48 protein-coding genes and 8 pseudogenes (1 of these 56 running past the window's edge) are annotated in these 57,032 nt (G+C 70.4%); 26 read left to right on the forward strand and 30 right to left on the reverse strand.

What is annotated here, in order from left to right; translation table 11 throughout:
- Window positions 1-135 precede the first annotated feature (135 nt).
- The 3 genes and pseudogenes from KBY19_RS18685 to KBY19_RS18695 all read left to right on the forward strand — a co-directional run.
- A pseudogene (locus KBY19_RS18685) lies at window positions 136-8,724 on the forward strand (MupA/Atu3671 family FMN-dependent luciferase-like monooxygenase); the annotation flags it as partial.
- A 208-nt stretch (window positions 8,725-8,932) separates the two neighbouring features.
- Complete coding sequence (locus tag KBY19_RS18690; RefSeq protein WP_180289858.1) at window positions 8,933-9,619, forward strand: TMEM175 family protein; 687 nt, start codon at window positions 8,933-8,935, stop codon at window positions 9,617-9,619.
- A 95-nt stretch (window positions 9,620-9,714) separates the two neighbouring features.
- Window positions 9,715-9,894, forward strand: a complete 180-nt coding sequence (locus KBY19_RS18695) for a hypothetical protein (RefSeq protein WP_143674952.1) — start codon at window positions 9,715-9,717, stop codon at window positions 9,892-9,894.
- A gap of 68 nt (window positions 9,895-9,962) precedes the next feature.
- Here the strand turns inward: KBY19_RS18695 and KBY19_RS18700 are convergent, their stop codons facing one another.
- From KBY19_RS18700 to KBY19_RS18710, 3 genes are all read right to left on the reverse strand, one after another.
- The gene (locus KBY19_RS18700; RefSeq protein ID WP_247691149.1) at window positions 9,963-10,910 is read right to left on the reverse strand and encodes an aldo/keto reductase family oxidoreductase; all 948 of its coding nucleotides are present in this window, start codon (window positions 10,908-10,910) and stop codon (window positions 9,963-9,965) included.
- 225 nt (window positions 10,911-11,135) lie between these two features.
- A complete protein-coding gene (locus KBY19_RS18705; protein WP_210966222.1) occupies window positions 11,136-12,290 on the reverse strand; it encodes a cation diffusion facilitator family transporter in 1,155 nt (384 codons plus the stop codon).
- 121 nt (window positions 12,291-12,411) lie between these two features.
- Complete coding sequence (locus KBY19_RS18710; RefSeq protein WP_210966223.1) at window positions 12,412-13,038, reverse strand: TetR/AcrR family transcriptional regulator; 627 nt, start codon at window positions 13,036-13,038, stop codon at window positions 12,412-12,414.
- A 42-nt stretch (window positions 13,039-13,080) separates the two neighbouring features.
- Between KBY19_RS18710 and KBY19_RS18715 the strand changes: the two genes are divergently transcribed.
- Window positions 13,081-14,076 (forward strand): hypothetical protein, encoded by a 996-nt coding sequence (locus KBY19_RS18715; RefSeq protein ID WP_210966224.1) that lies wholly within the window; start codon window positions 13,081-13,083, stop codon window positions 14,074-14,076.
- Window positions 14,077-14,104: 28 nt separating this feature from the next.
- On the opposite strand, the gene KBY19_RS18720 is transcribed toward KBY19_RS18715, so the two are convergent.
- Window positions 14,105-14,587 (reverse strand): MarR family transcriptional regulator, encoded by a 483-nt coding sequence (locus tag KBY19_RS18720; protein ID WP_307843553.1) that lies wholly within the window; start codon window positions 14,585-14,587, stop codon window positions 14,105-14,107.
- A 111-nt stretch (window positions 14,588-14,698) separates the two neighbouring features.
- Here KBY19_RS18720 and KBY19_RS18725 point away from each other — a divergent pair, with 111 nt between their 5' ends.
- From KBY19_RS18725 to KBY19_RS18735, 3 genes and pseudogenes are all read left to right on the forward strand, one after another.
- The gene (locus KBY19_RS18725) at window positions 14,699-15,445 is read left to right on the forward strand and encodes a dienelactone hydrolase family protein (RefSeq protein WP_099886023.1); all 747 of its coding nucleotides are present in this window, start codon (window positions 14,699-14,701) and stop codon (window positions 15,443-15,445) included.
- A gap of 240 nt (window positions 15,446-15,685) precedes the next feature.
- Window positions 15,686-15,895, forward strand: a pseudogene (locus KBY19_RS37250) (DUF664 domain-containing protein); the annotation flags it as partial.
- 99 nt (window positions 15,896-15,994) lie between these two features.
- Window positions 15,995-16,332 (forward strand): annotated as a pseudogene (locus tag KBY19_RS18735) (TetR/AcrR family transcriptional regulator); the annotation flags it as partial.
- A gap of 286 nt (window positions 16,333-16,618) precedes the next feature.
- On the opposite strand, the pseudogene KBY19_RS18740 reads toward KBY19_RS18735, so the two are convergent.
- Window positions 16,619-16,777: pseudogene (locus tag KBY19_RS18740) on the reverse strand (transcriptional regulator); the annotation flags it as partial.
- Window positions 16,778-16,783: 6 nt separating this feature from the next.
- Entirely contained in the window at window positions 16,784-17,299 is a 516-nt protein-coding gene (locus KBY19_RS18745) for a helix-turn-helix domain-containing protein (protein WP_099886022.1), read from the reverse strand.
- Window positions 17,300-17,427: 128 nt separating this feature from the next.
- Between KBY19_RS18745 and KBY19_RS18750 the strand changes: the two genes are divergently transcribed.
- Window positions 17,428-18,720, forward strand: a complete 1,293-nt coding sequence (locus KBY19_RS18750) for an MFS transporter (RefSeq protein ID WP_099886021.1) — start codon at window positions 17,428-17,430, stop codon at window positions 18,718-18,720.
- A 77-nt stretch (window positions 18,721-18,797) separates the two neighbouring features.
- On the opposite strand, the gene KBY19_RS18755 is transcribed toward KBY19_RS18750, so the two are convergent.
- The gene (locus KBY19_RS18755; protein ID WP_099887022.1) at window positions 18,798-19,100 is read right to left on the reverse strand and encodes a helix-turn-helix transcriptional regulator; all 303 of its coding nucleotides are present in this window, start codon (window positions 19,098-19,100) and stop codon (window positions 18,798-18,800) included.
- Between the two features lie 66 nt (window positions 19,101-19,166).
- On the opposite strand from KBY19_RS18755, the gene map reads away from it, so the two are divergent.
- Window positions 19,167-19,949: a type I methionyl aminopeptidase gene (map, locus tag KBY19_RS18760; RefSeq protein ID WP_210966225.1), complete on the forward strand. Its 783-nt coding sequence runs from the start codon at window positions 19,167-19,169 to the stop codon at window positions 19,947-19,949.
- Between the two features lie 187 nt (window positions 19,950-20,136).
- On the opposite strand, the gene KBY19_RS18765 is transcribed toward map, so the two are convergent.
- Both KBY19_RS18765 and KBY19_RS18770 read right to left on the reverse strand, forming a co-directional pair.
- A complete protein-coding gene (locus KBY19_RS18765; protein ID WP_210955624.1) occupies window positions 20,137-20,592 on the reverse strand; it encodes an SRPBCC family protein in 456 nt (151 codons plus the stop codon).
- Between the two features lie 56 nt (window positions 20,593-20,648).
- Window positions 20,649-20,810, reverse strand: a pseudogene (locus KBY19_RS18770) (helix-turn-helix domain-containing protein); the annotation flags it as partial.
- A 328-nt stretch (window positions 20,811-21,138) separates the two neighbouring features.
- On the opposite strand from KBY19_RS18770, the gene KBY19_RS18775 reads away from it, so the two are divergent.
- From KBY19_RS18775 to KBY19_RS18785, 3 genes are read left to right on the forward strand one after another with little or no spacing between them, the layout of a single operon-like run.
- Window positions 21,139-22,590, forward strand: a complete 1,452-nt coding sequence (locus KBY19_RS18775) for a uracil-xanthine permease family protein (RefSeq protein ID WP_307843554.1) — start codon at window positions 21,139-21,141, stop codon at window positions 22,588-22,590.
- Window positions 22,591-22,628: 38 nt separating this feature from the next.
- On the forward strand, window positions 22,629-24,062 hold the full coding sequence (locus KBY19_RS18780) for an amidohydrolase family protein (protein ID WP_210966226.1): 1,434 nt from the start codon (window positions 22,629-22,631) through the stop codon (window positions 24,060-24,062).
- Complete coding sequence (locus KBY19_RS18785) at window positions 24,059-24,769, forward strand: sulfite exporter TauE/SafE family protein (RefSeq protein ID WP_185019141.1); 711 nt, start codon at window positions 24,059-24,061, stop codon at window positions 24,767-24,769. Before KBY19_RS18780 ends, KBY19_RS18785 begins: the two co-directional genes overlap by 4 nt.
- Before the next feature lie 4 nt (window positions 24,770-24,773).
- Here KBY19_RS18785 and KBY19_RS18790 read toward each other — a convergent pair whose 3' ends face one another.
- The 3 genes from KBY19_RS18790 to KBY19_RS18800 form a co-directional block, all read right to left on the reverse strand.
- Window positions 24,774-25,829: a LacI family DNA-binding transcriptional regulator gene (locus KBY19_RS18790; protein ID WP_099886016.1), complete on the reverse strand. Its 1,056-nt coding sequence runs from the start codon at window positions 25,827-25,829 to the stop codon at window positions 24,774-24,776.
- A gap of 158 nt (window positions 25,830-25,987) precedes the next feature.
- Complete coding sequence (locus KBY19_RS18795) at window positions 25,988-26,998, reverse strand: ketopantoate reductase family protein (RefSeq protein ID WP_099886015.1); 1,011 nt, start codon at window positions 26,996-26,998, stop codon at window positions 25,988-25,990.
- Between the two features lie 32 nt (window positions 26,999-27,030).
- Window positions 27,031-28,248 (reverse strand): acetyl-CoA carboxylase biotin carboxylase subunit family protein, encoded by a 1,218-nt coding sequence (locus KBY19_RS18800; RefSeq protein ID WP_099886014.1) that lies wholly within the window; start codon window positions 28,246-28,248, stop codon window positions 27,031-27,033.
- A gap of 254 nt (window positions 28,249-28,502) precedes the next feature.
- Between KBY19_RS18800 and KBY19_RS37255 the strand changes: the two genes are divergently transcribed.
- The 12 genes from KBY19_RS37255 to KBY19_RS18860 all read left to right on the forward strand — a co-directional run bounded on the left by KBY19_RS37255 (window position 28,503) and on the right by KBY19_RS18860 (window position 40,298).
- Window positions 28,503-29,159 (forward strand): sensor histidine kinase, encoded by a 657-nt coding sequence (locus KBY19_RS37255; protein WP_185019139.1) that lies wholly within the window; start codon window positions 28,503-28,505, stop codon window positions 29,157-29,159.
- Window positions 29,156-29,821 carry a response regulator gene (locus KBY19_RS18810; protein WP_099886012.1) on the forward strand — a complete coding sequence of 222 codons (666 nt, stop codon included), beginning with the start codon at window positions 29,156-29,158 and terminating at the stop codon, window positions 29,819-29,821. Before KBY19_RS37255 ends, KBY19_RS18810 begins: the two co-directional genes overlap by 4 nt.
- Before the next feature lie 548 nt (window positions 29,822-30,369).
- Window positions 30,370-31,539: a pyridoxal phosphate-dependent aminotransferase gene (locus tag KBY19_RS18815; RefSeq protein WP_180289855.1), complete on the forward strand. Its 1,170-nt coding sequence runs from the start codon at window positions 30,370-30,372 to the stop codon at window positions 31,537-31,539.
- Window positions 31,529-32,497, forward strand: coding sequence for a 3-methyl-2-oxobutanoate hydroxymethyltransferase (locus KBY19_RS18820; RefSeq protein ID WP_099886010.1), 969 nt, complete (start codon window positions 31,529-31,531; stop codon window positions 32,495-32,497). Before KBY19_RS18815 ends, KBY19_RS18820 begins: the two co-directional genes overlap by 11 nt.
- Window positions 32,494-33,780, forward strand: a complete 1,287-nt coding sequence (gene ectB / locus KBY19_RS18825; RefSeq protein WP_210966227.1) for a diaminobutyrate--2-oxoglutarate transaminase — start codon at window positions 32,494-32,496, stop codon at window positions 33,778-33,780. Before KBY19_RS18820 ends, ectB begins: the two co-directional genes overlap by 4 nt.
- Window positions 33,777-34,748, forward strand: coding sequence for a diiron oxygenase (locus KBY19_RS18830; protein ID WP_307842371.1), 972 nt, complete (start codon window positions 33,777-33,779; stop codon window positions 34,746-34,748). Before ectB ends, KBY19_RS18830 begins: the two co-directional genes overlap by 4 nt.
- A 1-nt stretch (window position 34,749) precedes the next feature.
- Window positions 34,750-35,988: an MFS transporter gene (locus KBY19_RS18835; RefSeq protein WP_210966228.1), complete on the forward strand. Its 1,239-nt coding sequence runs from the start codon at window positions 34,750-34,752 to the stop codon at window positions 35,986-35,988.
- Window positions 35,981-36,709 (forward strand): sulfite exporter TauE/SafE family protein, encoded by a 729-nt coding sequence (locus KBY19_RS18840; RefSeq protein ID WP_210955619.1) that lies wholly within the window; start codon window positions 35,981-35,983, stop codon window positions 36,707-36,709. Before KBY19_RS18835 ends, KBY19_RS18840 begins: the two co-directional genes overlap by 8 nt.
- Window positions 36,710-36,765: 56 nt before the next feature.
- Complete coding sequence (locus KBY19_RS18845) at window positions 36,766-37,638, forward strand: NAD(P)-dependent oxidoreductase (protein WP_180289854.1); 873 nt, start codon at window positions 36,766-36,768, stop codon at window positions 37,636-37,638.
- Window positions 37,635-39,020, forward strand: coding sequence for an ATP-grasp domain-containing protein (locus tag KBY19_RS18850; RefSeq protein ID WP_210966229.1), 1,386 nt, complete (start codon window positions 37,635-37,637; stop codon window positions 39,018-39,020). The genes KBY19_RS18845 and KBY19_RS18850 overlap by 4 nt, the downstream gene beginning before the upstream one ends.
- Before the next feature lie 7 nt (window positions 39,021-39,027).
- Window positions 39,028-39,612 (forward strand): pyridoxamine 5'-phosphate oxidase family protein, encoded by a 585-nt coding sequence (locus KBY19_RS18855; protein WP_099886005.1) that lies wholly within the window; start codon window positions 39,028-39,030, stop codon window positions 39,610-39,612.
- Window positions 39,613-39,845: 233 nt separating this feature from the next.
- Window positions 39,846-40,298 carry a protein kilB gene (locus KBY19_RS18860; RefSeq protein ID WP_210966230.1) on the forward strand — a complete coding sequence of 151 codons (453 nt, stop codon included), beginning with the start codon at window positions 39,846-39,848 and terminating at the stop codon, window positions 40,296-40,298.
- Window positions 40,299-40,479: 181 nt separating this feature from the next.
- On the opposite strand, the gene KBY19_RS18865 is transcribed toward KBY19_RS18860, so the two are convergent.
- The 12 genes and pseudogenes from KBY19_RS18865 to KBY19_RS18920 all read right to left on the reverse strand — a co-directional run bounded on the left by KBY19_RS18865 (window position 40,480) and on the right by KBY19_RS18920 (window position 50,488).
- Window positions 40,480-41,043: an NADPH-dependent FMN reductase gene (locus KBY19_RS18865; RefSeq protein WP_210966231.1), complete on the reverse strand. Its 564-nt coding sequence runs from the start codon at window positions 41,041-41,043 to the stop codon at window positions 40,480-40,482.
- A gap of 328 nt (window positions 41,044-41,371) precedes the next feature.
- Window positions 41,372-42,007: a DUF6461 domain-containing protein gene (locus tag KBY19_RS18870; RefSeq protein ID WP_247691150.1), complete on the reverse strand. Its 636-nt coding sequence runs from the start codon at window positions 42,005-42,007 to the stop codon at window positions 41,372-41,374.
- A 154-nt stretch (window positions 42,008-42,161) separates the two neighbouring features.
- Window positions 42,162-42,557: a hypothetical protein gene (locus KBY19_RS18875; protein ID WP_210966232.1), complete on the reverse strand. Its 396-nt coding sequence runs from the start codon at window positions 42,555-42,557 to the stop codon at window positions 42,162-42,164.
- Between the two features lie 8 nt (window positions 42,558-42,565).
- Complete coding sequence (locus KBY19_RS37260; RefSeq protein ID WP_210966233.1) at window positions 42,566-43,099, reverse strand: protease inhibitor I42 family protein; 534 nt, start codon at window positions 43,097-43,099, stop codon at window positions 42,566-42,568.
- Window positions 43,096-44,676 carry a peptidoglycan-binding protein gene (locus tag KBY19_RS18885; RefSeq protein WP_210966234.1) on the reverse strand — a complete coding sequence of 527 codons (1,581 nt, stop codon included), beginning with the start codon at window positions 44,674-44,676 and terminating at the stop codon, window positions 43,096-43,098. Before KBY19_RS18885 ends, KBY19_RS37260 begins: the two co-directional genes overlap by 4 nt.
- On the reverse strand, window positions 44,673-45,047 hold the full coding sequence (locus tag KBY19_RS18890; RefSeq protein WP_099885999.1) for a hypothetical protein: 375 nt from the start codon (window positions 45,045-45,047) through the stop codon (window positions 44,673-44,675). Before KBY19_RS18890 ends, KBY19_RS18885 begins: the two co-directional genes overlap by 4 nt.
- Window positions 45,048-45,245: 198 nt before the next feature.
- Window positions 45,246-46,892: a hypothetical protein gene (locus tag KBY19_RS18895; protein WP_210966235.1), complete on the reverse strand. Its 1,647-nt coding sequence runs from the start codon at window positions 46,890-46,892 to the stop codon at window positions 45,246-45,248.
- Between the two features lie 83 nt (window positions 46,893-46,975).
- Complete coding sequence (locus KBY19_RS18900) at window positions 46,976-47,287, reverse strand: hypothetical protein (protein WP_210966236.1); 312 nt, start codon at window positions 47,285-47,287, stop codon at window positions 46,976-46,978.
- A 405-nt stretch (window positions 47,288-47,692) separates the two neighbouring features.
- Window positions 47,693-48,796: a chitinase gene (locus tag KBY19_RS18905; RefSeq protein ID WP_210966237.1), complete on the reverse strand. Its 1,104-nt coding sequence runs from the start codon at window positions 48,794-48,796 to the stop codon at window positions 47,693-47,695.
- A 212-nt stretch (window positions 48,797-49,008) separates the two neighbouring features.
- Complete coding sequence (locus KBY19_RS18910) at window positions 49,009-49,194, reverse strand: hypothetical protein (protein ID WP_099885995.1); 186 nt, start codon at window positions 49,192-49,194, stop codon at window positions 49,009-49,011.
- 241 nt (window positions 49,195-49,435) lie between these two features.
- Window positions 49,436-49,777: pseudogene (locus KBY19_RS18915) on the reverse strand (phosphotransferase); the annotation flags it as partial.
- A gap of 114 nt (window positions 49,778-49,891) precedes the next feature.
- A complete protein-coding gene (locus KBY19_RS18920) occupies window positions 49,892-50,488 on the reverse strand; it encodes a TetR family transcriptional regulator (RefSeq protein ID WP_307843555.1) in 597 nt (198 codons plus the stop codon).
- A gap of 87 nt (window positions 50,489-50,575) precedes the next feature.
- Between KBY19_RS18920 and KBY19_RS18925 the strand changes: the two genes are divergently transcribed.
- Window positions 50,576-51,508: a zinc-binding dehydrogenase gene (locus KBY19_RS18925; protein WP_210955614.1), complete on the forward strand. Its 933-nt coding sequence runs from the start codon at window positions 50,576-50,578 to the stop codon at window positions 51,506-51,508.
- A 488-nt stretch (window positions 51,509-51,996) separates the two neighbouring features.
- Window positions 51,997-52,545, forward strand: coding sequence for an RICIN domain-containing protein (locus tag KBY19_RS18930; RefSeq protein WP_210966239.1), 549 nt, complete (start codon window positions 51,997-51,999; stop codon window positions 52,543-52,545).
- 148 nt (window positions 52,546-52,693) lie between these two features.
- Here the strand turns inward: KBY19_RS18930 and KBY19_RS36610 are convergent.
- The 6 genes and pseudogenes from KBY19_RS36610 to KBY19_RS18955 all read right to left on the reverse strand — a co-directional run.
- Window positions 52,694-52,828 (reverse strand): annotated as a pseudogene (locus tag KBY19_RS36610) (TetR/AcrR family transcriptional regulator); the annotation flags it as partial.
- Window positions 52,827-53,120 (reverse strand): annotated as a pseudogene (locus KBY19_RS18935) (histidine phosphatase family protein); the annotation flags it as partial. The pseudogenes KBY19_RS18935 and KBY19_RS36610, both read right to left, overlap by 2 nt.
- Complete coding sequence (locus KBY19_RS18940) at window positions 53,075-53,293, reverse strand: hypothetical protein (protein WP_210966240.1); 219 nt, start codon at window positions 53,291-53,293, stop codon at window positions 53,075-53,077. The pseudogene KBY19_RS18935 and the gene KBY19_RS18940, both read right to left, overlap by 46 nt.
- Window positions 53,294-53,305: 12 nt before the next feature.
- Window positions 53,306-53,809, reverse strand: coding sequence for a nucleoside deaminase (locus KBY19_RS18945; protein WP_099885989.1), 504 nt, complete (start codon window positions 53,807-53,809; stop codon window positions 53,306-53,308).
- Between the two features lie 135 nt (window positions 53,810-53,944).
- Entirely contained in the window at window positions 53,945-56,281 is a 2,337-nt protein-coding gene (gene pucD / locus KBY19_RS18950) for a xanthine dehydrogenase subunit D (protein ID WP_099885988.1), read from the reverse strand.
- Window positions 56,281-57,032 carry the 3' portion of an FAD-binding oxidoreductase gene (locus tag KBY19_RS18955; protein WP_210966241.1) on the reverse strand. The gene runs 127 nt beyond the window's last position, so the window shows 752 of its 879 coding nt (coding positions 128-879); its start codon lies beyond the right edge, outside the window — the gene reads right to left on this strand; its stop codon occupies window positions 56,281-56,283. The genes pucD and KBY19_RS18955 overlap by 1 nt, the downstream gene beginning before the upstream one ends.

The following is a 57,032-nucleotide window of genomic DNA, read 5'->3' on the forward strand; positions in this document are numbered from 1 at the left end:
GCAACCTCGGCGGTGCGGGGAGCGTGAACCATCTGCGCAAGGACAGCCTCGACGGGGATCTGGTCCGCGTCGGCGAGGACACCGAGGAACGGGACCGCGCCACCTTCGTCGCCGTCGGAGCCCCCGCCCCCGGACGGCGACCCGGCCACCGGCCTGCTGACGGCCATGGGGCGGGAACCGGACTTCCTCGCCACCCGAGTCGCCTACCGGCTCGACCTCACCGGCCCCGCCATCGGTGTGCAGACCGCCTGCTCCACCTCCCTGGTCGCCGTCCATCTCGCGGCGCAGGCCCTGATCAGCGGTGACGCCGACCTGGCGCTCGCCGGAGCGGCCGCCGTGCACACCCCCCAGGAATCCGGCTACCGCAGTCACCCGGGCTCCATCCTGTCGCCGACCGGGCGCTGCCGTACCTTCGACGCGGACGCCGACGGCACGGTGGGCGGCAACGGGGTCGCCGCCGTACTGCTCAAGCGGCTCGACCGGGCGTTGGCCGACGGTGACACCGTGCACGCGGTCGTCCTCGGTTCGGCCGTCAACAACGACGGGGCGGGCAAGGCCGGGTTCAGTGCCCCCGGGGTGGCGGGTCAGATCGAGGTCGTGCGGCAGGCACTGCGCAAAGCGGCGGTCGAGCCGGACACCGTGTCGTACGTGGAGGCGCACGGCACCGGCACCCAGCTCGGGGATCCGGTGGAGTTCGAGGCACTGTCGCGGGCGTTCGGGGAGGGCACGGACCACACCGGGTTCTGCACCCTGGGCTCGGTGAAGCCGTCCAACGGCCATCTCGACAGCTGTGCGGGCATGGCCGGGCTGATCAAGACCGTACTGATGCTGAAGCACCGCACTCTCGTACCGACGCTCCATCTGCGCCGCCCCAATCCGGGGCTCCGGCTGGACGGCGGCCCGTTCGTGCTCGGCACGGAACGGAAGCCGTGGGCCGGGCGGCCCGGTGTGCCGCGCAGGGCGGGGGTCAGCGCGCTCGGCGTCGGCGGGACCAACGCGCACGTCGTACTGGAGGAGGCGCCGCCGCGCAGTACCCCGCGAGCCCCCGCGCTCCCCGTGGTCGTGCCCGTCTCCGCGCGGGATCCGCAGGCCCTGGCCGAACTCCTCGACAAACTGCGCGAGCACCTCCGGGCACACCCCGGGCCCGCCCCCTCCGATCTGGCCGCCACGTTGGCCCTCGGCAGGCCCCACCACAGGCACCGCACGGCGGCGGTGGGGCGCACGGGGGAAGAGTTGGCCCGGGCCCTGGAGCGTGCGGCCGGCACCCTTCCACCTCTGCCGGGACCGCCGGCTTTCGCATACCCGGGGCAGGGCAGTGCCCGCCCCGGCATGGCACGCGAGATCTACGCCGCGCACCCCGAGGCCCGCCGCGTCCTGGACCTGTGCGAGCAGGTGTACGCCGAGGAGTTCGGCGGCACCCTGCTGCCCGTGCTCCTCGACGACAGTGCCGCGGACAGCGATGTGCCCTGGCCGACGGAGACCGCCCAGCCCGCCCTCTTCGCCCACCAGATGGCTCTCACCGAGCTGTGGCGCGCCTTCGGGATCCGCCCCGCGCTGCTGCTCGGACACAGCGCAGGAGAGTACGCGGCGCTCTGTGCGGCCGGTGCGCTGTCCGTCGAGGACGGGCTGCGGATCACCGCGTGGCGCGGCAGTCTGATGCAGCGCGGATGCCCGCCCGGGACGATGCTGGCAGTACACGCCGATCCGGCGACCGTGCGGCGCCTGGCACAGGCGGCAGGAGTCGAACTGGCAGCGGTCAACGGGCCGCGCGCCCACGTGGTCTCCGGCGCGGCGGAATCCCTTCGGCAGATGGAACACCTGCTCGATCAGGAGGGCGTCCGGTGGCGGCCGCTGCCCGTGGACCGGGCCTTCCACTCCGCCGCGCTCGACCCCGTCCTGCCCGAACTCCGCTCGTACATCGATAAGTTGGAGCTGCAGCCGCTGCGGGTCCCGCTGGCCGGCGCGCTCGACGGCGTACTGCGGCCGATCGGCTGGCGGGCCGACGCCGAGTACCTGGTACGCCAAGCACGCGAACCGGTCCGCTTCGACCTCGCGGTGGCGACCGCGTCCCGGCAGGGGGCTGCGGACTTCCTGGAGATGGGCGCGGGCAGCGTACTCACAGGTCTGGGCAGACACTGCCTGCCCGACAGCCGCTGGCTGCCCGGCCAGGGAACCGATCCGGACCCCGGTACGGGCGCGGGCGCCGGTACGGCCACGGGTACGGAGCAGTGGCACGGTGTGCTGGCCTCGCTCGGCGAGCTCTACAGCATGGGCGCCGACATCGACTGGCGGGCGGTTGCCCGCGACGGCGGACGCGTCCCACTGCCCGGCCATCCCCTGCGCCGACGCCGTTTCCCGGCCCCCGGCGCGGCTGCGGGGCGTGGTGAGGCCGTTCCGGCGGTGGCGGAATCGGTGGCGGCGCCGCCTGCCGGGAGCCCGGCACTGGACGAGGCCGTTGAGAGCATTCGCGAACTGACAGCGCTGAAGCTGGGATCCACCCGGGCGGATGTCGCACCGGACACGTCCTTCTTCTCGCTGGGCGCCGACTCACTGGCCCTGCTGGGCATGACCACGGAGCTGCAGCGGCTGTTCGGAGTGCGTGTCCCGGTCCGGGAGCTGTTCACCGAGTCCGACACTCCGCGCAAGCTCGCCGAGTTCGTCCTACGACTGCGCGGCGGCCCGGCCCAGGAGGCAGGAACCGCGCATGGTGCGCCCGCGGAAGGGGTCCGCGAAGACGTGGCCGCGCCGGGGCAGCCCCTGGGGGGCGCTCCCGAGACGGCCCCGCGTCCGGCACCCGCCTCCGCACGGGCACCGGAGCAGACACCGGAGGAGACACCTGAGGAGACACCTGAGGAGACACCTGAGGAGACACCGGTACGCGGCGACGACACCGGGCTCCAAGATGTGCTGGCGCAGCAGCTGCGGCTCGCCGGGCAACTGGTCGACCGGGTCACCGGCCTGATGTCCCGCCAACTGGAGATCGTCTCGGGTACGTCCTCCCCGACCGCCGCGCCCGTCTCCCCACCGAAGGCGCCCGCCACCGCTCCCCTGCCCCAGGCCCCCGTAACCGCTCCCGCACCGCAGGCACCACCCGCGGCCGCTGCCCCAAGGCCGTCGTCCGATGCCGTCCCGTCAGCCTCGGCCGGATGCGACTTCAGCCTGTACTTCTTCGGTGACTACCCCGAGACCGGTACGGCTGATACCTACGCGCTGATCATGGAGGCCGCCGAGTTCGCGGACAGCCACGGTCTGCACGCCCTGTGGTTCCCTGAGCGGCACTTCAACTCCTTCGGTGCGCCGTTCCCCAACCCCTCCGTGCTCGCTGCCGCACTGGCGGCGCGCACCAGCAGGGTCCGTCTGCACGCCGGTTCCGTGGTTCTGCCGCTGCACCATCCGGTGCGCGTTGCCGAGGAATGGTCGGTCGTCGACAACCTCTCGGGCGGCCGAACGGGCCTGTGCTTCGCCAGTGGCTGGCACGCCGGGGACTTCGCGCTCGCCCCGGAGAACTTCGGACGGCACCGCGAGGTGATGTACGAACAGTTGCAGACCGTACGCACGCTCTGGTCGGGAAGGCCGCTGACCATGACCGGCGGCGACGGTGAACCCGTCGACGTCGAGCTGCACCCCCGCCCCGTCCAGGACCAACCGCCGCTGTACGTCGCGGTGGTGGGAAACCCGGACAGCTATCGCCGGGCGGCGGCGGAGGGCCTCGGCATCGTCACCAATCTGATGGCGCAGTCGGTCGAGCAGCTGGGCGAGAACATCGCGCTCTACCGACGTACCCGGGCCGAGCACGGCCACGACCCCGACGCGGGGCGGGTGGTGGTGCTGGTGCACACCTACCTCGGTGCGGACGCCGAGACCGCCCGCGCAGAGGCGTACCGGCCGTTCATGTCGTACCTGCGCTCATCGCTCTCCCTCTTCAACCAGGTCACCAACAGCCTCGGCTTCGAAGTCGACCTGGACAACACTCCCGAGGAGGACGTGGACTTCCTGCTCGGCCGGGCCTACCAGCGTTACTGCGACTCGCGCGCGCTGATCGGCGACGAGGAGTCGGCGGCCGGAACGGTACGGCGGCTGACACAAGCCGGTGCAAACGAGATCGCCTGCTTCGTGGACTTCGGCGTACCGGCGGACAAGGTGCGCGCCGCCCTTCCCGCGATCGACCGCCTCCGCGCCCGCACATGCCGGACGGCCCCCACGGCTCCGCCGGCGCCCGCCAGAAGGGCCCTGTCGCCCGCGCAGCGACGGATCTGGTTCATGGAACAGCTGCACCCCGGCACCAGCATGTACCACGAGCCCAAGGCGATCCGGCTGGAGGGCCCGCTGGACACAGCGAGGCTGAGGTGGGCCCTGCGCCGGCTCGTGGCCCGCCAGCCGGCGCTGCGTACCGTCTTCGGCACCGCCGACGGGGTCCCGTACCAGGAGACGCGGACGGACGCCGCGATCGACTGCCCGGTGGAGGACCACACCGGCGCGACCGAGGAGCAGGCCCTGCGCTCCGTTCTGGAGACCGAGGGCCGCCGGATCTTCGACCTGAGTACCGGTCCCCTGTTCTCGTGCCGGCTGCTGCGCCTGTCCGACGAGCGGCACCTGTTGTTCCTGCTGGCCCACCACATCGTCTTCGACTCCTCCTCCACGGAGGTGTTCGCCCGCGAGATCGCCGCCCACTACCGCTGCGGACCGGACGGCGATCCCGCGCTGCGCCCTCTCGTCGCCCGGCCGACCGCCCCCGCCGACCCCTCCCGGGTGGCCGAGGCGCTCGCCTTCTGGCGGCGGGAGCTGGCGGACGCACCGGAACTGACGCTGCCTTCGGACCGGCCCCGACCGCCGGTGCGCTCCGGTGAGGGCGACAGCCTCACCCATGAGCTGGACGCCCGGCTGACGTCCCGGCTGCGGGAGTTCGCCGCCGAGCGGCGCGCCACCCTATTCATGGTGCTGACCGGCGCGATCGGCGCCGTGCTCGGCCGGTTCAGCGGGCAGCGGGACATCGTGGTGGGCACGGCTGTCGCCGCCAGGCCGGAGGAGGCCGGGGACGAGATCGGTATGTTCCTCGACACCGTGGCCCTGCGTCTCGACCTGTCCGGCGACCCGGACTTCACCGCGTTGCTGCACCGGGTGCGCGAGCGCAGCACGGCGGCGTACGAGCACCGGGACGTCCCCTTCGACGAACTCGTCGGCGCGCTCAATCCGCGTCGTGATCCCGGCCGCAACCCGCTCTTCCAGGTGATGGTGGAGTACGAGAACGAGAGCCAGGTGGGGTTCGACCCGCCGCGGCTGACCGCCACTCTCCTCGACACGCCTTCCGCACGCGCACCCTTCGACCTCGGTATCTATCTGACGCACCACCGCGAGGGCGTGCGGTTCATGGTCGAGTACGACACGGAGCTGTTCGGGCAGAGCGACGTGCGACGGCTCGTGGACTACGTGGAGCAGGTACTGCGGCGGGCCCTCGCCGACCCCGGCGCCCCGCTCTCGGCGCTCACCGCGCTCACCGACGCCGACCGCACGACACTGGCGCGGCTCGGCCGGCAGCAGGAGCCCTCGCCCGCCGTGGAGGAGACCCTGCACGGCCTGTTCGAAGCGCAAGCACGCCGGAGGCCCGACGCCGTCGCGCTGGTGACCGATCAGGGGCAGCAGCTCACCTACGGGGAGCTCGACCAGCGTGCCGACCGCCTCGCCCGGTGGCTGCGCCCGCACGGGGCAGTCCGTGGCGAACGCGTCGCGGTCGTACTGCCGCGCGGCCCCGAGCTGATCACCGCGCTACTGGGCGTGCTCAAGAGCGGAGCGGCCTATCTACCGCTCGACGCCTCCCTGCCATCCGCCCGCGTCACACAGCTCCTGGACGACGGCCGCCCCGTGCTGGTCCTGACGACCGAGGCACTGCTCACCCGGCATCCCGCCCTCCAGCTGTGGCCTGTGAGGACCGTGGAGCAGGCAGCCCGCCAGGAGGAGGCACCGGACCGGAGCCCGGACGAGGACGTCCTCGCCGTGCGCCCCACGGATGCCGCGTACTGCGTCTACACCTCGGGCTCCACCGGCCGCCCCAAGGGCGTCGTCGTGCCCCATCGAGGTCCCGTCAACCTGATCCTCCGCCACCTTGAGCAGCATCCGGCGCTGCGGACCCTGCAGTGGACCTCGCCCGCCTTCGACGTCAGCGTCCAGGAGATCTTCACGACGCTGGCGTCCGGGGCAGCGCTCGTGCTCATCGACGACGAGGTGCGACACGATCCGGCGGCACTGACGGACGCCGTACAACGCCACGGCGTGCAGCGGATCTTCATGCCCTGCACTCCGCTGACGTACCTGATGGAGACCGGCCCCCGCATGCCCGCCCTGCGCGAACTGTTCTCCGCGGGCGAGGCGCTGCGGCTCACCCCCGCGTTCCACAGGTTCCTCGCCGCCCATCCGGAGTGTGCCCTCTTCAACCAGTACGGGCCGACCGAGACCTCCGTCATCGTCACCTCGCACCGGGTCGACCCCGCCCACGGGGCCTGCCCGCCCATCGGCACACCGATCCCCGGGGCGCGGATCCGGCTGCTCGACGCGGACGGCAGGGAGGTCCCGGTGGGTGCCGTCGGTGAGCTGTATGTGGGGGGTACGGCGGTGTCGTACGGCTATCACGGCCGCCCCGAGGAGACAGCCGCTGCCTTCGAGCCGGTCGGCTCCGGCGAGGAGATGTGCTACCGCACCGGAGACCTGGCCCGCTGGCGGGGAGACGGGACGCTGGAACATCTCGGCCGCATCGACGACCAGGTCAAGATCAGGGGCCATCGCGTCGAGCCCGCCGAGGTCCAGCAGGCTCTGACGCGGCAGCCCGGCGTACGTGAGGCCGCGGTGCTGGCCCGCCGCGACAGCCACGGCGAGAGCGAACTCGTCGCCTATGTCGCACTCGCCGGCCCGGACCGGCCGGCTCACCGACCGGACCGCCGGGGTCAGCCGGATCGGCTGGATCGGCCGGATCAGCCGGACGCCGTGCAGGAGCTGCGGGCCGCCCTGGCCGCCGAGCTCCCCGACCACCTGGTGCCCCGGCGCTGGGTGCGGGTGGAGAGGCTGCCGGTGAACGCCGCCGGGAAACTGGACCGCGACCGGCTGCCCGACCCCCGGGACACGGCAGACACGTCAGACACGTCAGACACGGCGGACAAGCCGGACGACGCACACCAGGAACCGGGCAGTCCCCTGGAGAAGGCACTCCACGAACTGTGGTGCGCCGAACTCGGCGCCCGCCGTGTGGCCCTCGACCGCTCGTTCTTCGAGCTCGGTGGCCACTCCCTGAGCGCCGTACGGTTGTTGAACCGAATGGCCACGGAACACGGTGTCGAGTTGTCCATGGCGGACTTCTTCCGCGCACCGACCATCCGCGCCGTCGCCCACCGCATCGACCCCGGACCGCTGCGGCCGGTGGAGACGGTGCCCATGCCCGCCACCCTGCGCAGGCTGTGGCGCCGCCACCACGAGCGTGCCGATCCCAGCGTCTACAACGTCACCCATCGGGTCGATCTGCGAGGTGAGCTGGACCCGCACGCGCTGGCTCAGGCGCTCGAAGGACTCGTACGACGGCACGACGCGCTGCGCAGCAGGGCCGTGCGGCACGGCGGTGAGCTCGCGGTCGAGGTCCTGGCCGAGGTACCGGTGGAACTCCCCGTCAGCGACCTCACCCGGCTCGGCGAGCAGGAGATCGACCGATGGTGCCAGGACCAGGCGAGACACCCGTTCGCGATGGACCGGGCGCCGCTGTTCCGCTTCCGGCTCGGCAGATCGGCCGACGACCGATGGGTCCTGGTCGCCGTCCTGCACCACGCGATCTGTGACGGCTGGTCGATGGGCGTCCTGTGGCGGGAACTGCAGACGCTCTACAACGACGGGGCCGCTCAGCGGCTCCCCCTGCCCGCTGCTCAGTTCACCGACTATGCGCGCTGGGAGAGGGAGCAGCTCGACGACGGTGAACGGCGAGGACGCCTGGAGGCGTTCTGGCAGGCCGAACTCGACGGCGTACCGCTGCGCCTGAACCTGCCTTACGACCACCCGCGACCGGACACCCTCTCCGGTGCGGGAGCCCTGCACCAGCAGGTCATCGACGGCGCGGTACCTGCCCGTGTCGCCCGGACCGCCGCCCGTCTCGGCACCACGCCGTACGTGGTCCTCGCCGCCGCGTTCGCCGCCTGGGCCGCCCGGCTGTGCGGGCACTCCACCGATGTGGTGCTCGCCGCCTCCAGCGCCAACCGCGCCGGCCGCCAGGAGCACGAGGAGGCGGTGGGCCTGCTGGGAGACGCCGTTCTGCTGCGCGCACGCCTTTCCGAAGCCACCGACTTCGCCGACCTCGTCACCGGTCTCGGACCGGCTCTCTTCAACGCCCTCGATCACCAGGCCCTGACGCTGAACGAGGTCGTCCGCCTGCTGGCTCCCGAGGAGGCGGACAGGCTCTACCCCACCGTTCTGTTCACCGTGGTCACCACCCCGCCACCGGCCCTCGACCTGAGAGGAGTCACCACCGCCGTCCGGGGCCTGCCCACCGTCGGAGTCGCCCGCAACGAGCTGTACGTCGTCCTCGAACCCCGGGGCGGAGATATCACCGTCACCTTCGAGTACTCCACAGATCTCTTCGACGCCGCGACGATCGCGCGCTGGGCCCAGGAATTCACGCGGCTGCTGGCCACTGTCACCGACCAACCGACGACCGCCCTCTCGACACTGCTCACACCGACGGAGGACGACGTTTGAGAGAACGATCGCCCGCCGTCCGGGCCGGGCCGTCCCCGCGCGCGGGGGCGGCCCGGCCGGTGCATGCCCCGACGCGGGGTTTCTCAGGTCGGTGCTGACGGCGACGCTCGTCCGAACAGACCGCCTGGTCGTCGCACAGGGTGTCTGTTCCTCACCCCGCCCGTGTGGTGCCGGGTCGCAGGCGGTCGCGCTCCGTAGGGTGCTGCGGGTGAACCAGGTGGCCGGCCCCGGAGACGCAGCTCAGCGGCTGCTGACACTCTCGGACGGCGTCTTCGCTATTGCGCTGACTCTGCTGGTCCTCGACATCACGGTGCCGGAGGACCTGGACGCCCGGCAGTACGGTGAGGCACTGCGGGAGACCACGACACAGCTTTGGAGCTACTTCCTCAGCTTCGTGATCATCGCGGCGTTCTGGCGTGAGCACCAGAACATCTTCAGCACCGTTCGCCGGGTCGGCTCGACGGAGATCCATCTCACCCTGCTCGGTCTCGCGCTGGTGGCCCTGCTGCCGTTCCCCACCTCGCTGCTGTCGGACTACAGCGAACACTCCACGGCAGTCGCCCTCTACTCGGCCAATGTGGCTGCTACGGAGGCGGTGCTCATGCTGCTCTGGCACGTGGTGTGGAGCCGGGAGGAGGTGCGGCGGCAGCCGGGGAGAACAGCGGTCCGACGCGCTTCTGTCATGGACGCCGCCCCTCTCGTCGTCGTGTTCGCCGCGGCGGTACCGGTGGCCTTCCTCTCCCCCGCCGTCGCGATGTGGCTGTGGGCCTGCCTCATCCCTCTCAAGATGGCCACAGGGCGACGGGCGCACCGAGCGTGGCGGGAGCTCCGCCGGGACCCGGACGGGGAACCCGATCAGCGGGACGGGGGCGCCAGGCACGAAAGCCGGGGCTGACCCTCTCGCCGCTCCCCCGGTCGGCGCCAGATTCTGTCGCCGAAACGGAGCTGGGTGCGGTGCAGTGCACTGCGCGCAGCGGGTACACGTGGGACATGAGTGAACGCGACGAGCGACCACGGACACCCGACCTTCCGCCCCCTCCCGAGGCGGAGGAGCTCTCGGAGGACGCAGCGCCGACAGAGGAGGAGGAGGAAGAAACCGCACCCCGCGGCGGCAAGGAGGACGCCGGGGACTACGTACGCGACGAGACGGCAGGCGAGCCGACGGACTGAGCCCACCGGCAGTGTCCAGCAGCGCTCGCCTTCGGCCCCGTCCCGCGAGAGGACAAGGTGGAGCGGGCCTACGGGAGAGGGGCGCCGCGTGCGGCGACCCACAGCTCGTACCACTCCTGGTGCGTGAGGTCCGGCTCCCGCAGGACCGCGTCCCGGCAGGCGTGGATACGGTCGGGCCGTGTCGTGCCGACCACCGGTGCGATGGCCGCCGGGTGCCGCTGGAGCCACCACAGCACGATCGTTTCCGCAGTGGTGTCCTTGGACCGGGCCAGTTCGGCGACGAGTTGACCGGCCTGGCCGGAATCGGGGCCGGTGAAGCGTCCGCGGGCGAGCGCTCCCCAGGCCTGCAGCTGAATGCCGTGGGCGGAGCAGAACTGGAGGGTTCCGTGCGGGAAGCCGATATGGGCGAGGGCGGAGGTGTTCACCAGAACCTCGGACTCGATCCAGTCCCGGTGGTCGAGGCTCATCTCCAACTGATTCACGACCAGCGGGAGGTCGAGATGGGCCTGCAGGTGGGCGATCTGGGCGCCGCTCATGTTGGAGACGCCGAACTGCCGCACCAGCCCCTGGCCGTGAAGGTCGGTGAGGGCCGCTGCTATCTCCGCGGGAGGGGTGAGGGGGTCGGGCCGGTGCAGGAGGAGGACGTCGATGACGTCGGTGCGCAGCCGGTGCAGGCTCTCTTCCACTCTGCGCGCGATGGTGGCACCCCGCAGGTCGTAGCGGCCGACCTGGTGCTCGGCGGGGAGGCGGATGCCGCACTTGGTCTGGAGCACGATCTGGCCGCGTAGTTGGGGGTCCCTGGCCAGGACTTCACCGAAGACGGCCTCGGACTTGCCGTGCTGGTAGATGTCGGCGAGGTCGAAGACGGTGATACCGGCTTGTCGCGCGGCGTCCACGGCGGCTTCGGCCTGGGCGATGTCATCCGCTGTGTACGGTTCGGTGTCCCACCCGCCGCCGAGGCCCATGCATCCGTAGACGAGTCGGGCGTCGTGCACGTCCATCCGCGCCCCCGGCATCCAGCAGCCTCCTTCTTGCCCGCACCGGCTCTTCCACCGGCCTTCTGCACCGGGTGAGCCCGGTTGCCCGGGTGACGCCGGTCAGTGCCCAACGGTCAGTGCTCAACCTACCGGGGACGCTCCGCCCGCAGGCGGGCTGGACCCTGCGTGGGAGCGGACGCGTATCGACGCGCCATGCGCTGCGCACATCCCCGCACCGGCCGGTCCGGCTCCCTCGGCGGCGCGTCAGCCATCGGTGTCGCGGCCGTTCTCGGCCGCCTCGGCGGCGCGTTCGATCTCCTCGCGGACGTGCCGGGCCCGGCGGCGGTCACCGCGGGTGGCGTCGGTCACGTCCAGGAAGATGTGGTCGACGTCGGCGCACTGTGCGGCGAGGTTCTGCTTGACGCGGACCAGGGCGTCCTCGACGTGCTCGCTGTCCACGCCGGGCACGAGGTCGACCCGTGCGGCCAGCAGCACCGAGTCGGGGCTCATCCGCATCGTGAGCACCTCGATGACGGCGTCGATCTCCGGCTGCTCGTCCAGCAGATCGATGATCTCCCGTTGGAGCTCCGGATCGGCCGCCTCGCCGATGAGCTGGTCCTTCGCGCTGCGGCCCAGGGCGAAGGCGATATGGACGAGCAGTACGCCGATCAGCAGCGACGCCACCCCCTCGTACCAACCCTGGCCGGTCGCCATGTGCAGTGCCATACCGGCTATGGCCAGCAGTACGCCCAGGCATGCCGCGCCGTCCTCCGCCAGGACCGTCCGCAGCGCCGGGTCGCCGCTGTGCCGTACCTCGGCGGTCATCGACCGGGTCTCCTCCTTGGCCCGGCCCCGCGCCTGGAGCAGCGCCCGGGCGAGCGAGGTGCCCTCGGCGAGCAGCGCCACGAAGAGCACGACAAGGCCCATGAGGTACCCGGTGAACGTCTCCTCGCCGCTGGCACTGAACGCCTCGAATGCCTGGAAGAAGGAGAAGCAGCCACCGGTGACGAAGATGCCGACTGCGGCGAGCAACGACCAGAAGAACCGCTCCTTGCCGTAGCCGAACGGATGCGCGTTGTCGGCGGGCTTGCGGCTGCGCCGGAGGGACGCGAGCAGAAAGACCTCGTTGAGACTGTCGGCCACCGAGTGCGCGGCTTCCGACAGCAGCGCCGGTGATGCCGCGACGAAGCCGCCGACCAGTTTGGCAACCGCGATGAGCAGATTGGCGCCCAGCGCGACCCACACGGTCGTCCTGGTCTCGCCGTCCCGCTGGGCAGCTGCGGAGCCCAGCTCCGCGGGGCGGGTCTCGCCGACATCCCGTCCTTCGGACCGGACGTGGACGAAAGGCGCACCGTCCCGCCCGCTCTCGCGGACCACCGTCCCGCAGACCGTCTCCGCGCTCTGCGTCACCTCGTCCATCTGCTCCTCGACCTCTCTCGTCGTCGGGTACGGGGTCCCCGGGGACGGATCAGCGAGTACCCGGCGCCGGATCGGCGAAGCGGGTCGGTTGCCGGGGCCGTCTGTCGCCGACTCCGGAGCGTCAGCCCAGCAGCTCCCTGGCCAGTGCTCCGCTCCACCACTGCTCGACCTGGTCGGGCGACCAACCGCGCTCCGCGGTGAGTACGGCGTAGACGTCGATGTTGCACACAGCCGCGTAGATGTCCGCGGCCGAGGTCACATCCAGGCCGTGCCGGAGGACATCGGCGGGCCAGGACGAGAACACCTGCACCCGGGTCTCGTCGGCGCGGGCACGGCCGTCGCGGTAGAGCGCGGCCAACTCCGGCTCGGTGCGGCCCGCCTCGCGGATCAGCGTGATGATGTCGCCTGCCCGCTCGAAGAGCCGCCGGTCGTATGCGGCCATCGCCGCCAGTTGCGCGGCGGGGTCCGCACCGGGTTCCTCCAGCTCCGCGACCAGTTGCGACACATCGGCCGACAGATCGGCCGCGTCGGCCAGTGCCCGGGTCAGTTCCGCCTTGTTCCCGTACGCGGCGTAGACGGTGGGTGCGGAGACCCCCGCCTCGCGCGCCACCTCCCGCACGGTCGTCACCGCCCATCCCTGGGAGACGAACAGCCGACGGGCGGCGCGGGCGACGTCCGCGCGGGTCTCCTGCGCCTGCGCCGTACGGCGCAGCGAGTCGTAGCGGCGTCGTCCCGGCTCCGTGCTCATGCGCCCTGCACTCCTTCGCTTTACGGGCCTTATAATGAATAGATGATACGTCAAAAATCCTGGTGGACCGCCATGAGCTTCCCGCGTCTCGCCGGTGTCGCCGCCTTCGGGTTCGCCTTCCTGATCGTCATGGGCAATGTGGTCGTGGCCCCTGCCGGCCTCCCCCGCACCGGCGCCGACATCGCCGAAGTCACCGCGTTCTTCGGCACGGAAGGCGACCTGGTGGGCGTGGGGACCGCCCTCACTCCCGCCGCCTGGGCGCTGGCCACGCTGTTCGGCGCGGGCGCGGTCGCCGCGCTGCGGCAATCGGAAGGCGCGCGCGGCGAGGCGTGGTCACTGGTCGGGTTCGCCGGCGTCGTCCTGCAGAACGCCGCCTTCGCCGGGGTCATCGCGATCCGCCTCGCCATCGCGTCGACGACCTCGCAGGACACCAGCGCGACACTGGGGCTGTGGGCACTGCACGACGCGCTGTTCACTCTCAACGGCACCTTCCTGGCACTCGCCCTCGTCGGCCTGTCCATCGGCGGTCGACGGGCCGGACTCATCCGACCGTGGCACCGCACATGGGGACTCCTGTCGGCCACGCTGCTGTTCACCTCGGCGACCCTCGCCCCGCTGGTCATCGACCACACCGGTCCGCTCGGGCTGCTCGGCCTCTTCGGCTGGCTGATGTGGGTGGTGTGGCTGGCCGCATACGGCACCGCCCTGATCCGCCACGCCCCCGCCCCCCCCACGCCCCGCGGCGGTCGGCTGACCGCCCGGAATCGGCTTCCACCGAGCCGGGCAGCACTGTGCCGCGTTCGCCGGCCTGCTTGCCTCCTCGTCACCCGGCGAGTGGCCGGGGGCTTCGTCCAGGGGTCGACCGCCTTGGAGGCGTGGACATCCATGTCGGAGCGGCAGAGCGTCTGCGCCGAGAACGGTTTCGCCTACGGATGCGTCGGCGCCGACATTCACGTCTTCAGCGACGGGCTACCGGTCCATGTGCTGGAGGACCGGCGTCCGGCGCCCGGCGAAGTCGCCCGCGCAGCGGCACCGTGAAGCACCGCGATCAACCCGGGTGCGCGGCTCAGGAGGCCCGGGTGTGGTGGTCCAGCAAGCGAGTGAGCAACTGGAGGAACTGGTCGCGTTCGGCCGTACTCAGCGGAGCGAGCAGTTCGTCGTGGAGGTCGTCCAGGATCTTGTCGAGGTGGCGTAGTCGGCGGCGGCCCCGGGCGGAGATCGTGATGACGTTGCGGCGCCGATCGTCGGGATCCGGCACCCGCTCGACGAGGTCACGCTCGGCCAGTTCCTTGAGGACGCCGACCATGTCGCTGCGGTAGATGCCGGAGCGCCTGCTCAACTCCGCCTGGCTGCCCGGCCCGTACTCCTGCAGCGAGGCGAGCACGGCGTAGTGCCATTTGCGGCCGTCGGCCCTGGCCAGCCCCTCGTTGATCAGTCGGTCCGACCGCATGGTGAGCTGCGACAACAATCGGCTCGCCCGCCGACGCAGCCTGTCGGGCGTCTTGCGCGCGCCGTCGTCGGACATGTCCGCGGCTTGAGCTCCGTTCACGGTCCCAACCCTATCCGTTGCGTTAGTCCCACTAACGATGTACTTTCACTCGCGCCTCGGAAACGTTAGTGAGACTAACGCTGACGGGGCGGACTCCACGGAAGGACGACCTTGCCCGACAAGACAGTGCAGATTCCCACCATGGACGGCCGGGCCGACGCGTTCGCCGCCTTCCCCGACGGTGACGGGCGGCATCCGGGGGTGCTGATGTACGCGGACGCCTTCGGTATCCGCCCCGTGCTACGGGAGATGGCCCGCGAACTGGCCGACCACGGGTACTACGTGCTCGTCCCCAACTTCTTCTACCGACACGGCCCGACACCGGTGATCGAACTCCCTGAGCACATCGGAGAAGAGGTCCGCCCCGCGATCATCGCCCAGCTGATGCCCCTGATCGAGGAGCACACCGCCGAGCGCATCCTGAGCGACGCCGACGCCTGTCTCAGCTTCCTCACCGCCCAGCCCGAGGTGGCGGCCGGACCGTTCGCGGTGACCGGCTACTGCATAGGCGGACTCCTGGCGCTGCGTACTGCCGCCGCCCACCCCGACCAGGTGGCCGCCGTCGCCGGATTCCACGGCCCCGTGGGCGCGGACGGGCCCGACAGCCTGCGACGCCTTCTCTCCCCGCTCACGGCCCAGGTCCACCTCGGCCACGCGGAAACCGACATGGCGCCCGAGTCCCTGGCCGAGCTCAACCAGGCTCTGGACGCCGCGGGTGTTCAGTACACCTCCGAGATCTATCCCGGCACCGTCCACGGCTTCACCATGTCCGACACCGACGCCTTCGACCCCGCCGCGCTGCAGCTTCACTGGGACCGCCTGCTCCCCCTCCTGGACCGCACCCTCACCCACAGCTGAGCCTCCGATGCGGAAGCCGGACGGGCGAGACGCGGTACGAGCACGCGCCGCCATCGCCTTACCTGGCGACAGCCCTGGTGACAGCCACCTCGACGTCGAGTCGGCATCGAGCCGTGATGCCGGCCCGACGCCCTCGGAGATCTCGTGCGCGACGGGGAGGGCGCGCGAGGGTGGCCGGCGGAAAGGTGTCCTTGCCATCCTTGTTCGGTGAACGATGACCAGCGCATACCTCCCTCGAAGGTGGCCGACGACCGCGCGTCGCTCACCTCGTTCCTCGACCACCAGCGGGCCACCCTGGCCATGAAGTGCCAAGGGCTGACCGGCGCACAGCTGAGACGGAGGGCGATCCCGACCTCACAGCTCACCCTCTTGGGCCTGGTACGCCACGCGGCGTCCGTCGAGCGAAGCTGGTTCCGCTTCGCCCTGAACGCCGAGGATGTCGGGCCGCTGTGGCCCGGCGAGGTCGACGGCACGGCCGGATACTGCAGGGGGCAGGTCGCGGACGGGGTTGCTTTCGGAGACGTGCGGAGTGCTGGTTGCTGGACCGGCCTTGCCGCTGTTCGTGCGTTCTTCGAAGTCACCCTGGAGGCGCATCGCCGACCCCGAACTACCTGATGGATGCCTGATTGCCCAGTCAGCCACGGCGATTCCAGCGCTGAGTCCGAGCGTCGCAGCGCACGCCCAGCAGGCGCTCGGCTCCCAGCGCCGGCGCCTGCGCGCTGAAGGCCGGCCGACTGACCGACCAGGGCGCCGAGGCCTTCGCCGTACATGCGGCGGCCGTGAACCAGTCGCTCGCCGTCATGAGCAGGGCCGGGGCGAGCCCGGCGCAGTTCCTGGCTGTCGTGGGCGTGACCCTTGACGCGCTGTCGCAGGCGCTCCGCGCGTGACGAATCCGACTACGGCCGTCGGCCGGCGGACCCGCAGCCTGTTCGCACAGTCGTTTCATGAGTGAGAGCAGTCCGTCCGTACTGGTCGAGCCGCGGACGAGCAGGTGGTGGCGGCGGTGAGGCTGTGGCGGTCCACACCGGTCGTACAGGCGCGGTCCCTTCGAGCCGTTCCCGGTCCGGTACCGGTTCCACCCGTGCGGCTCGCCAGGCCGAGCGCCGCGGGTCGCACCGGGCAAACCCGGGCGCGAGCTGTCCGGCGAGCTCGCCGAAGCACGGCCGGTGTGGCTCAGTGGGTGACGTTCACGCGCTGGGTGCCGATGACTGAAAGCAGCCGTAGCGCCTCTTCGGAGGGCGAGCCCGGGACCGCTGTGTAGATCACGACCTGCTGGTCACGGTCGGTGATCTCGAGGACGTCGCAGTTGACGGTGACCGGGCCGACCGGTGGGTCCCGTCACCGCTTGCGCTGCCTCGACTGCCTCTCGGGCTTTCCGGTCTTCCCGGCCTTCCCGGTCTCCTCCGCGTCCTCCACCTTCTCCACCGCGGTGTCCGGGGGCGCCACCGGCTGTCCGTCCGCCGCCTGGACCTCGAGGCGGCGCAGCGGTCGGCCGGTACGGCGGTCGAGCAGGCGGGAGTGGGGCTCGCCGGGGGCGAAGCACTGGTCCTCGCCCCACTGGCGCAGGGCGACGATCACCGGAAACAGGGCTCGGCCGCTGTCCGTGAGGACGTACTCGCGGTGGGACGCGCCCTCGGGCGCAGGCGCACCGCGCAGCACTCCGGCCTCCTCCAGCGTCCGCAGCCGGGCGGCCAGAATGTTCTTGGCGATGCCCAGGCTTCGCTGGAACTCGCTGAAGCGGCGGCTGCCGTCGAAGGCGTCCCGCACGATCAGCAGCGACCATCTGTCTCCGATGGCGTTCACGGACCTGGCGACGGGACAGGGGTCGTCGTCGAAACGGATGCGGGCGACCATTCGGCTCCTTCCCCAGGACTCCACGGGGTCTTCGGCTCTCCGGCTCTCCCCATGCTGGTTGCAACATGCTACCTCGTACGACTACGGTCACGCCGGTAGCAAGATGCAACCGAATGGGAGGCGTACCCATGGCGATCGAGTGCTCGGGCAGGGCCGGCGAGGCGAGCGGGCCCGATGGCCGCGCGACGCCGGTGCCGACGGCGGTGCCGGACCTGTCGCCACCCGCCCGGCTCGTGCCGCTCCTCGCGCTGGCCTGCGGCAGCTCCGTCGCCACGGTCTACTTCGCCCAACCCCTCCTGGTGACCCTCGGCGAGCGGTTCGCGCTCGGCCCCGCGCTGCTCGGCACGATTGTCACCGTCACCCAACTCGGCTACGCGGCAGGCCTGTTGCTGCTCGTGCCGCTCGGTGACCTGCTCGACCGACGACGGCTGATCACCGCACAGCTCGGGCTGCTGGCGCTCGCCCTGCTGGGCGCCGGGCTGGCGCCGGGCGCTGCGGCGCTGCTCGGTGCGCTCGCCGCGGTCGGGCTGCTCGCCGTCGTCGCCCAGACGATGGTCGCGGCCGCGGCCGCCCTCACCCCGCCCGCCCGGCGCGGCCGCGCCGTGGGAACCGTCACCGGCGGCATCGTCACCGGCATCCTGCTGGCCCGCGCCGCCGCCGGTGCCCTTGCCGACCTCGCCGGCTGGCGGGCGGTGTACCTGGTGTCCGCCGGCGTCACCGCCGTACTCGCCGTGCTGCTGCGCCGTGCTCTGCCGTCGACCCTGCGGCCGGCCATGCCGCCGTCCGACGGGGCCGGAAAGATGTCCTACGGACGGCTGGTGGCCTCGACCGTCACCCTGTTCGTCCGGCATCCGCTGCTGCGGATCCGCGGCGCGCTCGCTCTCCTGGTGTTCGCGGCCTTCAGCACGCTGTGGAGCACCGTGGCGCAGCCGTTGAGCGGTCCGCCGTGGTCGCTGTCGCATACGGCGATCGGCGCGTTCGGGCTCGCCGGAGCAGCCGGGGCCGCCGCCGCGGGAGTGGCCGGACGCTGGAACGACCAGGGGTTCGCCCAGCGCACGACCGGCGCCGGTCTCGCCCTGCTGACGCTGTCATGGCTTCCGATCGGCCTGACGGGGCAGTCGTTGTGGGCGCTGGCGGGCGGTGCGGTCCTGCTGGACTTCGCCGTACAAGCGGTCCACGTCACCAACCAGACCATGATCCACGCCGTCCGACCCGACGCGGGCAGCAGGATCATCGGCGGCTACATGGTCTTCTACTCGGCGGGCAGCGGCCTCGGCGCCCTCGGCTCCTCCCTCGCCTATGCGGTGGCGGGCTGGCCGATGGTGACGGCCCTCGGCGCGGCGTTCAGCCTCGCCGCCCTGCTCCTGTGGGCAACGACCCGTCGCACGACCGTGGTCGGACCGACCGGGGACATCGGTTGAGAGCCGCGCCGCCCACGCCTTCCCGCTTGTCGAAGTCTGCTACGTCTGCGACGCACGCGCAGCTGCGGGACGCAGCTTTACGCGGTCAACTGCCCGGGGGCGTGGTGGCCGACGTCGGCCGGTCCAGCGCCGGGTTCGGGCCGGCTGATCTCGGCCCACACCGCATCGAGGGAGAGGCCGAGGACATCGGCGATCGCCGCGATGGTCGGGAAGGCAGGGGTGGCCACGCGGCCCGACTCGATCTTCCGGAGGGTCTCCGGTGAAACACGTGCGTCGAGCGCGACATCGAGCATCGAGCGCTCTCCCCTGGCCCGACGCAGGAGGGCGCCGAGGCGCTGTCCGCGTTCGACCTCTGCGGGAGTGAGCGGCAACCTGACCATGACTCCCATACTAATACCGGTATAGTATGGCCGGTATAGTTATTGGTTGCATCTGAAGGGCGCCGCATGATCGAGATCCTGAATCCCACCCTGTTGACCCGGGCCAGAGACACGGGCGCCCTGGTCGCCGACATCCTGCAGACGCTGAAGAGCCGCAGCACGGTCGGCACGAATCTGCTGGACATCGACCGGTGGGCGAAGAGCATGATCGTCGATGCCGGAGCGCTGTCCTGTTACGTCGACTACGAACCGTCCTTCGGACGCGGCCCGTTCGGCCACTACATCTGCACGGCCGTCAACGACGCCGTGCTCCACGGACGGCCCTACGACTACAAGCTCGCCGACGGCGATCTGCTGACACTCGACCTCGCCGTCTCCCTACGCGGAGTCGCCGCGGACGCCGCCATCAGCTTCATCGTGGGCAAGGCAGCGCCCTCGGAGAGCGTCGCACTGATCAGCACGACCGAGCGCGCGCTGGCCGCGGGGATCGCCGCTGCCGGGCCCGGGGCTCGCATAGGTGACATCTCCCACGCCGTCGGCACGGTCCTCAGCGAGGCGGGATATCCGATCAACACCCAGTTCGGAGGCCATGGCATCGGATCGACGATGCACCAGGACCCGCACGTTCCGAACACCGGACGGCCCGGCAGGGGATACAAACTGCGCCCTGGACTGCTGCTGGCACTGGAGCCGTGGATCATGGCGGACACCGCTGAACTCGTCACCGACGCCGACGGGTGGACGCTACGAAGTGCGACAGGCTGCCGGACGGCGCACAGTGAGCACACGATCGCCATCACCGACGGCGGAGCCGAGATCCTCACCTTGCCGAAGCAGGCGCAGCCGTGAGGTCGAAGCCCCCAGGCCACGTTCCGCTGCGCCGAAGCCCGCTGCGCCGAAGCACTGCATCGCGGACCGAGCTTCGAAGTCGAATGCCCGACGCGGAGCCGGGCGGATCGCCCTCTCGGCTGCCGTCGCACCTGCGTGAGCACTTCGCGGACGAACGGGGCAGCAGGCCGGCTGCCCCGGCGGGCGCTCACCCGGCCGGGCCCCGGTCAGCCGTCTCGCCGGCGTAGGTTGCCAGGCCGTCGGCCATCCGCCGCATGAAGCGGGTGAGGTACCACCGCCACAGCGGTCCCGAAAGGGGCAGCTTGGGCTCGAAGCCGGCCGACCAGGTGATGTCGGTACCGCCCTGCGGCGCCTCGGCGAGTTCCACGGTGCCCCGGTAGGAGCGGAACGGGCCGCTCACGTTCTCGTAGCCGAAGCGCTGGTCGGGGACCAGCTCGACGATGCGTTCCCGGGAGACTGCCCGGCCGGTACGGAAGATCCGGGTGTCGCCGACGCCCTGCCGCTCCCCGGGGTCACTGCCGTCCTCGATCTCGACGGCGTCGATCGGCGACCACGACGGCCAGGTGGCCGCGCGGACGAGCGCGGTGAAGACAGTCCCGGGGTTCGCCTGGGAATGTGCGGTGACGGCGTAGTTGTACGGCATTCCCTCACGCTAGGGCGGGGAGCGCCGGTGGGGGATGCGCACGATTGCGCACCCGTCTACGCATTCTTGCGGTACACCGACGGTCGAACGCCCATGTGCGCCAGGAACGCCGACGACAGGCTCCCGGGACTGGAGAATCCGCAGCGTTCGGCGATCTGCGCGACAGTGAGCTCCGTGTCGGCGAGCAGCCGCCCAGCCTGCTCGATCCGCAATCCGGTCCTCGGGCTGCTGACGCGGAGACCGGGAGGGCGGCCCACCACGATTCCGAGCTGAGCGGTCATCCGGCACTCCGCCGTGCGACACCGGCAGGAGGGGCGCCGCCGTTGTGGTGGTGGCGGCGTGCACTGCTGCGGTGCGGCCGGTCGCCGCTGACCCCCCTTGACGGAGTCTCCTCGCGTACGCAGTACGCCGGTCGCGGCCGCGCGCGATGTGTTGACTCGGCATGAACGGCCTCCCATACTGACGGCCAAATCGATTTGGCCACCGTCCGGGCCCGATTGTGCAGGCCAACACCGAGCGAACCGCACCCGAGAGGGAGCCCTCATCGTGTCGCTACGCAATGCTCTTCGTCGAGGCCCGGACCCCCGCACCACGCCTCGCCCCGACGGTCCGCAGGTGCACCCCGTCGACGACTACCGGCCGCTGCACCGGATGCTGCTGTTCGGCATCCAGCACGTGCTGGTCATGGCCGCCACTCCGATCTCCAGCATCTTCCTGGTCAGTTCGACCCTCCACCTGACCCCGGCGCTGACCGCCAACCTCCTGTCCGCCGCGTTCGTGCTCTCCGGACTCGGCTCGCTGCTCCAGTCGCTGGGGCCGTGGGGCATCGGGGCGCGGCTGCCCTTCGTGATGCTGCCCGGTGGCGCTCCCCTGATCCTCTTCCTCTCCATCGCCGAGCAGCACGGAGTACGCACCGCAACCGGCGCAGTCGTCATCACGGCCGTCTTCTGTTTCGTGGTGCTGCCGGTCTTCTCCCGACTGCTGAGGTTCTTCCCCACGTTGGTCATCGGCACGATGATCGTCATCGTCGGCGTGAATCTGGTGAAGGTCGGCGCGCTGCTGGTAACCGGGCGTCCGGGCAGCAGCGGGTTCGCCGAGCCGCGCGCCTTGCTGCTCGGCCTGGCCACGGTCGGCTGCACCGCGCTGGCCTACGGGATGCTGCGGGGCACGCTGCGTCAGCTGTCGGTGCTGCTCGGGCTGTTGGCCGGTACCACAGTGGCCGCACTGCTGGGCCGGGTCGAGCTGGAGGCCACCGGCGGCGGTGCGTTGCTGCACGCACCCCAGCTGATGCCGTTCGGCACCCCGCAGTTCGCGCTGCTCGCCTCCTTGCCGCTGCTGGTCTACAGCCTCGCCTCGATGGCCGAGGCCACCGGACAGACGGTGATCAACAGCGCGGCCGTCGGTAAGGAGCCGGACGCCCGTCGCGACGCACCGAAGACCATCCGGGGCGACGCACTCGTCTCCTTGGCGGGCGGCTTCTTCGGGCTCCCGCTGATGGTCACCAGCGGGGAGAACATCGGCATCGTCCGGATCACCGGCGTCCGCAGCCGCTTCGTCACGGTCGCCGCAGGCCTCGTCCTGATCACCGTAGGCTTCCTCGCGCCGGTGGCCTGGCTCGTCAACGCCGTTCCCGCCCCAGTGGTAGGCGGCACCGCGCTGGTCGTCTTCGGGGTGATCACGGTGCTCGGCATCCAGATGCTCGGACGCAGCGGCCTGGACGACCACACCAACACCTTCATCGTGGCCGTCGCGCTGGCACTCGGACTGCTCCCCATCCTGGTGCCCGGCGTATACGGTCAACTGTCCCCGAATCTGCGGATCCTGCTGGAGAGCGGCGTCGCGGTCGGCGCCTTCAGCGCAGCCCTGCTGCACGCGCTCTTCCACCGAGCACCCTGGCGTCCCCGTACCACCACGGCCGTCGGGGCCGCGGCAGTGGGGACCACTGCAGGGGCCACGCCGGCCGGCCCCTCGGGGACCGACCGGGAAACCGCCCGTTGACTCCTCACACCTGCCACCCCTTCACGAAAAAGGACGCCATGACCCCCCTGCGGACTTCCGAACCCGGTGCCCTCGCACGCAGCGACGGTTCGCCCCTGCTCCTGGTCCCCGACACCGTGCTGCTTCCCGACGGGCCCGCCGACGGTCACGCGGTCGTCGTGGACGGCACCGAGTTCACCGCCGTCGGACCGGCCGCCCGCCTGTCCCGCGACTTCCCACACCTGGCACCTGAGCGATTGCCGGGCATCGTGCTGATGCCCGGCTTCGTCGACGCCCACCACCACCTCACCCAGAGCTTCGGCGCCGCACTGGCCTTCGGCGAACCGTCGGAGATATTCCGCCGCGTGTGGGCACCGCTGGAGGGCGCGCTGGACGAGGAGTCGGCATACGTGGCGGCGAAGCTCGCCTCGCTGGAGGCGCTGCGCGGCGGTTTCACCACCGTGGCCGAAGCCGGAACGCGCGCCCCGGTCGACGTGGAAGCCGTGGCGAGCGCGGCACGCGACGCGGGACTGCGCTGCGTCCTGGGGCAGATCTGCAACGACTCCGACCGGAGCCGGGACCCCGGCGGACCCGGAAGCACACAGGAGATCTCGGCGCTGGCCGAGAAGCATCTCGCCCGCTACGAGACCGATCCCCTGGTGCACCCCTCACTGGCCGTCTCCCTCCCCGAAGCGGCCACCGAGCGGACCCTGAAGGCCACATCCCGACTGGCCGCCGAAGCGGGGACGGTCCTGCAGATACACGTCAACGAGCACCTCGCCGCTGTCGAACGCTCCCTGCTGCAGCACGGCTTGCGCCCCCTGGAGCACTTGCACCGGCTGGGCGTGCTCGGGCCGCAACTGCTCGCCGCGCACGCCACGCTGGTCACCCCCGGCGAACTCACCCTGCTGCGCGACACCGGCACCGCCGTCAGCTACAACCCCGTGGCCAGCGCCTGGAAGGGCAACGCCGTCGCACCCGCCCTCGCCATGGCCGAGCAAGGGATCCGGTTCGGCCTGGGGAGCGACGGCACCCGCGGTGACGCCTTCCGGCTGCTGGACGCCGCCGAGACCGCCCAGCGCCTCACCTACGGGCTGGCAGGCGGCGACTCCTCCTGCGGCGGTGGCTGGACGTGGCTGGACCACGGCACCCGGCTGGGCGCCGACGCGGTCGGGCTGGGTGGCATGACGGGGGGCCACGGCGTGCGTACGGGCGTGGTGGCGGCGGGTGCCGCAGCCGACTTCCTGCTCGTCGACCTCACGGGCCCGGAGATGTGCCCCTCGCACGATCTGCCCTGGGAGCTGGTACGGCGCGGCAACCGCGATCAGATCACGGCGGTCTTCACCGCCGGGTGCCTGCGTCTGTGGCACGGCTGGCCTCCGCACTGGGACGGAAGGAGCCTGGTGGCGCGCGCTGCGGAACTGGCGCGTGAGGTGGTGCGGCGGGCACCGGTGGTGCGCGCCCACCGGACCTCCACGGCAGCCGCCCGATGAGCGGCGAACTCCTCATCCTGCTGGCGGTGACGGTGGCCGCTGCCGCCTTCGTCCAGGGTGCCAGCGGCCTCGGCTACGCACTCATCGTCGCGCCGGTGGCGGGCCTGGTGGACCCCGGGCTGCTGCCGGTCTTCCTGCTGGCGTCGATGATTCCGCTCAATCTGTACGTCGCCTGGCGGGAGCGCTCCAGCCTCGATCTGCGCGGTGCGGGCTGGATCACGGGCGCACGATTGGCGGCCACCCCCGCGGGGCTGCTGCTCCTCGCGGTGATCCCGGAACGGGACCTGGGCCTGTTCGTCGGGGGCGCGACCGTGCTCGCGGCGCTGGTCAGTCTGGCGGCACCGGAGTTCGCTCCGGGCCGGGGCGCCTTCGTGGGCGCCGGGCTGGTCACCGGGATCACCGAAACCGCCACGGGGGTGGGCGGCCCGCCGCTCGCGCTGGTCTACCAGCACCGGCCGCCGTCCGAACTGCGCTCGACGGTGGCCGTCTGTTTCCTGGTCGGCGAGATCGCCTCCCTCGTGCTGCTGTTCGCGACCGGGCGCGGGCACGCGGACCACCTCGGCACGGTGCTGTGGGTTCTGCCCGCGCTCGCGGCCGGGGCGGCGTTGAGCAGGTTGGTGCACCAGCGGCTCGACGCGCGCCGCCTGCGGCTGGCGGTGCTGGTCTTCGCGCTGGTGTCGGGATTGGTGCTGATGCTCGGGATATGAGGGCTCAGCGCTCGTCGGCGACGGCGGGCTCCCGGCGGGAAGACGCACGTGTGACCAGCCGGGGGCCCGGAGCTCGCCGTGGGGCACCTGGTGGCTCGCCGTGCAGCCGCTGCAGCAGCAGCTCGACCGCGTCGGACGCGGCCTGCTCCAGGTGCAGGTCGACAGCGGTCAGCGGGGGCGTGCAGGTCCTGGCGCGCAGGCCGTCGTACCGGGTCACGACCATGACGTCGTCCGGGAGTCCGCGCCCGCTGTCGCGCACCGCTCGCACCGCGCCCACCGCGAAGGCGTCGACCAGCACGCACAGAGCGTCCGTGTCCGGATGTTCGCGCAGCAGCGCGGCGCACGCCTCATAGCCGGCCGACTCACCACCGGCCTCCTCGGCCACGGCCGTCACGGGCGGCCATCCGTACCGTTCCGCGGCCCGCTCGTAGGCCGCCCGGGCGTCCACTGCCGGGGACCGGGTACCGGCTGCCGTGACCAGGGCGGGGCGCTGGGCCCCTTGCCGGAACAGATGGTCCAGCAGCAGTTCGGCGACCGCCTCGCCGTTGAGGTCGACGTACGGCACCCGGCCGGTGTCCGGCACCGGCCGGCCCAGCGCCACGCACGGCAGCCCTCGCCCGGTCAACTCGGCGACGAGCGGATCGTCCTCCCCCGGCTCCACGACGATCGCCCCGTCGACGTCGACGGTCCGCAGCCCCGCACCCGTCTCCCCCGGCGGGAGCAGCACCAACGCGAATCCGTGCGCCAGTGCGTGTTCCGCGGCGGCGGCGGCCACCTCCATGTAGAACCCGAGCCGGGAGGGCCCCCCGGCCACCGCGAGCGGCATCGAGGACAGCAGGGCGATCGCCTTGGCCTCGCCGCGGCGCAGCCGCTGGGCCCGCAGATTGGGGCGGTAGCCCAGTTCCTCGGCCACCCGTTTGACCCGCTCGCGCGTGCGCGGGTCGACCTTGCCCAGTCCGTTGAGCGCGTGCGAGACCGTTGTACGGGAGACGGAAGCGGCCCGCGCGACATCGGCGATCGTCGGCTGACGCGGTGCGGAACCCGGGCGGGGGCTGGCCATCGGTGGGGGAACTCCTCACGGTCTGCGTACCGCCCCAAGTCTCCCTGATGCGCCCCGGCAGCGGTATGCCCCTTGCCCTCGGGCGCCGACACGCCGGTTGTCCGCGCGGGAGGGGCCGTACCGGGCCCGAGGCGGAGCGGTGCTGCGGTGCGCGACGGTCAGCGGGCGGCGGCCACCAGCTCCCGCAGTCTGTCGGCGTCCAGCTCCCCGGGTGCCCTTCCTTCGAGTACGGCGGTGTTCGCCAGCCGGGTCAGCGTCTCGTTCACCGGGGTCGGTACTCCGTACATCCGGCCGAGCAGCACGATCTCGCCGTTGATGTGATCCGCTTCGATCGAACCCGCCTTCCGGGCAAGGCTCTGCCAGGAGGAGCCGAGGGCCTGCTGCCCGTCCGTCTGCGCGGGCGCTTCGACTTTGCCGTTGCGCAGTTCGGCCATCTCGGCCGGGCTCGCCCGGTCCAGCCCCGCCGCCTTGAGCACTGCCGTGCCCTCGGTCCGGGCCCATTCGGTGACCTGCGCCGCCGCGCCTTCCACGGCGCTTCCGCACAGGGCCTCGACCGTCTGCGCCAGGTTGGCGAGGAGCTTGGCGTACTTCCAGCGCATCACCTCGGGAGCGAGGGGTGCGAGCATGTGGGCGCTTTCCAGGTCGGCGGCGATACCGCGAGCGGTCGCGTCGATGCCTGCCGGGTAACGGCCCAGGACCAGGGCGCCGGTGTACGGTGCGCAGCGGGCGACGACCGCCCCCGCGCTCAGGTGCGCGGCGGGCAGTACGACGCACATGCCGTACACCCGGCCGAAGCGGCGCAGCGCAAGCCGCTCGTTCTCGACGCCGTTCTGAGCGCAGACCAGCGGAATCGTCTCACCCGCCGTCGCACCGTGCCGCTCACCGGTGACCGGTCGCGCCGCCCACTCGCGCAGCGCCGCCTCGGTGTGCTGGGCCTTCACGGCCAGCACGAGGACGTCGCCACGGCGCAGCGTCACGGCCTGCGGGCTGTCGACGACCGGAACGGGCAGGGCCAGCGTGCCGGTGGAGGTCGTCAGCCGCAGTCCGTCGGTGCGCAGGGCCTCGTAGTGGGCTCCGCGCGCCACGAGGACCACGTCGTGGCCGGCCTCGTGGAGCCGGCCGCCGATCGCTCCGCCGACCGCCCCGGCTCCGACAATGATGTACCGCATTCCGCTCCTCGTTGGGGGCGGCCGGTGGCCGGTCAGTCGCGCCACCGGCTCTCCGCCGCGTACCACTGCACGAGTTCGTCGACCCGCTGCTCCACCTGGGCCGCGTCGCCGCCGGTCACGACATAACCGCTGAGGTACACCCCGGACTTGGCGCCGCCCTGGTAGGTGGCGCCCACGGTACCGCGATGGCGTTCCTCGGCCACGAACGGTGGCGGGTCCTGCGGCAGCGCCTCGAGCTGCCCGGACCGGGGGTAGAAGACCACCCAGCCCGCGGCCCGGCCGGGTTCCACGCCGGTTGCTCCGCGTGGCGCCGGGTGTCGCGGCACCGCTTGGGCGAGGAACCACTCGCGGTCGAGGTCGATGCCTGACGCCGCCCGTATCGCGGCCGCGGTCAGGGCGCCGCCCGTGCGGCTGGCGACTTCGCACAGGACCAGCTCGTCCTCGGGCGTGTGGAAGACCTCGAGGTGGAAACTGGTGCACCGGGGGGTCGGCAGCGCCTCCAGTACACGGTGGGCGAAGTCGACCAGTCGCGGCACCAGCGGATCGTCGCTGGTCAGTTGGGTGGAGCCCAGTGGTGTGCCGGATCGGTAGGACAGGCAGTCGTTCAGATAGCGGGAGACGAACGAGGTGACCGGTTCGCCCTCGGTGACCAGGCCGTCGACCACGTACATCGTTCCGGTGACGAACCGTTCGACCTGGGCGTGCTCGGGCAGTGGCCCGTTCAGCAGCCGGGCCAGATCCTCCGGCCCCCGCAGGACGTGCGTACCGGTGGAGCCGGACCCGTAAGCGGGTTTGACGACGACCGGATAGCCGTGCTGCCGGAGGAAGGCCAGGAGGTCCACGAGGACCCGGATCGGCGCGAAGTCGGGCACGGCGAGGCCCGCCTCGGCGACCAGGGTCTTCATCAGGACCTTGTCCCGGAAGGCCAGGGCGCTGTCCCAGTTCTGCCCCGGGACGCCGAGCACTTCGCGCAGACGCGCCGCGCGCAGCAGATCGCTCTCCGCCCGCGCCACGAGGCTCTGGGCGGGTGTTGTGGTCAGTGTCTCCAGGACCGCCTGCTCGAGGGCGCCACCGGTGCGGTAGTCGGGGAAGCAGCGGGCTCCGGGCACGTGTCGGTACTGCGGGAAACGGCTGCCGGAGACGAGGAGTTCCAGCCCGATGCCGGCGTCGGCGGCCCACTTGTCGTACGGAGTGTCGGCGTAGTCGCTGTCCACGAGTACCACGGCTCCGCGCTCGGAGGAGGCCCGCACTGCATTCTCCCTCCGGCCACCGCACGGGGTGACACGGGACGGTTCGTGATCCGGACGCGGCCGAGGCTAGTTCATCCGTCGACGGGAAGCGGCATTCTGCGCACAGTGCTGCTTCGTCCTCAAATTCCCCTTCTACTCATTCTGCTTACAGTACGCTTACCCACAGATGTGAAGGCATCTGTCGCTCGCTCGCACGGGAAAGTCGGAAGAACAAATTCCGCATCTGACGTGACCAACGGATGAGAGTGCACTCGATGGACGCCACCCCGGTCCTTCCCAAGCTCCTGAAAAGCCAGGGGCACGACTTCACAAACGGCCTGCACACCCTGTTAGGCCTGCTGGAACTCGATATGTACGACAGAGCGGGGCACTTCGTGACCGCGCTGGAGCACGAGCGGCCGGCTCCCTTCGCCCCGGTCGTGGAACGCATACACGAGCCGCTGGTCCGTGCGCTTCTGATCGGCAAAGGACTCGTCGCCGCGCAATGGGGCGCGGCTCTGCAGATCTCGGCCGACGCCTGGCTGCGACGGCCGGTCGCCCACCCGCGCGACCTCGTCATCGTCATGGGCAACCTCATCGACAACGCCCTTGAAGCGGTGCGGGGTCAGACCTGCCGCAGTCCGCGGGTCGAAGCCGGCCTGCGGTCCGACGGCGACGCCGTTGCGCTGTGGGTGTCCGACAACGGACCCGGGGTTCCCATGAGGCTGCGCAAAAGGATCTTCTCCGAAGGATGGTCTTCCAAGCAGTCATCCGACGGGCACGCCCGCGGCATCGGACTCGCGCAGGTGCAGCACATAGCCGACAGCTACCGCGGCAGGGTCCGGGTGCGTGACCGGGCGGGCGGCGGCGCGGTCTTCTCCGTACGGCTGCCGCGACCGACCGGCACACCGGCACCGGGAGGCTCCCAGTGACCCGGGTGCTCGTCGTGGACGACGACTTCCATGTCGCCGAGATCAACTCGGCCTATGTGGCGAAGACCCCCGGATTCCGCGTCGTCGGCCAGGCGGGCAGCTGCGCGGAAGCGCTCGCGGCCGTGGACCGCGGCGGGATCGACCTCGTACTGCTCGATCACTATCTGCCGGACAGGACCGGAGTGGAGCTGGCCCGCGAGTTGCAGCGTCCCGAGTACGCGGTCGACGTGATCATGGTTACCGCCGCCCAGGACGTGGAGACCGTGCGCTCGGCGGTACGGTGCGGGGCGCTGCACTATGTGGTGAAGCCCTTCACCTACCAGACGCTGCGCACCAAACTCGACGCGTACGCGAGGCTGCAGAAGACGCTCGCTCAGGACGTCCTGGAGGGGCAGGCGAGCGTGGACGGCGTCTTCCAGGCGCTGCGTTCCTCGACCGCGAACGCGCCGTCGGGAAAGGGCTATGCCATGCCGACGGTCCAACTCGTCCACCAGGTGATCGCCCGCTCGCGTCGGCCGCTGTCCGCACACGACGTGGCGGAGCGCACCGGGATCAGCCGCTCGACCGCGCAGCGGTACCTCAAGCATCTGGAGAGCTCCGGGCGGCTCAAACTCGTTCTCAAGTACGGCGAGAGCGGACGCCCGGTACACCTTTACGAGTGAGCGGCCGCGGGCCGCACCGGCCGGGCCCGTGAGGCGACCTCGACCAGCCGTCCCTGGTGGGGCGCGGCCCCACCCGGTAGGCGTCGCTCGGCAGAATTGGCTAAACGACGTTACCGAGAAAAAGCCGCAGTCCGGGCACAACGGTGCCCCGCCTCTTCGCACCGTCGTACTGTCCGAGTGACACCGCCGCAGATGCGACGAGGGGGCGAAGTATTCGGGGGGAAGACGCGGGGGACGACGTGCGGGCGACCGCACCTCGCAGTGGAGCACAGGTACGCGCCGGGACAGTCGTATCGGCGCGTCAGATCCGTGACGAAATCCTGTCACAAGGCGTCCTGCCCGGACTGCGACGAGGGCAAGGGGCCTCGGACCGGCCGGGAGGCGTGGTCGGTCCGCGTTGTGCGCCCACCTGAACCGGCGTGCGGCCGGTGCGCCGGTCGCGCAAGCACTTTCTGACCTCAGACGTCCGTCTGCGCATGGACGTCTTGTGCTCGCTGCCCTCTTACCGACAGATCACCGGACCGTCAGCGAACGAGGAGCCGTCCGTCATGCCGTCATTGGCCAGCCCACTGTCCGACATCGCCCCGTCTCCCCTCGTCGCCGTCCAGCAGTTGCTGCGCGACCACGCACACGCGCTCCCCGTCGGCCTCCACCAGGGCAAGACGGTCTTCGAGCCGTGCGCCCGGCCCCGGGTGTGGGAGCGTGCCGACTTCGGTATCTCCGCGCACGAACACGCCCCGCCCGCAGGCGTCCCGGCGCTCCGCGAGGCCTTCGCCGCGGCGGCCTCCGCCCGGCGAGGCGCCACCGTGGACGTCGACCAGGTGCTCGTCACGGGCGGGGCGACACACGCCATCGGGGTGGTGCTGCGCGCCGTACTCGCCCCTGGCGACGAGGTGGTGATCCTCTCTCCGCAGTGGCTCTTCGCCACCGGCCTGGTCCGGGCGGCAGGCGGGGTGCCCCGCGAGGTCCCCGTCTTCCTGGAGCTGTGCGCAGACCCCGACTTCGACTTCCTCGGCGCCGTCGAGCAGGCGGTGACCGACCGGACACGGGCCATCTACTTCAACAACCCGAACAACCCCACCGGCTTCCGCCTCGACGAGCAAGCGCTCGCCGGGCTCACGGAACTGGCCGAACGGCACGACCTGTGGCTGATCGCGGACAACGCCTACGAGAACTACGACTTCTCGCAGGACGGTTTCCTCGACTCCGCCGCCGTCGGCCGTGCGGCCGAACGCACCTTCTCCGTGCACACCTGCAGCAAGACCTATGCGATGCCGGGCGCCCGGGTCGGCCACCTCGTCTCGCCACCGGGCTGCGAGGAGGTTCTTACCAAGTGGTCGCTGCACACGCTGTACTCCGTGCCGACACCGTCCCAGTTCGCCGCCTACGAGGCGCTCGCCACGCCGGAGAGCGAACTCGCCGACCGACGTGCGCGTGCGTACGACGCATGGCGTCTGGCGGACGAATACCTCGACATTCCCCACACCGCCGTCTCCGGGACCCTCTACACCTTCCTCGACCTGAGCGCGCTCGGTGACGGCGAACGGTTCGTCCGCAGCTGTGCCGAGAACGGTGTCGGCCTCGCGCCGGGCCGGGTGTTCGGCGAGCACTGCCGCGACCGGGCCCGGATCTGCTTCACGGCCGCGCCCCCGGAGGCCGTCCGGGACGCCGTCCAACGCATCAACAAGGTCTACAAGGAGGCCATCAGTGAGCGCTGACTCTGCCACCTTACTCACCGGCGGAACGCTTGCTCCCTATCTACGACGCTACTCTTCCCCGGCTCAACTCGGGCTGAAGATCAACGTCTACCGCGACTACGAGGTCGAGGGCCTGGCCCGGGCGCTGTGCACTCCCGACCTGGCCGACAGCCCTGTCGAGTGCGTCATGGTCGGCGATTCCTACTTCATGACGCATCTCGGCCGGCCCGGCACCGCCATGACCGGACCGGCCGAGGAGGAGTGGGCCCTGGCCACCCTGGTCGGCCTCGTCGGTGAGGTCCGTGGCGCCATGGACAAGGAGTTCCCCGAAGACCGCCGTCCCTTTCTGCTCTCGGACCTGCCCGACGGCACCACCCGGAACGCCCACCGGGCCCTCGCCGCAGCCGACCGCTTCACCGCGGCCGGGGCCGATGCCGTGAAGATTGAGGTGTCCTGCGAGGACGACCTGCGCTGTGCAGAGGCCGTGGCGGCCACCGGAACCCCGACCCTGGTGCACCTCGGGTACACGCCGCAGCGCAGCACACTCGGACGACACGGCGACGACCTCGAAACAGCCTTCGAGCTGTTCGCCTGGGCCCGCCGGGCCCGGGACGCGGGGGCCTGCGGCCTGATCGTCGAGATGGTCAGCGAACCGGTCAACCAGGCGCTCAGCCGACCGGACGGGAAGGGCCTGCCCATCTACTCCGTGTTCAGCGGACGGGCCCGGTGGGGCGGTCAGAGCCTCAACCTCTGGGACGCGGTGGTGCGTCCTGCGCGCGCGTCGCGGTACTTCCCGCCGACCGCGGTCATCGACGCCGCCGACGTGGCCACCGCCTACGGGCCCGAGCTCATCGCCGACAGGATGCGCGAGCTGATCCGGCTCACCCTCGCCGGCTGGTTCCCGCTCTCCCCCCGCACCACCCTCGGGCACCGCGACACCACGCGGATCGCCGACACGGACCCCTGGAGCCGCTCATGACCGTGACCGAGTCGGCCGAGAACGTCTTCGACGAGCTCGAGTCCGCCGTCAGAACCTACTGCCGTCGATTCCCCGCCGTCTTCACCAAGGCGAGCGGCCACCGCATGTGGGACCGGGACGGAAGGGAGTACATCGACTTCCTGTCCGGAGCGGGCGCCTTGAACTACGGCCACAACCACCCAGAGGTGCGCCGTGCCGTCGTGGACTATCTGCTGGCCGACGGGCCGGTGCACGGACTGGACATGCACACCGGTGCCAAGGCGGACTTCCTGACCCGCTTCCGCGACGTGGTGCTCGAACCCCGGTCCCTCTCCTACCGCGTGCAGTTCACCGGGCCCACCGGCACCAACGCCGTCGAGGCCGCCTTCAAGACGGCGCGCAGGGTCACCGGGCGTACCGAGATCATCGCCTTCACCGGCGGCTTCCACGGGCTGTCGCTGGGTGCGCTCTCGGCGTCCGCCACGGCGTTCAAGCGGGGCGCCGCTGGGGTGCCCCTGGGTCACGTCACCCGGATGCCCTACGACGGGTACTCCGGCGAGGCGGTCGACACCGTCGACCACCTCACCCGGATGCTCGACGACCCCGGCAGCGGTGTCGACCTGCCCGCGGCGATCGTCGTGGAGACGGTGCAAGGGGAGGGCGGTCTCGCCGCGGCCGACGCCGGGTGGTTGCGCCGGCTCGCCGACGCGGCCCGCGAGCGGGGCATCCTGCTCATCGTCGACGACATCCAGGCAGGCTGCGGGCGCACCGGCACCTTCTTCAGTTTCGAAGAGTCGGGCATCGTCCCGGACATGGTCTGCCTGTCCAAGTCGATCAGCGGATTCGGTCTCCCGATGGCGCTGGTCCTGGTCAAGCCCGAACTCGACCAGTTGGGCCCGGGAGAGCACAGCGGCACCTTCCGTGGCAACAACCTCGCCTTCGTCTCCGCCGCTGCCTGCTTGGAGTTCTGGGCGGACCCGGCGTTCACCGGGCGGATACGCAACACCGCCGCGCACTTCGGCGAACTGCTCGCCGGGATGGCACGTACGCACGACCAACTGGGCTGCGAAGTCCGCGGACGAGGTCTGATGCGGGGCCTGGCCTTCTCCGACCGGGGTCTCGCCGACCGTGTCTCCCGTACCGCGTTCGGTCGCGGGCTGCTGGTGGAGACCTCCGGAGCCCGCGGGGAAGTCCTGAAGATCATGCCGCCGATCGTCGCCGATCCCGCTGTGCTCGAGCACGGTCTCGGGATTCTCGGTGCGGCCGTCGAAGAGGCAGCAGCAACGTCGAAGGAGGAACTGTGACGGTCCTGAGCGAGCACAGCGAGGACGGAACAGCCGGGCACGAGCACGCCATCGACGAGTCGGTACTGCGCCGCATCGCCGCTTCCTGGCCGAGGCGGGCCACCATCCGCACCGACCTCGACCAGATAGCGGAACCCGAGGAGTACGACCGGACGCTCCCCGACTACCCGGTGCACCTGCTGCCCTTCGCCGAGCACCCGCACTTCGTGGCGGCAGACCCCGAGAAGCGTCAGCAGGTGCTCACCATGGCCTGGCTCGTCTACAACGAGCGGGTCATCGCGGCCGAGGAGTACGTGGCCAACCCCACCTTCGCCATGATCATGCACGGTGTCTTCCCGGGTGCCGACGGGGTGCAGCTCAAGCGGGCGGTGCAGCAGACCCACGTGGACGAGGTGTGGCACACCTATATGCACATGGTGGCCATGCAGCGCACCCGCGAGGTACGCGAGGTCGTCAGCGAGCCGAGCTACCCGCACACCGTCACCTACCGCAGGCTGCTCCAGGCCGAAGCGGAGACGTCCGAGAAGTGGGAGCGGGACCTGCTCAAACTGGTGTGGACGACGGTCTCCGAGATCAGCGTCAACGCCTATCTGGAGCTGCTGTCCCGGGACACGACGGTGCAGCCCTTGCACGCCCTCGTCCCGCGTCTGCACGCCAGGGACGAGTCGGCGCACTCCTCGGTGATGGTGGAGGTCGCCAAGTCCCTGTTCGTACACATGAACACCGAGCAGCGCAGGGCGTTCGTCGACGCCCTGCCCCGCGCCCTGAACGCCTTCGTCGCCCAGGACTTCGAGGTGTGGCCCGACGTCCTGAAGCACGCGGGCATCGAGCACGCCGACGAGATCGTCGCGGACTGCCGCGCCCAGGCGGGCAACGACCTGCTGGTGCGCGACTTCTCCGGCATCCGCCGCATCGTCAGGGAGATGGAACTCGAGGACGACGTCGACTTCTCGTTCGGAGCCCAGTGAGGTGAGGTTGCCCCGTCTCGCCCCGGGCGGTGGCCGTCTGGTCACCGCCGCGCTGGTCCAGTCGCTGGGAATCGGCCTGTTCATGGCCAGTTCCATGGCGTTCTTCACCCGCCAGGTGGGGCTGAGCGCGGGCGAGGTCGGTGCGGGCCTCGCCGCAGCGGGCGCCGTGGCGATCGGGGTCACGCTCGTCGCCGGTGAGCTGGCGGACCGCATCGGCCCACGCCGCGTACTGGCGACGCTCTACGCCGCACGCGCGGTCTGCTGTGTCGCCTACGGGTTCGTCTCCAGCTTCTGGGAGTTCATGGCGGTCACCCTGTTCGCGCTGGCGGCGGACCGCTCCGGGCCGCCGGTCCTGCAGGCCCTCGTCGCCGCCACCGTTCCGGTACCGCTCGAACGCACCACCCTCCTCGCCGTGATCAACGTCGTACGCAACTGCGGGCTGGGCCTCGGCGCGGTCGCCGCCGGAGTCGCGCTGGTCAGCGACACCCTGGTGGCCTACCAGCTCACTTTGGGGGTCATAGGGGCGGCATTCGTCGGTGGGGCGGTCCTGGTCCTCCGCGTTCCGGCGGGCGGCCGGCCGGCCCGTTCGCCGAAGAACGCCGCCGACGACGGGAAGCGCGCTCGTCCGGTGCGCTCGGTGCTGCCGTATCCGCGCTACCTCGTCCTGACGATGCTCAACTTCCTGCTCAGCTTCTTCGACGTGCTGCTCATGGTGGCCATGCCGCTGTGGGTGCTGGAGCGCACGGACGCCCCGCGGTACATGGTCTCCGTCCTGTTCGCGGTCAACACGGGGCTGGTCGTCCTGATGCAGATCCCGGTCAGCCGGCTCGCGGACGGACTGCGGCGCACCAGTCGGCTGTTCGCCGTCGCCGGGGGCGCCATGGCCGTGTGCGCGCTCTGCTTCGCCACGGCGGGCGGCGCCGACGGCTGGTACGCCATCGGGTGGCTGACCGCTGCCGTGGTCGCTCTGACGCTGGGTGAGGTGCTGGCGAACTCGGCGGCCTGGGAACTGTCCATCGCCCTGGCGCCCGAGGAGTCGCGGGGCCGCTACCTCTCCGTGTTCAACATGGGGCTGTCCACCGAGCGCATCGTCGGGCCGCTCGTGGTGACCGGAGCGCTCCTCGCTTCCGGTACGGCGGGATGGGTGGTGGCCGCGGTCGTCTTCCTCTGCGCCGGGATGGCCGCGGAGCGGGTGGCGCTCGGGGCCGGGACGAGGATCGGGGCGCTCGCCCGTGCCTGACACGACGGTACTGACGTGCGCGGCCGTGGCCGTGTTCCTCGGGGCGATCGTGCAGGGCACCATGGGCGTCGGACTTGCCGTCGTCGCCGCCCCGGTGGTGCAGATCGCCGCCCCAGGGCTGATGCCGGGCGCGATGCTGCTCGTCGCACTGGGGCTCGCGCTGCTCGCCGTGTCCCGGGAGGTCGGACACGCCGACTGGTACGGCGTCTCCTGGGCGCTGCTGGGACGTCTCGCGGGGACGGCCACGGCCGCTTACGTGATCGTTCTCGTGTCCGGCCCCGTGTTGGACCTGCTGGCCGCCGGCATCACGCTGGCCGTCGTCTCGCTGCTGACCTTCGACCCGGCTCGGCTTCCCCGCAACCGCACGACGCTGGTCGCCTCCGGTGTGGTGGCGGGGATCACCGGCACCACCTCCTCGATCGGCGGTCCCTTCATGGCACTGATCTACCACCGCGAGCCGGGGCCGACCGTGCGCGGCACCCTGGGCGTCTTCTTCGCCGTCGGTGCGTTGCTGTCCCTGGGAACCCTCGCGGCGGCCCACCGGCTGCCCACCGAGCAACTGGTGGCTGGAGGGATGCTGCTCCCGTCGATGGCACTCGGCTTCCTGGCTTCCGGGCGGCTGCGCCACCACCTGGAGGGCGACCGGATGCGCCGTGCGGTGCTCACGCTGTCGGTGGGAGCGGCCCTCGTACTGCTCGTACGTGGACTGTCAGGAGGCTGACCGAAACCGACACGAGGCGACGGACCGCAGAATCGAAGCAGATGAGGAGTGGAAGAATGCGTATCGGCTTCGCGGGACTGGGAGTCATGGGCGGGGGCATGTGCCGACGGCTCGCCGACAGCGGACTGACGGTGGCCGCGTTCGACATCGACGCGGAGATGACGCGCCGCGCGGCCGAGCACGAGGGTGTGGTCGCGGCACCGGAAGCGGCGGGAGTGGCCGCCCCGGTCGTGATCACGATGCTGCCTGACGGCGCGGCGGTGCGGCAGGTCGCCGACGCGCTGCTGCCGCACCTCGCGCCGGGCTCGCTCATCATCGACACAAGCTCCTCGGCCCCGGAATCCACCCTGGAACTGGCCGAGCTGGCAGCCCGGTGGGAGGTCTCCGTGGTGGATGCCCCCGTCTCCGGGAGCCCGGCCGCCGCCCGCGGGGGTGAACTCACCTTGATGGCCGCCGGCGGGCGCGACGCCCTCGACCGTGCCGAGCCCGTGCTCCGAAGACTCGGCACGGTCCATCGCGTGGGCCCGACCGGCGCCGGTCACGCGCTCAAAGCCCTCAACAACCTGCTCTCTGCCATCAACATGGCGGCGGTCGCGGAAGTCATGCTGGCCGGCGGTGCTTTCGGGCTGGAACCCGCCACCATGCTCGAAGTGATCAACAGTTCCACCGGTCGCAACCACGCTTCGCAGACCAAGCTGCCGGACCATGTGCTGACCGGCACCTTCGACTCCGGGTTCGCCCTCCGGCTGATGCTCAAGGACATCCGGATCGGTACCGCACTCGAAGAGCAGGCGGGTGGCCCCGCGTTGTTCGGCTCTGTGTGCAGACAGCTCTGGCAGCAGGCGGAGTCTGCCCTTCCGGCCGACGCCGACAACGTCGAGGTGATCCGCTGGCTGGAGGCCGCGGCAGGCAGGGAGCTGCGAGCATGACGGAGAATCCGCGCATAGCCGTCATCGGAGGGACCAGGCCGGCGATACGCAAGGCCAGGGCCGCCGGATACGACGTCGTCTGGGTCCACCACCCTCGGGAGCTGGACCCCGCGGGGCTGCGGGACGTCCAGGAAGCGCACCTCGTCGCCTACTGGGAGCCGCCCGCGGTCACCGAACTGCTGCGCACCGTCCATCGGCTGCGCCCCCTGGCGCGAGTCGTCTCGATGACCGAGGACGGCCTGGAGTCCGCTGCCGCGGTCACCAGCGCGCTGGGTCTGCCGGGCACGGGACACTCCGTGGTGGAGTTGCTGCACGACAAGCTGGCGTTCCGCACCCGGCTCCGGGAGCGCGGCGTGGACAGCGTGGCCGTAGGGACCGGACACGGCGAGCACGACATCCGCGCCTTCGTGGAGGAGCACGGACCGGCGGTGATCAAGCCCCGTTTCGGGTCCGGCAGCATCGGGGTCCGCGTCGTGCACGGGCTGGACGAGGTACCCGAGGTCGCGGCCTGGGCGGAGCGGTTCGGGCTCCACAGCTTTCTGATCGAGGAGTATCTGCAAGGTCCCGAGATCAGCGTCGAGTCGTTCTCGTTCGGCGGGCGCCACACCGTCCTGGCGCACACCGCGAAGGAGACGCTGGACTCGCTGGTGGAAATCGGCCATGTGCAACCGGCGGGGCTGGAGGGAGAGTCGGCCAGGCGTGTCGACGATCTGGTCGCCCGTATGCTCGACGCCGTCGGGCTCACCGATGGGCCGGCCCACACCGAGGTCAAGCTCACACCGCGGGGCCCACGGCTCATCGAGTCCCACAACCGGCGCGGTGGGGACCGGATCGTCGACCTGGTCGAAGAGGTCCACGGAATCGACATCGACGCCCTCGCCTTCCGGTGGTACGCGGGCACCACCGGCCCCGTGGCACCCGGCGATCCACGGGGCGGAGCAGCCGTCCGTTTCCTGACGGCGGAACCCGGGGTGGTCCAGCAGATCGAGGGAGTGGACGCGGTACGCGCCGACCCCGATGTCCTGGACGTGCAGATCAGCGTCTCGCCGGGCGACACCGTCTCCCCCCTCGCATGGTCCTACGACCGCGCGGGCCTGGTGCTGGTGCGGGGCTCGGACGCGTCCGAGGCCCGAGACCGGGCCCGAAAGCTCGCCGAACGCATCACCATCCGCACCGCGCCGGAGAAGCGACGTGCCGACAGGCGTCACATCAGCGCGGTGGCGCCGCGACCCGACAGGCTCCTCGGTACGACGCCTCTCCCCCGGAGCGAACCGGGCACACCGCCTGCGCCCGACCGCCCGGCCGAGCCGCCGGTCCTTTCCGGAAGCCAGGGCCCGGCAGGCCTCGGCACCGAAGGAGCCGAGCCCCGAGGAAAGGAGTAACAATCCCATGGGCAAGCTCTATCCCTCACTGACCCCGACGTTGCGCGCGTTCATCGCGGAGGCCCCGATGTTCTTCGTGGCCACCGCTCCGCTGGCGGGCGACGGTCACGTCAATGTGTCGCCGAAGGGAGGCATGGACACCCTCGCGGTGCTGGACGACACCACGGTGGCCTATCTCGACCTCATCGGCTCGGGCGCCGAGACCATCGCCCACCTCCGCGAGAACGGGCGGATCACCCTCATGGTCTGCTCGTTCACCGCCCGGCCCAAGATCCTCCGCCTCTACGGCACGGGCGAGTGCGTCTTCCCCGACTCCCCCGACTGGGACCGGCTGATCGGCCACTTCGGGGAGCACCCCATCCCCCGGTCCGTGGTGGTCGTCTCCCTCAACAGGATCGCCGACTCCTGCGGGTTCACCGTGCCGGAGATGACCCTGGTCTCGGAACGCGACCTGCAGGACCAGTGGGGTGCGCGCAGGACCGGGGTCCAGCTCGAAAGCTACATGCGTGAGAAGAACGCCCACAGCATCGACGGCATCGTCGCCCGCCCGCACCAGCCCGAGGAGGCCAGCACGGCCCTGTACGGCAGGTGACCTCGGCGCGGGTACAGCTTGCACGGCTCCCGCAGAGATTCCGGTTCGCCGGTGCCGCCGGTTCGTGACGGCGGCACCGGCGTGGCCGTTTCTCGCGGTCGGCTCCCTGCTGGGGGCATGCTGTCAGCCACACCGTGCGCCTGATCCGCGTCGGCTCGTGCGCCACGCCCCGTCCTCCCACCGAAGGTTGACGCTCCTGCGCCCCGTTACCACTGTCCAAGGAGGACTTCGCGATGTGGCCCAGCATCATCGCCGTCGTCGGCACACTGCTCGGGGGTACGCTCACCGGGCTGCTGCAGATCAAGAGTGCGCGGATCGCCCAGAGCGCTGCGCGCGCTGATCAGAGGGCGGAAGCACTGCGGAGGGCGTTGGGTGAATTGGTGGCCGCCCTCGGTGACCATCGGCGGGCCCTGTGGCATCGCGAAACCCTGCGGCTGGACGGCGCGGACGCGGAAGCGATCGAGGCGGCCCGCGCCGCTTCCCGCGCCACGCGCTCGGCCGTGACCGGCCCACTGGTCTCGGTCTCCGTCCTGGAGCAGGCACTTGCTGAGCCGGCTCGTCAGGCTGCCCTGGCCGCGTTCAGCCTGCGCGGCTCCGCCGACCACGCCGTACTGGCCTCCCGCCGTGCGGCCGCCATCGCGGCGAGCGACGATCTGGTCGCCGCTGCCGGCCGTGCCATGGCCTGACCGGCTGAACGGCCGCCTGACGCGGGGCAGGCATGTCAGCGCTCTCCGCGCACGAGACGGTGCCAGGGAGTCTCGGCATCCCTGGCACCCGCCTCCAGGCAGGGCCTACCGGTCCGACTGCTGCTTCACCCGGCTCGGTCGAACCGGGCGCGGCCGCAGCCTGCCCGTCCCGCGGTGCGCGTCAGGCCTCGCGAAGCGGTGCGAGCGCGTCGCTCAAGGTGATCACGTCGGTGAGCAGCTGCTCGAGGGCGGCCTCATGGCGATCAGTGGGCACAAAGGTCGTGAACTTCTCGAAGTCGGTCTGGAGCGACAGGTGGAGCTGGCTGTACACGGCGGCCAGCTGCACCGCCCCGGCGATGTGCCGCAGATGGTCGACGGCGCGGGCACCGCCGACGTTGCTGCCGTACCCGATGAAGCCGGCGGCCTTGTTGTTCCACTCCTTGTAGACGAAGTCGATGGCGTTCTTGAGCGCGGCGGGGATCGACCGGTTGTATTCGGGCGTGACGAAGACGAATCCGTCGAGCCCAGCGATCTTGGCGCTCCAGGCGCGGGTGTGGTCGTGCTCGTAGGTGCCCATCCGCGGGGAGCGCGGCTCGTCGAACAGGGGGAGGTCGTAGTCGGCGATGTCGACGACTTCGAAATCCGCGTCGGTCCGTGCGTCGGCCGTCTTGTGGACCCATTCCGCGATCTGTGGTCCGACGCGGCCGGGACGGGTGGTGCCGAGAATGATGCCTATGGTGGTCATGAGCGTCTCCCAAGTTCGACGAGGGTCAAGCGCGCGGAGAAAATGATGGTCCGAGCTGGTGCTGTGCACAGTGGGCGTGCTCGCGAAGGCGGGTGCGACGAGTGCGGTTGCTCGTCATCGCCCCGTCCGCGCCCGATTGCCCCCAGCCCGACGGCGATCATTTAAGCATCAGCTGTTGCGAGGCGGGACCGGGACGTGGACGACGGTCGCTGCCGTCCGCGGGTTCCCCGGCGTCAGGGCATGGCGAGGTGGTCGCCGAAACCGAGTGGCGGAGTGCGGCCGACGGCGTCTCCGACGGAAACTGACAGGTGCTCCTGCGAAGGCGGCGTCAACTGAAAGCGGCTGCCGGAAGCTCTGCCTCCGTCTCCTCCCAGGGGAGGTGGATGCCGAGTTCGCCCTCCAGGAAGCGCAGGAACGCGACATCGGCCAACTCGTCACCGTCGTACACGAAACCGAGCGCCGCCTCGGCCGGGTCGCCGTTCGTCAGGTGCGGCATGCCAGGTTCGAAGGACGTCATCGCATCGCCGTGGCAGGCATGGCCGACGAGACTGAAGCCCTTCGCACTGCGGTGCACTTGGAACACCCGCCCCTGCTCGGACAGTTCCGCAAGGTACGCGCCCGTGTGGTCGTGGAATTCCTCCAGCGCATACGCCCAGCCCGCCACCGAGCCCGCGCGGACGATGGTCTTCGGCGGGACGGGGAGAAAGCCGGCGTCGGTCAGTTGGGCGACGGCTGATTCATCTTCCCAGTCCAGGAAGTCGAGGTCGCTGATGTGGTGCTCCTCGTCCCTGAGCAGCAGCTCGTACGCTGCGGAGCGGGTGAGCGGGACGATGTGGCGCTCCTCGGCGCCGACGCGGCGCAGCAGCTCGTGCGGTGAAAGGCCCTCGCTGAGGGTGAAGGTGAAGCCCGTGTCATAGGCATCGACTATCCAGCGCAGCCCGTTCTCCGTAGGCATCTGGTCCATCGAACGCCCCTCCCGGCACTGTGGCCCACCACGCTGACGGTCCTTGCCAGCAGAAGCTAACGCACAGCACTGACACCGGCTCACGGTAGGACGACGGCCAGGAGACCGCAGCGAGCGAGCGACTGCGGCCGAACCTGCGCGGGGCGTCCGCCGGTCAAGGGTGGGGGGCGGGGTGGGTGTGGCGGAGGGCCATGATCGTGGCTACTGCCTCGAACCAGCGGGCGAGTTGTTCCTCGTTCTCCAGGTCCGCTTCCCCGAGCACGGAGGAGGCGGTGGTCAGCCACTCGGTCGCGGTGCGGGCCGCTTCCCGGCCCGGCAGGGGTTCCGGCAGCTCGACGGCGGCCCGCAGGCCGTCCCGGCGTACGACCTCGGCGAGGAAGGCCACCGCGCGCGGCAGGGCACCCAGTTCCTCCGCGGTCAGCGCGGCGGCGACCGCGCCGTCGCCGAAGAGCGCCGTGCGGTGGGCACCGCCGAGCGTCAGGCCGTAGCGGAGCAGCAGGGGAACGTCGAGGGAACCCAGTTCCGCGTCGGTCGTCCTGTCCGGAGGCATGCGGGGCGTCACTCCTTCACCGTGATGTGGAAGACGGTCTCCGGGCCCTTCTTGCCTGCCTGCGCGGCCTTCTCCTCCTCGCCACCGCACGCGAAGCAGTTCCTGCGCACATGCACTTCGGTGCTGCCCTCGGCCTTCGTGCGGTAGTCGAGGAAGAGGTAGCCGCGCGAGCCCATCCGTTCCGGGGAGTCCGCCTCTTCCCGCTGCCCCGTCTTGACGACGACGGCGCTGTCGGGTTGCGGGTCGACGAGTTCCCAGTCGTATCCGGCGCCTGGGTTGATACGGATCTTCAGTGAGAAGGTCTCCCCAGGTGCCACCTCGACGTCTGTGTGCTTGTCGTCGAACACCGTCTCCGGGGTGGGCGACGGTGTGGGGGAGTCGGAGGCCGGGTCGGAGGCGGCCGGGGTGGGTGACGGCGTGGGAGGGCCACCGTCGCCGCCGTCCGCATCGCTGTCGCCGGTTCCGCCGCAGGCGGTGAGGGCCAGCAGCAGTGCGACGGCAACGGCAGCCGGGCCGGTGCGCCGGGCGGGGGTGGGTGTCACGGGCGGACTGCCTGCTTCTGCTCGGGGAGCCGGATGTCGGTGGGCGTGGGGTATTTCTCGCTCGACGCACCGCCCATGGTGCCGTTGACGAAGTCGTCCTCGCTGACCCAGGTGGTGAAGCCCCAGGGATTGTAGATCTGCAGTTTGCCGCCGTCCTGGCCGATGATCATCATCTGATGACCGAACTCGTCGCCCCGCCGGGCGCCGAAGGGCACGGGCTGGCCGCTGTCGACGGCTTCACGGATCTTGGGCAGGACTTCCTCGCGGGACTCCTTGGTCCGGGTGGCGATGGCGTCGTAGTCGGTTCCGGTGTGCGAGCCGATCTCGTCGTCCGCGACCATTTCGCTCTCCCGGCCGTTCATACCTCTCTTGTCGCCTTCGCGCCGGTCGTAGACCCTGGTCTCCTCGGCCCTCAGCCGCTCCTCGAAGGCCGCGCCGTTGTCGTGGTCCGGGTCTCCGGGGTGTCCGCCGGTGGTCAGTTCCAGGGCGTACAGCGGGTCGCTCTGGGCGTGCATGGTGACCGTGGAGAGAGCCACGCATGTGTCGCCCTTCTGCCGCCACTGGTATCCGTCGAACGTCACCTTCTGGGAGTGGTCTCCCTCCCGCCGGGAGTCGTCCGGGCGGTTGACGATGGGCGTCAGATGCTGCTGGAGCCAGGCCGGCTTGTCGCCATACGGATGGATCTTGCGGGCGAAGGTCTGTATACGCGTCATCGGATAGCCGGCGGCCAGTGCCTTCACCAGATACGCGCGCTCCTGCGGTGACTTGGCGCCGTCCAGCAGCTTGTCGTAGGCGGCCCGGTCCTTGGCGTCGAGACTGTTCAGGCGCGTGCTGGAGCGTTCCAGGTCGCGGTTGGTGAGAATTTCGTTGTCCGCGGGGTCCCCGCCGTGTGCGGCCGCGTCTGCGAGGACGACCCGGTCCGCGTCCGACAGATGTCCGGTGTCCAGCCTGCCGGAGCGGACATCGGCGGCCAGTTCGTCCAGCTTCCGTTCGGCCCGCTCCCCCGCCGCCTCGGCGGCTTCCACGCCTGACTCCAGATATCCGATACCGTCCAGCGCCGCCCGGCGCGCCCGGTCGGCATCCACGGCAGCGGCGAAGTACGCGCTGTCTCCTTCGGGGAGCATGCCCCGGGCGGCACGCAGCGCGTCGAGACCGAAGCCGTGCTTGCTCTGCGCGGTGCTGATGCCCTCGGCCAACAGGGTCAGTTCCCTGGCAGCCGTACCGAACGTCTCCGACATGTGTTCCGCGTTCCGCGCGGCGGCTTTGGTCACCTCGCTCGCCTTGGAGCCCGCCTCCCCCACCCAGGTGTTGGGCAGGCCGGCGGTCGCGACGGCCCGCACTCCTCCCCGGATCTCGTCGGCCGATCTGGCGGCCCCGCGGTAGTCGGCGGCCTTGCCCTCGACCTCGTCCGGGGATCCCTCGGGGGCGGGAAAGCCCAGGGCCTCGTCGATGAGTTCCGCGAGCACGAGGTTCGTCCTGTCGCCGTCGAGTCCGCCCTTCCCCTCGAAGTGGAGCGCTTCCAACCTGCGTCGCAGCCGCCTCAGCTCCCCCTTGCGGCGTCGGCCAAGCCCGGTCACCGCTTCTTCTCCTCGGGTTCGGAGAGGGAGGAGAGGGAGTCGAGCTTGCTGCGGACGTCGTGATCGGTGTTCCCGTTCAGAGTGACGCCGTCACCGATCCTGCGGTGGATCTCCCGCAGCGCACCGGCGAGGATCTCGATCTCCTTGTGCCACGCCTGGGCGAAGGAGGTGAACGCCTGCTGGCCGCCGTACTCGCCGAAGGCATCGCCGCCGAAGGGATTCAGCGCCCATGACGGGAGCTGGGCCCACGGCCCGCCGCCGCCCACCGACTTGCCCATTCCGTCGAGCGCCCGGGCGGCCTCGTCCAGCCGCTCGCCCTGGGTGAGTGTGGGTTGGCGCTGCAGCCCCAGATCCGGCGTTCGCTCCACCACGGCCTACTCCGCCTCCCCGACACATCTGCCCACCAGGTGCACGTCAAACGGCGGTCATCATAACGAGCCCGCGACAGCGGATACGCCGCGGCTGCCTTTCCGCGCGACCGGCGGCAGGCCGTCGACCAGCAGCTCACCGGACGGAAGACGCTCCGCGGCAGGCTCACGGGAGGGGCGAGCGGGGGGCGAGCGGTACGGTCAGTTGATGGGGACGAAGTTGCGCGTGCCGGTTTCCGGGTCGGGCGCACCGAGGTACCGCTGGTCGACGACGCGGTCGCTCTTTTCCCCCGCCGTGGCCTCGAGGCCGATGGGGATACCGTCGATGGTGAACCTTCCGCCCAGTTTCAGTTCGGATGCCTTCCCCTTGTAGGAGACGGCGCTGACCTGCCCGCGATCGTGTGCCAGCCGAGAGAAGAGATCCCCGTCCGGAGCGGGCGGATCGGTAGGGATGGCGGGGCCGGCCAGGGCCGCGGGAGGCGGCGCGTTCAGCCACTTCCGGGCGGCGGCCTGTTCCTCGGAGTTCGCACCGATCGGCACATTCACCGTCACCACGTGGGTGTTGGTGCGTCCTTCTTTGTAGCTTCCCGAGACGCCTGCCTTGGCACCGCCGAGCTCACCACCGAAGGTTCCACCGAGTTTTCCCTCCACCGTCTGGATGAGCCGAACGGTGGTGATGTTGGTGTTGGGGTCCGGGTTGTTCTTGTCCCGGACTACCTGGATCGTGCCGTTGACGACCGCGCCGAAATCCGCCTTCACCACTTTCCCCCGGGTGAGCGAGGGCTCCACGACGAAGTCCCTGCTCAGAGTCACCGAGGGCCGCTGGGGGTTCAGCGTGCTGGTGATGCGCGAGAGGTTGCCGCCGAACTTGATTCCCGGAGTGGCGTTTCCGACGCCGATCGACCCGTCAACCTCCACACCCACCGTCGTGGTTGTGATCTTCGGCTCGCCGATCCGCTTCAGCACGTCCGGGAGCCGCGCCTTGGCAAAGATGACGCCGATGGGGTTCGTGCCGTTCAGCTGACGGTGCAGAAAGTACGCCTCGTCGATGTCCTTCTGCAGCTTCTCCGCCGCGGCCTTGTTCTTGAACACCCAGGTGTCGCCGATCTCGAACTTCACCGTGCCGCCGATCGATATCCCCTTCTTGTCGGGTCTGGCGGCCTTGGCTCCGATCTGCTCGTTGTCGATCATGGTGACGCGGTAGGTGCCGTCGTTCATCTGCTCGGTGCGCAGAGCGTAACCGTCACCGATCTCGAAGATACCGATCGAGAGCTTGGTGCCACCCGCGCTCTCGTGGCTGGAAGTCTTGTAGGGCACCACCTTGAAGTAGGCGAGCTGGGTGGCCTGCTGCAGCACGTCAGCGGGAAGCCCTTTGAGCGTTTGCAGCACCTCGGGCTTCAGATACAGATACTGCTCGCGCTGCGCGGGCTTCAGCCCTGCCCACCATTTGGCGATCGCCTGCTCGCCCGCGTCGGGCTTCGGTACGGCGTTGAGGTCGACCAGATCGGCGGCGAGCAGGGCACCAGCATCCAGCTTGACGGAGGACGGAGCTGCCCGCCGGACCTGCTCCAACCGATCGCACCGGGCCCGGATGTCGGCCGCGGTCTGTCTCAGAAACGGATCGACAGAGCCCGGCAACGGTCCACCCGCGAGCGCCTCGCCTTGTGTCCTGGGCCCCGGAAGGTAGCCCGTCGGGATCCCGTACACCTTCGAGATCGGAATCCCGCCCGTGGCCATCGGCACCCCCGGGTTGTCCACCAGAGGCTGAAGTTCCGGGCTCGTACTCGCCTGCTGCGGCGCCATGTCAGCGACTGCCGCCTCCAGGATCTGCGACAGCTGACGGTGCATCGGCACGATGGAGCCCGCCACCGAGTCCAGATGCCCCGCCAACTCCCGTACTCGTACCGGGTCGAATCCCTGGAAGCCACCCATCAGTCACCTCCGGTCGGGGCTGCCGCGGCCTCCCGGTCGAGCAGTTCGGCCTCCTGGTCCCAGCGGTTCGCGGCGGCGCGCACACCGTCGGCCAAGCCCTCCAGCTCACGCTGACGTCGGCGCAGCTCCCCCGTGACACGCTCGGCGTACGGGCCCAACCACACGTCCTCGGCGGTCGCCTTGGCCACCCCCGTGTCCAGCGTGGAACCCAACGAACCGGCCAGACCGCGTGCCTGCGCCGCGCGCTGCCGCAGCCGCCCCGCCCGTGCCCGCGCCTGCTCCGGCGTCTCCCCCGGCCTCATCGCCCCCACGTCCCCGGTCTTCGACACACGCGACCGCGCGCGCCTCCGCAGCGCACTCACGTCCGCTGCAGCTGGTCCGAACACTGCTCATCCTTGCTCGATCCCCTGCCGCAACGCGTTAGCACAGAGCGACAAGATGGCCGGCCTTCGCACCTCCGCTCCGGGCGCCCCCGAAGGAGCCCGCGGCTGACTGGCGGCGCACCGGTGCGGGACGAGAAGATTCCCAGGCATGCGGCGGGAGGGGCTGCGCGCCCCTCCGGGCCCGCGTTCGCGGACAAGCAGATCGAGGGCCGTGGCGCAGATGTCGTGCTCGGCGCCTGGGAAGGGTTGCCCCCATGGCGCGCGGCCCCTCCTCGCCACGGCCCTGACCACGCTTGCCGCATCGGCGTGCGACCGCCTGCTGCGGGCTGTGCTCTAACGGCCCTGGAGTGCCTTGACGTTGTCGCCGAACGTCCAGTTCTTCGAGCCGTCCCAGTTCAAGGACCAGGTCATCAGGCCCTTGAGCCGGCCGTCGTAGTGGTTCCAGGCCCGGGCGACCAGGGAGGGTGACATGTGGCCGCCGCCGGCGCCGGGCTGGGCGGGGAGGCCGGGTACCTGCTTGTCGTAGGGCACGCGGATCGTGGTGCCCTGGACCACCAGGCCCTTGTTGAGGCAGTCGGTCTGGGCGGTGAAGCCCTGGACGGTGCCCGCGGAGTACGAGTCGCCGCTGCACCCGTACATGCTGCCGTTGTAGTACTGCATGTTCAGCCACCACAGGCGGCCGTTGTCGGCGTACTTCTTGATGATCGGGAGATACGCGCCCCAGATCGAACCGTAGACGACGCTGCCGCCCGTGACGTACGCGGTCTCGGGCGCCATCGTCAGGCCGAACTGCGGCGGCATCTGGGCGAGAACGCCGTCGATGATGTGGACGAGGTTGGCCTGCGAGGTCGAGAGCTGGTTGATGTTACCGCTGCCGACGAGGCCGGTCTCGATGTCGATGTCGATCCCGTCGAAGTTGTACTTCTTCAGGATCGGCACGATCGTGTCGATGAACCGGTCGGCGACCGCGCGTGAGCTGAGGTCGATGCCCGCCGTCGCGCCACCGATCGACATCAGGAGGGTCTGCCCCTGGGCCTTGGCCTCGCACATCTCGGCCGGGGTCGCGACCTTGACGGTGGAGTCCATGCCGTCCTCCCAGAGCACCGTGCCGTCCGAACGGATCACGGGGAAGGCCGCGTTGAGGACGTTGTAGCCGTGGGCGCGGATGCGGGTGTCGGTGATGGGGGTCCAGCCGAAGGGCGGGTGGACGCCGTTGGCGGCGCCGTCCCAGTTCTCCCAGTAGCCCTGGAGGACCTTGCCGGACGGCTTGCCCTGCACCGGGCAGGTCTCGGCGGCCTCGGAGGACGGGGCCGCGGTGCGCGGGCGTTCCACCGCCTGCGGGGCTGTCGCGGTGAGGAGCTGGACGACGCACGCCAGCACCACGCCGATACCGAGCAAGTACCAGGGTCGTCGTCTTCGAGCGGACGTTCCGTGCATGCCGTGTCCCTCCACCTGTGTGTGGGGTCGCTGAGAGCGTTCTGTGGTCCGGACCTCTCGTCAATAGGTCTGGACCAAATCAATGGCTCGGCGCTTCCGGCGCCGGCCTCCACGACGGACAGCCGAACCCGCAGCAGCACCACACCGCCCGCACCACTGCCTCATGAGCGAACCCGCACCTACTGCGGCACCCCCGCGGACGCGGCGCTGCCTCACCCGGCAGTGCGCGACGCTTCCGCGATCTCCTTGTCCGCAACGGCCATGGCGGCCTCGGCGCGGACGTACCAGACCTCGCGTCGCGCCGGGGAAAGCCCCGCCCAAGGGTGACGCTCCGCACTGAACCCAAGGGTGCTGTACAGCGCCACGGCGTACCGCTCGCGCCGCTCGTCCTCACTCATACGGTTCTCTTCCTTCGTAGCTTTCGGGTCCTTCGGGGCTTTCGTTGGTGCCGAGTCATGCCACATACCGCACCGGCGCTCGACCGTACGACCCCGCTACCGCCCCGCCGCACGGGGGTCACCGAGAGGCGTCGTCAGGGCGGCGCAGGGCGGTGCCTCAAGCAGCCGTCCTCTTCAGTTCTCCGTGACGACCTGCCCAGCGCGTTCGCACGCTCTCGACCCCTCACGCCGGGGTGCCTGATCATCGGGGGACCGAGGCGGTGAGGCGTCGCAGCGCGGCGTGGGCGGGTGGGCCCCAGGTGGCCTTGCCTCCGGGGCGGCCGTGGACGCCGGCGTCTCCGATGTGGATGCCGGCGAGGGCACGCAGCACCGCCCAGCCGCGGGCACGGCGCAGGGTCGCGGCGTCCGGGCTCGGCTCGTAGCACTCGTGGAAGCGGTCGATGGCACCGTCCGGCAGCAGGATCCAAGCGGCGGCGAGGTCGCAGGCCGGGTCGCCGGCGAAAAGGTCGCCGAAGTCGATCACCCCACAGAAGGCGCCGTTCATGGTCAGGATGTTAGCCGGGTGCAGATCGCCGTGCAGCCAGCGGCAGAGCGCCGCGGCGCTGTCGCTCTTCTCGGTGCTGCGGCGTCGGCACGCCACGCGAGCACGGCAGGTTTCGCTCCGGACTCGGTTCAAGGCCGGGCAGCGCAGAACGGGTTACGCCTCCAGGTTGAGGGCGGGGTTCATGGATGAGCAGGCCCGGCGCAACAGCGCGGGCAGTTCGCCCGGTGCGCAGTCGGGCAGCCAGTCGTCAAGAGTGCAGCGCCAGGCGGCCACGAAGAACTCGATGAGGAGCCGCAGTTCGAGAGAGTTCCGTGCGTCGAGTCGACGCGCGATCTCGGCCTGGACTTCGGCGCAGTGCCGCAGCGTGTACCCGTCGAGTGCGGGCGAGTCGGCAATCAACCGGAGGGTGAGCGGGAAGCGCCGGTACCAGTCCTCGTCCATGCGCTCCAGGGTGGTCAGCATGGCGGCGAGGAAGACATCGGCCAGCGGCCCGGACTTCTCCATGCCGTCCAGGACTTCGAGGTAGACGTCCCAGAGCTGTTTGACGGCGGTGAGCGCCACGTCCTCCTTGGAGCGGAAGTTGCGGAAGAAGGTCCGCCGGGACACCTCCACCTGCTCCAGCAGCGCGTCCAGCGGAGTGCTGTCGAATCCGCGTTCACCGAAGAGCGTGACGGCGGTGTCGACCAGCGCCTGGCGCGTACGCAGCTTTTTGCGTTCGCGCAGGGTGGCGGGCTGTTCCGAGATGGTCACGCGAGCAGCGTACCAAGTGCGCCGAGATCGCGCATATGCTCTACTGAGGCAAACGCTCCACTGTGGCACTTTGAAAGAGGTCTTGCTGTGCGCGCACTCGTCGTCGACCACTCCTCGCCCGGACATCTGTCGTTGACGGACGTCCCCTCGCCACGGCCCGCCGCCCACGAGGCGCTCGTGCGGGTCGAGGCCGTCTCGCTGAACTTCGGTGAGGTCCATGGGGCCACGCGTCCGGAGATACCGGACGGCACCGTGCTCGGATGGGACGCGGCCGGTGTGGTCGTCCAGGCGGCAGCCGACGGCTCGGGTCCGGCCGAGGGGGACAAGGTCGTCACCCTCGGTGAGACCGGCTGGGCCGAACTGCGGGCCGTACCCGCCGCTCTGCTCGGCACCGCGCCGAAGGACTCCGATCCCGGCGCACTGAGCACCGTTCCCGTGGCCGGGCTGAGCGCCCTGCATGTGCTGCGCCGGATGGGATCGCTGCTCGGCCGCCGCGTGATGGTCACCGGTGCTTCCGGCGGCGTCGGCCGATACGCCGTCCAGTTGGCCGCCCGCGCGGGCGCGCACGTCGTTGCCATCAGCCGAAGCCCCGCCCAGGCCGACGTACTGCGAGCGCTGGGCGCCCGCGAGGTCCACCCCGAGCCGGCCGCCGTGCAGCGGCGCGTGGCAGCCGTGCTCGACAACGTCGGCGGACAGCACCTCGTCGACGCCTTCGCCTCCCTGTCGGCCGGCGGCAGCCTCTTCAGCGTGGGCCGCTCCTCCGAGGCCGACGTGGTGCTGTCACCGGATGCCCTGCTGGGCAACGAAGGACGGCACGACCGGTCGATCCGCACCTTCTTCCTCTTCGGCGACCCCAGCATCGACTTCTCCGCGGATCTGACCTGGCTGGCCGGGGAGATCGCCGCAGGCCGCCTCGATCCGGGCATCAGCTGGCGCGGTCCCTGGACTCACCACTCCGACGCGGTCGAGGTTCTGCTCGACCGCCGTCTTCACGGCAAGGCAGTCCTCGACCTCAAGTAGCCGGCCGGTCCGACACCGTCCCGACCTCCGTCGGTGCCGTATGACGCCGATGGAGGTCGGCTACAGGCTCGAACCGACGCGCGAGTGATGGTGCCGGGCGTCATGACCATGCGCCGGCCCACCCCGTTGGTCCGTCACAGTCGCCGTCGCCGGTCCCGGACCGGACCGGACCGTGTTCGAGCACATCGTGCAGGCCCTGGTGCCCTGGTCCGGGCAAAGGTACCGAGTCCTCGCCGACGGCCGTGCCCTCCGGCCGGGACGGCTCGCCGCGGAGACCGGGGTCGCGGCCTCGACCGTCAGTAACCGTCCGGCCGTGTTGCTGGAACGCTGCGCCCGGGATGCGGACCACGCCGGGGGCGCACTACGAATCATGCTTTCCAGTGCGTTTACGGACAACTGCTGGTGGGTGCAGCGCAACGAGGACGAAACTCGCCCTGTTTCGCCCAGGCATTCGCCAGGGCGTCGGATCCCGCGAGAGGACCACACTGATGCCCACTGTCCGACGCACCCCGATCAGCGCCACGGCACTTCTCGGTCTGGCCCTGACGGGCATGGCCACCACCAACGCGACCGCAGCCGGCTCCGTCAAGCAGGCACAGCCCGATCAGACGGTGATCATCCACTCCGCCAAGAACCCTCGTCTCGTCCTCGACGTCAAGGACAACTCCACACAGGACGGCGCCCCGATCATCCTCTACAACCGGCACGGTGGCACCAACCAGCGGTTCGAGGTGCTGCCCGTCCAAGGCGACTGGTTCCAACTGCGCAGCGTCAGGAGCGGCAAGTGCCTGGTCAACGGATACCACAGCGTGGCCAACGGCCACCAACTCCGGCAGTACGGCTGCAACAGGAACTACGAGGACCAGCTGTGGGCCCGCGTACCGGTGGACAACAGCAACAGGTTCGCCCTCGTCAACAAGTACAGCGGCAAATGTGCCGACCAGACGACCGACGGCCGTTCGTCCACCAACGTCATCCAGTGGACATGTCACGGCCTGCCCCACCAGCAGTGGACGCTCGAAACCACGGCTCGATGACGGCCCTGAGGCCTCACCGGTAACGACGTCGTCGCCCCGCCCCGTCAACGGCGGGGCGGCTCCCTCCGCTTGCGGCCCAGGATTGCGGGGCGGTGCCGCCACGGCCCTGCCGCGGCGGCACACGGTGATCCGCCGACGTCCGAGGAGTTCACGGGCGGACGCGAAGGCCGTCCCTCACAAGGTCAAGCAAGCGGGTGGCGCGGGCGTAGGCGCCTTCCTGTGCGCCGACGTGCCACAGCCCGGTGATGGCGAGCAGGAAGTCCTCGGTCCGCACACCGGGGCGCGAAGGTGAGCCCCTCCCAGGCCCCGAAGTCGGCCTCACACAGGTCCTCCTCGACATGTACGCGCAGGCCGAGCCGCGCGGCAATCGCCTGTGCCGTCTCGCGGCAGCGCCGCAGCGATGAGGTGGTGACCACCCATACGCCGCCGCGGGCGGCCAGCAGCGCCGCGGTGACCTCGGCCTGCCGCCGCCCGGCCTCCGGCAGCGACGGGTCCGAGCCGCAGCTGCCGGAGAACCGCTTCTCCGGGGTCAGCGGCGTCTCACCGTGCCGCAGCAGCAGGAGGGTCGTCGGCGTGCTGCGGCCGGCCGGGGGCCGAGCTCACCAGCCGGCTGTTTTCTTCCCTGTGCGAAATGGTCCCGCACCGAGTCGATCCGGTTCTCCATCATGCCGGTGATCCGCTCGACGACCTCTGGATCGGTGTCGACGATCGTCGGGTGGTACATCGTGTGCTTCCGCTTGATCTCCACGAGCACTCCTTGTCAGTACTCGATGCGATCGGGCTTGGCCACCCACGCGTCGAACGGCGCCGTACGGTTCGGCAGGTCCAGCTGCTCGACCGACATCGGCCACATCGACTCGGGCTTCTTCTCGAACAGATCGTAGAACCTGCGGTCGTCGAAGCCGGCCACGGCCGCATCGTGCCGATCGGCGGAGTAGACGAGTCGGTCGACCCGGGCCCACAGTGCGGAGGAAAGGCACATCGGGCACGGCTCACACGAAGTGATCAGGACGCAGCCTTCGAGCGAGAAGGTGTCCAGTTCCTTGCAGGCGGCGCGCATCGCGGTCACCTCGGCGTGCGCCACCGGGTCGAGGGTCGCGGTGACCTGGTTGTTCCCGATCGCGACGACTTCGCCGTTCTTGGCGACCAGCGCGCCGAACGGACCGCCGCCGTTCGCCACGCTGTCGGTGGCCAGCGTGATCGCCTTTTCCATCCAGGCGCGCTCGGAGTCCTGGACGCTGGTTTCTTGGATGTGCGTGGTCATGGTCATTCCTTTTCGGAGAGGTGGGGGATTTCCGGGTGCCCTGCCCGTGCGGGGCTCCGCCCCCGGGTGGCACGTGGCGCCCCGCGGGCGCCGACCCTCAGCTCGGCGCTGTCCGACGGCGCCCGCGGGAGACCGTCACGACTGGACGCCGCAGAGCTGGTCCGGTGCGACCGGAGTGTGGGTCAGCTCCAGTCCAGTCGCGTTGCGGATGGCGTTCACGATCGCCGGGGTGGCGGAAATGGTGGGGGGTTCGCCGACGCCGCGCACACCGTAGGGCGAGTTCGGGTCGGCCTTCTCGATGACATCCACCGCCATCGGCGGCATGTCCAAGATGGTGGGGATCAGATAGTCGGTGAACGACGCGTTGCGGATCTGACCGTCCGTGACCTTGATCTCCTCCATCACGGCCAGACCGAGCCCCTGTGCGGAACCGCCGTGGATCTGCCCGACGACGGCGTCCGGGTTGATCGCCTTGCCGACGTCCTGCGCACAGTCCAGCTGCACGACCTTGACCAGGCCGAGCTCCGTGTCCACGTCCACCACCGCCCGGTGGGCGGAGAAGGCGTGCTGGACGTGCACCCGCCGGCTCTGCCCGGTCACCGGGTCCATCTCGTATGTCCGCAGGTGGTGGTACTCCCTGGTTTCCTCGATCACGTCGTCGCCGAGCACCTCGACGAGATCGACGATGAAACCGGTGGCCGCGGAAACGACCTTGCCACCGGAAAGCGACAGATCGGCGGCCTGCTCGCCGAAGCGCTGGGCGACCCGCTCGAAGAGCACGTCGCGGACGGCCTCGCACGCGTTCTTGACGGCACCGCCGGTGATGTAGGTCTGCCGGGACGCCGAACTCGATCCGGCGTCACCGACGTTGGTGTCGTTCGGGTGGATGTTCACCCGTGCCACGCCGAGTTCGCTGCGGGCGATCTGCTGCTGCACGGTGATCAGGCCCTGTCCGACCTCGGCCGCCGCCGTGTGCACCATCGCAACCGGCTCGCCACCGATCACCTGCAGCCGCACCCGCGCCGTGGAGTAGTCGTCGGCACCTTCCGCGTAGGAGACGTTCTTGATGATCACGCTGTAGCCGACGCCCCGCACCACGCCCTCGCCGTGCGTCGTGTTGGACAGCCCGCCCGGCAGGCCCCGGATGTCCATGGGGGTGGAGTGGTCCTCCTGTGGCAGCGGGAGCCTTTCGAGACGTTCCAGCAGCTCGGCGACCGGCGCGGGGTAGTCCAGCACCTGCCCGGTGGGCGTGGTCGAGCCCTCTTCAATGGCGTTGAGCTGACGCAGCCGTACCGGGTCCATGCCCAACGCCTTGGCGAGCTTGTCCATCTGCAACTCGTAGGCGAACGCCGGCTGCACGGCGCCGAGACCACGCATCGCGCCGCACGGCGGGTTGTTCGTGTACAGGCCCCAACCCTCGATCCTGACGTTGGGCACCTCGTACGGGCCGACGCCCAGCGAGGTGGCGTTGCTGACCACGACGGGGGTCTTGGAGGCGTACGCGCCGCCGTCGAAGTACATCTTCGCCTTGACGTAGACGAGCTTGCCGTCCTTGGTCGCACCGTGCTCGTAGTACATCTTCGCCGGGTGCCGGTGCACGTGGCCGTAGAAGGATTCCTCCCTGTTGTAGACCATCTTGACCGGTCTACCGGTGTGCAGCGCCAACATGCAGCTGTGGATCTGCATGGACAGGTCCTCACGGCCGCCGAAGGCGCCGCCGACACCGGACATGGTGAAGCGCACCTTCTCGACCGGGAGCCCGAGTGCCCGTGCCGTCTGCTTCTGGTCCACATGCAGCCACTGGGTGGCGATGAACAGATCGACTCCGCCGTCCTCGGCGGGGATGGCCAAACCTGACTCCGGCCCGAGGAACGCCTGGTCCTGCATGCCCAGCGTGTACACGTCGGAGACCACGACGTCGGCCTCGGCTTCGGGGTCGCCGCTGGTGATCGGCTGATAGCGCACCACGTTGCCCCCGGGGTGCAGCTTGGGCAGTGTGTCGTCGTGCGCGGCCTGTTCCGGATCGGTGATCGGCTCCAACACCTCGTAGTCGACCACGATCTTCTCCAGCGCGCGCCGGGCGGCCTCCGGGTGATCGGCGGCAACCAGGGCAACCGGCTCGCCCTTGTAACGCACGACGTCCTCGGCGAGCACCGGGGTGTCGGCGACCTTCAGGCCGTAGATGTTCTCGCCGGGGACGTCCTCGTGGGTCAGCACCGCGTGGACGCCGGGGTGCTTGAGCGCGGGACCGATGTCGATGGAGTTGATCCGCGCATAGGGGTGCGGGCTGCGCAATGTCGCGCCCCACAGCATGTCCTCCGCCCACAGGTCCGAGGAGTAGGCGTACTCCCCCCGTACCTTGAGCGTTCCGTCCGGTCGCAGCGGGCTGTCACCGATCCCACCGGTGATCACCTCGTTGAGTTCCTGCGGGGTGCGGGCGGGAGAAGTCCGGTTGGGAGCCTGGTTGACCATCAGAAAGCCTCCACCTTCGTGACGAGACAGTTGCCGAGCATGAGGTGATCGATCTCCGTTCCGAGAAAACAGTCCTTCCAGGCCCGGATCCGCAGGCCGGAGGAGGCGTGCAGGGTCATCGGCAGGGTGGTGGCCGGTGCGGCATCGGGATATTCCCCGCGCGAGCGGAGCCGAACGCTCGGGGAAGGGTGGGTCACAAGCAGTTCGATGGGGTACGTGGTCACGGGCAGATCGATGCGGGCCATGGGGGCAACCGCTCTCGACCAGGGGCCGGCCGCGCAGACGAGGGTGTCGGCGAGGATGCTGCCCGTGGGGGTGTGGACCTGCCCGTCGGGGTCGAGACCGGTGACGGGTGTGTCCGTGTGCAGCACGGCACCGGCTTCCTCGGCGGCTGCGGCGTAGCCGCGCACGATCGCGGCCGGGTCGCAGACGTAAGCATCCGGCGCCCAGGCTGCCGCGAGGACGGCGCGCTCGCTGAGCAGCGGGTTGAGCCGCACCGCTTCGGACGCGGTCACGAGTTCGACGTCCACTCCGGCGGCCCGCTGGGCGGCTTGAGTACGCCGGAAGTCCGCCACCTGGTGGTCGTCGCTGAACACCACCAGGAAGCCGACCCGCTCCAGCCCGAGCGGGGTGCCGGTCCGCTCGGCGAAGGAGTGATACGCGGCCATGCTGCGGAGGGCAAGGCTGCCGGTGTGGGGGTCGCCGGGAAAGTACGGCCGCAGAACCCCCGCGGTGGCGCCGGACGCCCCCG

Origin of the sequence: Streptomyces sp. B15 (assembly GCF_018070605.1) — a bacterium.
Classification (GTDB): domain Bacteria; phylum Actinomycetota; class Actinomycetes; order Streptomycetales; family Streptomycetaceae; genus Streptomyces; species Streptomyces smyrnaeus.

What these genes read in the sequence shown, in the direction of transcription:
- KBY19_RS18930 (WP_210966239.1), top strand. Translation starts at nt 51,997, where the DNA reads ATGCCCACTGTCCGACGCACCCCGATCAGCGCCACGGCACTTCTCGGT.
- KBY19_RS37255 (WP_185019139.1), top strand. Translation starts at nt 28,503, where the DNA reads ATGGACGCCACCCCGGTCCTTCCCAAGCTCCTGAAAAGCCAGGGGCAC.
- KBY19_RS18700 (WP_247691149.1), bottom strand. Translation starts at nt 10,910, where the DNA reads ATGCCGGGGGCGCGGATGGACGTGCACGACGCCCGACTCGTCTACGGA.
- ectB (WP_210966227.1), top strand. Translation starts at nt 32,494, where the DNA reads ATGACCGTGACCGAGTCGGCCGAGAACGTCTTCGACGAGCTCGAGTCC.
- KBY19_RS18895 (WP_210966235.1), bottom strand. Translation starts at nt 46,892, where the DNA reads ATGCACCGTCAGCTGTCGCAGATCCTGGAGGCGGCAGTCGCTGACATG.
- KBY19_RS18855 (WP_099886005.1), top strand. Translation starts at nt 39,028, where the DNA reads ATGGGCAAGCTCTATCCCTCACTGACCCCGACGTTGCGCGCGTTCATC.
- KBY19_RS18795 (WP_099886015.1), bottom strand. Translation starts at nt 26,998, where the DNA reads ATGCGGTACATCATTGTCGGAGCCGGGGCGGTCGGCGGAGCGATCGGC.
- KBY19_RS18865 (WP_210966231.1), bottom strand. Translation starts at nt 41,043, where the DNA reads ATGACCACCATAGGCATCATTCTCGGCACCACCCGTCCCGGCCGCGTC.
- map (WP_210966225.1), top strand. Translation starts at nt 19,167, where the DNA reads ATGATCGAGATCCTGAATCCCACCCTGTTGACCCGGGCCAGAGACACG.
- KBY19_RS18695 (WP_143674952.1), top strand. Translation starts at nt 9,715, where the DNA reads ATGAGTGAACGCGACGAGCGACCACGGACACCCGACCTTCCGCCCCCT.
- KBY19_RS18715 (WP_210966224.1), top strand. Translation starts at nt 13,081, where the DNA reads ATGATACGTCAAAAATCCTGGTGGACCGCCATGAGCTTCCCGCGTCTC.
- KBY19_RS18910 (WP_099885995.1), bottom strand. Translation starts at nt 49,194, where the DNA reads ATGAGTGAGGACGAGCGGCGCGAGCGGTACGCCGTGGCGCTGTACAGC.
- KBY19_RS18780 (WP_210966226.1), top strand. Translation starts at nt 22,629, where the DNA reads ATGACCCCCCTGCGGACTTCCGAACCCGGTGCCCTCGCACGCAGCGAC.
- KBY19_RS18790 (WP_099886016.1), bottom strand. Translation starts at nt 25,829, where the DNA reads ATGGCCAGCCCCCGCCCGGGTTCCGCACCGCGTCAGCCGACGATCGCC.
- KBY19_RS18870 (WP_247691150.1), bottom strand. Translation starts at nt 42,007, where the DNA reads ATGGACCAGATGCCTACGGAGAACGGGCTGCGCTGGATAGTCGATGCC.
- KBY19_RS18905 (WP_210966237.1), bottom strand. Translation starts at nt 48,796, where the DNA reads ATGCACGGAACGTCCGCTCGAAGACGACGACCCTGGTACTTGCTCGGT.
- KBY19_RS18755 (WP_099887022.1), bottom strand. Translation starts at nt 19,100, where the DNA reads ATGGTCAGGTTGCCGCTCACTCCCGCAGAGGTCGAACGCGGACAGCGC.
- KBY19_RS18845 (WP_180289854.1), top strand. Translation starts at nt 36,766, where the DNA reads ATGCGTATCGGCTTCGCGGGACTGGGAGTCATGGGCGGGGGCATGTGC.
- KBY19_RS18815 (WP_180289855.1), top strand. Translation starts at nt 30,370, where the DNA reads ATGCCGTCATTGGCCAGCCCACTGTCCGACATCGCCCCGTCTCCCCTC.
- pucD (WP_099885988.1), bottom strand. Translation starts at nt 56,281, where the DNA reads ATGGTCAACCAGGCTCCCAACCGGACTTCTCCCGCCCGCACCCCGCAG.
- KBY19_RS18785 (WP_185019141.1), top strand. Translation starts at nt 24,059, where the DNA reads ATGAGCGGCGAACTCCTCATCCTGCTGGCGGTGACGGTGGCCGCTGCC.
- KBY19_RS18850 (WP_210966229.1), top strand. Translation starts at nt 37,635, where the DNA reads ATGACGGAGAATCCGCGCATAGCCGTCATCGGAGGGACCAGGCCGGCG.
- KBY19_RS18765 (WP_210955624.1), bottom strand. Translation starts at nt 20,592, where the DNA reads ATGCCGTACAACTACGCCGTCACCGCACATTCCCAGGCGAACCCCGGG.
- KBY19_RS18860 (WP_210966230.1), top strand. Translation starts at nt 39,846, where the DNA reads ATGTGGCCCAGCATCATCGCCGTCGTCGGCACACTGCTCGGGGGTACG.
- KBY19_RS18875 (WP_210966232.1), bottom strand. Translation starts at nt 42,557, where the DNA reads ATGCCTCCGGACAGGACGACCGACGCGGAACTGGGTTCCCTCGACGTT.
- KBY19_RS18945 (WP_099885989.1), bottom strand. Translation starts at nt 53,809, where the DNA reads ATGACCACGCACATCCAAGAAACCAGCGTCCAGGACTCCGAGCGCGCC.
- KBY19_RS18705 (WP_210966222.1), bottom strand. Translation starts at nt 12,290, where the DNA reads ATGGACGAGGTGACGCAGAGCGCGGAGACGGTCTGCGGGACGGTGGTC.
- KBY19_RS18750 (WP_099886021.1), top strand. Translation starts at nt 17,428, where the DNA reads ATGGCGATCGAGTGCTCGGGCAGGGCCGGCGAGGCGAGCGGGCCCGAT.
- KBY19_RS18745 (WP_099886022.1), bottom strand. Translation starts at nt 17,299, where the DNA reads ATGGTCGCCCGCATCCGTTTCGACGACGACCCCTGTCCCGTCGCCAGG.
- KBY19_RS18710 (WP_210966223.1), bottom strand. Translation starts at nt 13,038, where the DNA reads ATGAGCACGGAGCCGGGACGACGCCGCTACGACTCGCTGCGCCGTACG.